A 55,296-nucleotide genomic window follows, 5' to 3' on the forward strand; every position below is an offset into this window, starting at 1 on the left:
CAAGGCAGAACTTCACGGCGAGACAAGCGAATAAATACAGTAGAGCCGAAGTTCGGCTCCGGGTCAAAAGGCGAAGTGCCGGTATCGGTCGGGTGTGCCTGCTTTACCCCAAGAAACGGACATCCCACATTTGTGAGCGCTCGCCCTACGCCCTTCGCATCAGCTTGAGCGAGGCCGCCAGCCGCAAACTGCGCTTACCGGCGAGCGCGATGCCTTCGAGCTCGCCGCTATCAGCCGTGCAGCTCCCGGAGAAGCCGATGCCGACCTCATAGCCGCCGAACACCGGGTTTTCGCCTTTCGCCGGCGTATGCTCCTGGTTGAGCATCTCGCCTTTCCAGCGGCCGTCCGCCGAGGAGTAGGAGCCGAGATAATAGAAGAACGCATCGCCGCCGAGGATGCGGCCGTCGATCAGCAGCATCACGCCGGAGAGGCCGGCATCGACGCCGTCGAGCGCGCGCAGGCTCATCCCATAGAGCCCGTTGGCGATGCCGCCGGGACCGACCGCCCCGCTCGGCGGCAACGCCTCGTCGTCGAGCCGCGTGAGATTGGCCCAGAATTGGCCGCCCGGCATGGTGTCCGCGCTTCCCTGGAGACGGATCTGGTTGCCGATCAGCCGGCCGCGCGCGCCAATCGAGGCGACGTCGGCGCCCATCAGCGGCTTGTAATGGGGATCGTCGTTATGCCGCTCGGTGATGACTTCGGCGACGATCTCGCCGTCGCGCTCAAAATAGGTGCCGAGATGCGCGAAGGCTGAATTGCCGCCGAGCATCTTGCCGTCATGCAGGCACATGATGCTGCGCCCGAAGGCATCGTGGATGCCGTATTCAACCTTGTAGAGTCCATCCAGCAATGCAATTGGCCCGCAAAATCAGAAGGTAATCACGGGCTACCTAGCATCACCGCCGCACCAAGGCCATCCGGCTTTTCCGCGCAGGGCCATTCGCGAAGCCACGCGCTGCCATGATGCCATCATGCCCCTGTTTTGCCCGACGGGTCAACGGGATTTCGTAAATTCCGCAGCGCTGTGTTTTCAATCACTTGGCTACTGTGCATGGGGTTGTTTTTCAGTTTTTTGTTTGGCAGGTCCCAGCCGGCCCTCCTCACGCGTCAGTGACGCTTGAAATACTGCACCTCGCGCTCGTGCTTCTCGGCCGCTGCACGGCTCCTGAACGTGCCGAGGTTGCGGCGCTTGCCGGTCTTGGGATTCACCTTGCGTGAATAGAGGCGGTATTCGCCGGACGCCAGTTTGCGGATCATGGTTGCCTCCTGCTTGTCGGGGATTCAACGGCCGGTGTCCGCGCCGGTTCCTGGCTCCCTCGAACCATCGGGCGCGGGCACGCGACAAAGCGGGCATGAAGCAGTCGCAACGATCACCGGAAGACGAGATCGCAGTCATCATCGCCGGCGCGGCGAGGCAGCCGTTGCTCGATGCGGCCTTCGAGCTCTGGTGCCGGCGCTACCGCCTCGACTCGATCGAGGGCCGTCCGACCGCCGAAGAAGTCCGCATCAACCGCACCCTCACGCCGGAGCAGATCAGCGCGAAATACCGCCGGGATCGCGACCATGCCCATGAAGGGCCGATGTTCAATTATGTGAAGCGCGCCCATCCGCGAGCCGACGATGGCGCGATCAGGCAAGCCATCATCACCGCCGTCAAGTTCGAGGACGCGACCTTTACGCATTTCAACTGGGACGGCGATTTCTGGGACTGCCTCGTGCATGCGGTGGCGAAAGCCTCCGCGCAATATCCGGATTTCCTGGAGACCACCTATCGCGACGCCCGCAACAACGTCGCCTATTACTACAAATAGCTAGAAGCACAGGGTGGTGACGAGCTTGCCCTGCTTGTCCTTGATCGCATAGGGACAGCGCAGCCGCTCCAGCGCGGCCTTGGCGTCTTCATCGCCGAGGGCTGCGGCGCGCTCGTAATAGGATTTCGCGGCGTCCTTGTCCTTTGGCCCGCCGCGGCCTTCCTGTGCGAAGGCGCCCATCCGCTCCAGCGCGCCGGGATGGTTTTGCGCCGCCGCCTTCTCGAACAGCGCGCGCGCCGCGACATCGTCCTTCGCACCGCCTGTGCCTTCGGAGAGCATCACGCCGAGCTGGTACTGCGCTTCCGCGTTGGTCTCCGCGGCCTTGCCGAGCAATGCGCGTGCCTGCGCGGGATCGGCCGGCGCACCACCGCCGGTGCCGCCGAGCGCGGCGAGATTGCTGATGCCGCGGGGATTGCCGGCCTGCGCCGCCTTCTCGAACAATTTGCGCGCCTGCGCCTCGTCCCTGGCGACGCCGGCGCCGGTGCCGTAGGCAACACCGAGTTCGACCATCGCGGCGCTCGATCCCTTGTCGGCGGCCTTGCGCCAGGTGGCCATCGCTTCTGCGGTCTGCCGGTTGGCCGCATAGGCGCGGCCGAGCGCGAACATCGCCCGCCGCGACGACGGCGCGGCCTGCTTGCAGAACCTGATCGCGGTCGCGACGTCGGAGGCTGCAATCTCGCTCACGCCCTTCACGTCCGCCGGCTTGTCGGGATCGCTGGGGTCGGCGGCGACCCGGTCGCACAGGACGAGGTCGGCCGATTGCGCATGCGCCGACAACGGCGCCGCGAGCGTGAAGAGGATGGCAAGGAGGTAGATCCGCATGGGCGTCACGATGGGTCTCTGCTCCGGCAAATTCAAGGCTCGAGTCCCGACTGGCGAAGCACGGGCACGACCTCGGGCGATGCCAGATAGCGCAGCAGCCGGTCCGCGGCGTCGGCATGCTTCGCGCCGGCGATGCGGCCGGCGGAGAACACGGCCGGCGTTTGCAGATCGTGCGGGATCGGGCCGACCACCTCGATGCCCCCGACCTGCTTCAACTCGCTGATCTGCTGCACGGCGAACTCGGCTTCGCCGCTCACGAGCCGCTCCGCGGTAAAGCCCTGCTCGACGATATCAGCCTTGGTGTTGATCTCCGCCGCGATCCCCATCCGCACGATCAGCTGCGCGAAATAGACCCCGCTCGCGCCCAGCCGCGAATAGGCGACGGACCGCGCCGCGAGCAGCGTCTTGCGCAGCGCGGCTTCGGTGGCGATGTCGGGGTGCGCCTGCCCTGCCCGCACCGCAATGCCAACGAAGGAGCGCGCCAGATCGGCCGTGGTCCCCGCGACCACGCGCCCCTCGCCGATCATTTCGTCGAGCCCCTCGCGGGTGAGGATCACGAGATCAGCGGCCTCGCCGTCGCGCAGGCGCTTCAGCAATGCCAGGGTCGGTGCGAAATCGGAATCGACATGGATATCGTGAGCCGCCTCGAAGGTCGAGGACAGGCTGCGCATCGCGCCCATCAGGCCGAGCGTCGAGAGCAGGCGAATTTTTTCCATGTGCAATTCCCAGGTAGCGATCAGGCGCGGTGCATCAACTTGAGCGCGGCGGTCAGGCGCAGGCTGCGCTTGCCGGCGAGTGCCGTTGCCTCCAGCACCGCCTGCTCGGCATCATAAGTGCCGGAAAAGCCGATGCCGACCTCGTGGCCGCCGAAGATCGGATCGTCCTTGGCCGGCGTATGCTCCTGGTTGAGAAGCTGTCCCTTCCAGCGTCCGTTCGCAGCCCTGTAGCTGCCGAGATAATAGAACGACGCATCGCCGCCGAGGATCTGGCCCTTGTTGAGCAGCATCACGCCGGTGAGGCCGCCGTCGAGACCGTCCAGCATGCGCAGGTGGATCGAATACAGGCCATCGGCGATGCCGGCCTCACCGACGCCGCCGGCGATCGGCACCTCGTCCTCCGTGATCGGCGTCATCAACGACTGGAAGGGGACACCGGGCAGCTCCTTGAGCTCGCCCTTGAAACGATAGAGATCGCCGTCGGCCCAGCCCTTGGCAAGCAGGGTCGCATCGTCGGTACCGGCCATGGCGCGGTAGTTCGGGTCAGGGTTGTGGCGGACGGTGTGGATCACGACGTCGATGCCGGCGTCGGTCTTCGCGTAGGTGCCGATATGGGCGAAGGCCGAATTGCCGCCGAGCATCTTGCCGTTGCCGGCATGCATCACGCTCCGGCCGACCCCGTCGCCGAGCTGAAATCTCACCTTGTAGAAGCCTTCAAACACCAGCCGTCCCCGGCCCTGCGCGCATCCAGACGCACTCTATCCCTCTTTCCGCGACGACAGACAAGTTTCGCGCGATCGAGGTTTGCCGAACCACAGGACGGCTGTCATCAGAATGCAAAAATCCGCCGGAGCCTTTCAGCTCCGGCGGATTGAAGTCCAACCCGGGCCAGCCCCCCAGCCCGGGCCGGGAGGATCTTAGGCCACGGCCTTCTGCTCGGTCGGCACGGACGCGATCGTCTTCAGGATCTGCGAAGCGATCTGGTATGGGTCGCCCTGCGAGTTCGGACGGCGGTCTTCCAGATAGCCCTTGTAGCCGTTGTTGACGAAGGAGTGCGGAACGCGGATCGAAGCACCGCGATCGGCAATGCCGTAGCTGAACTTGTTCCACGGCGCGGTCTCGTGCTTGCCGGTCAGACGCTTGTCGTTGTCCGGGCCGTAGACGGCGATGTGGTCCATGATGTTCTTGTCGAAGGCCGCCATCAGCGCCTCGAAGTACTCCTTGCCACCGACCGTGCGCATGTACTCGGTCGAGAAGTTGGCGTGCATGCCGGAGCCGTTCCAGTCGGTATCGCCGAGCGGCTTGCAGTGGAACTCGATGTCGATGCCGTAGCTCTCGGTGAGGCGCAGCATCAGATAGCGGGCCATCCACATTTCGTCAGCGGCCCTCTTGGAGCCCTTGCCGAAAATCTGGAATTCCCACTGGCCCTTCGCGACTTCCGCGTTGATGCCTTCGTGATTGATGCCGGCCGCGAGGCAGAGGTTGAGATGCTCTTCCACGATCTTGCGGGCGACGTCGCCGACGTTTGAATAGCCGACGCCGGTGTAGTACGGGCCCTGCGGCGCCGGATAGCCGGAGGCCGGGAAGCCGAGCGGACGGCCGTCCTTGTAGAAGAAGTATTCCTGCTCGAAGCCGAACCAGGCGCCGGAATCGTCGAGGATGGTCGCGCGCTTGTTGGTGGCGTGCGGGGTCTTGCCATCGGGCATCATGACTTCGCACATCACGAGCGCGCCGTTCTCACGCGCGGCGTCCGGATAGATGGCAACGGGCTTCAGCACGCAGTCGGAGCTGTGGCCTTCGGCCTGCTGGGTGGAGGAGCCATCGAAGCCCCAGAGCGGAAGCTGCTCAAGCGTCGGGAACGACGCGAATTCCTTGATCTGAGTTTTGCCGCGCAAGTTCGGAGTCGGCGTATATCCGTCGAGCCAAATGTACTCGAGCTTGTACTTGGTCATTGAGCCTCTCTGTAGATGATGCGAAAGGTGGGGGCCCCAAGGCCCCCGCACGATTGTTTACCCGGCCAACATCGGCCGACTTTTTACAAGCATTTAACGTGCCAAAAGGCCGCAGCGCGGGACGTTTTCAACCGCGGCCGGGGGGACCCTCCGCCAGCAAATCATCCCCAGCGACATGCGTCATAGCGGCGCACCTTTGCGTGAAGCTGCACCGCAAAAATCCCGCGGAAAACGCCTGATTCTGGAGCACGCCGGCCGTTGCCGGAGGTTGCCGATGAAACGCGCATCAACGCCCAGCAATTTTCGCAAAGTTGTCCGTCTGGCCCAGCAACCTTTGGGATGGCCCACACGTTAGTCACTGCCACGGTGCCTTGGGTAATGCAGAAGGCTTTCTGCCTAGAAAACGGGCTGCAACTGATTTCCTTTTCAGCACTTTGCATTTGGTGATGCGCGGCCGATATGGGGATTCCGGTAACCACAATCGAACGAGTCGGGCGCACCATGGAGGTAAGCGCCTGGGCCGGAGGAGAAATCAAAATGATGAACAATGGTCTGAGTCACGAATCTGCAACGATCTATCAATTCCCTGTCGGGGGCCGCGCGGCGCTCGCAGGGCGCCGCTACGGTCAAGCTGGCCTTCCCGCCGATCGCGTCTCCCCCCCCGTGAACGAGACAATCTGCAGCGGCAGCTGGTACCATCAGGACGCGGTCGACGAGGCCAAGCCGAAATGGGATCGCTGATGCCTGTGGCTGGTTTGATATCGCCGCGCTCTTTCGAGCGACCGGCGACAGTTTGAAAAAGGGTCGAAACAACGAGGTTTCGGCCCTTTTGATTCTTTGCGTGAACGAGGCCGTTCAGATCACGGCGCAGGCCGTCACCGGCCGCTTCAGATGCCTGACCGTGGTGCTCCCGGTCTTGCCGATCACAAGCGTGATCCCCGCCCCCGAATAGCGCGCGCCAGAAACCGTCAGCCGCTTAGCGAGGGTAACGGGCTCGCCGTCGATCTGCAGGAAGGCGCGCTTGTCGGCGTCATAAAATCCCACGATGAACCGCGTACCATCGGCGCAGTGATAGGACCGGAACGTCTGCGCATCGGCCTGCCGTGCACTGATCATTCCGCCCAGAACCGTGATCGCCAAAAGAATGGCCTTGTGCCGGCCCATGATCGCCCCCTGTATTAGATCTCGAGGACGCCCCTCGTGCGTCCCATGGAACATAACCCAAGCTGATCTCATGCAAGTCCCCCCTCTGCAAGATTCCCCTGCCCGCCATCTCGCCCTGCAAGGCGCCAGCAATTTTCGCGACCTCGGCGGCTATCCGGCCGCAGATGGCCGCACGACCCGCTGGCGGCAGATCTTCCGCTCCAACCATCTTGGCCAGCTCACCGCCGCCGACATCGAGATCGTCCGCGCGCTCGGCGTGCGAAGCGCGTTCGACTTTCGCGGCGTCGAGGAGCGCGCGGCGGGTGTCTGCGTGGTGAACGAGATCGCCGTGCATTCACTGCCGATCGAGCCGACGGTCGTGGCCGCGTTGCGCGCCGAACTCGCCCGGGGCACGCTGACCGCGCCGTTCGCGCTCGAACTCATGCGCGAATCCTATCGCAACTACGTGCGCCACAACACGGCGAGCTTCCGCAACCTGTTCGGTCATCTCCTGGAGGACCGTGCGCCTCTCGTCATTCACTGCACGGCCGGCAAGGACCGCACCGGCTTTGCCAGCGCCCTGATCCTGCATGCGCTCGGTGTCGCCGACGAGGTCATCGCCGAGGACTATTTGCTGACCAACCAGCACTACAAGCGCGATGCATCACATGCCTCCGATCTTCCCGCCGACGTCCTCGATGCGATCGGCAATGTCGAGACCTCGTATCTTGCCGCGGCTTTCGAAGCCGTCGGCAAGGAATACGGCGATCTCGAAACCTACTTGCGCGACGGCCTCAAGCTCGGCACAGCCGAACAGACCGCGCTGAAGGCGCGTTATCTGCAATCGTAACTGGTCCTTAAACCTCAAGCGGCCGTGCCGGGAGAACGACGATGCAAGGCAAGGTTCTGATCGTGACCGGCGCGCTCGGCGCACTTGGAAAAATCGTGGCCGAGGCAGCGCAGTCGCGCGGCGCACGCGTTGCCGGCATCGATCATGCGCCCTCGCAAATTTCCGCGCGCCCTGAAAGCATCGAGATCGGCGGCGTCGATCTGTCCGACGCAGCACAAGCGCAGACGGCGGTCGAGGCGGCAGCAAGACATTTCGGCAAGCTCGATGCGCTGATCAACATCGCCGGCGGCTTCGCTTTCGAGACCGTGGGCGATGGCGACATCAAGACGTGGCAGCGCATGCATGCGCTCAACGTGCTGACGGCGCTCAACGCCTCGCGCGCGGCGCTGCCGCATCTCGCGACATCCAGCACCGGCCGCATCGTCAATATCGGCGCCATGGGCGCGCTTCAGGCCGGCTCCGGCATGGGCCCCTATGCGGCATCGAAAGCCGGCGTGCATCGCCTGACCGAGGCGCTGGCGAGCGAGTGGAAAGGCAAGGTCACCGTGAACGCAGTGCTGCCATCGATCATCGACACCAGGGCCAACCGCGCCGACATGCCGACAGCCGACTTTTCCAAATGGGTGACGCCGCAGGAGCTCGCCGAGGTCATCCTGTTCCTCGCCAGCGACGCCGCGAGCGGTGTCACCGGCGCGCTGATCCCGGTGAGCGGGCGGGTTTAGTCCGGCACCAGCAGGCGCAGATTGCCTTTGAAACGGATGCTCTGCTTGCCGGCGAGCGCGATGCCCTCGCCGTACGCGGTCTCCTCATTGTAGGTGCCGCTGAAGCCGATGGTCACGACCTTGCGGCCCCACACCGGGCGCTCGTCGAACGAGGGTGAATGCTCCTCGTTGGTCAGCTCGCCCTTCCACTTGCCGTCGGCCGAGGTGTAGCTGCCGTAGGCGAAGAAGAATGAATCGCCACCCCGCATGGTGCCGTCACGCAGGACCATGACGCCCTGATTGCCGCCCTGGACGGCATCCAGCATCTCGATGCGGATGTGATAGAGCCCGTTCTTGATTGTCATCTTTGCCAGCGCCTGACTGTCCCGACCGCAGGATAGCCGCACCATCGGTTCCCGATCAAATGGCGCAGAGCCACAACTGCGTTCCGGGCTAAGCTGCCCGAAACTGATTCTCCGATCGGCCGCCAAAATCGGAAGCTTCCTTGGAAACCGCGCTCTATCTGCCAGTCAAACGCTTCCTCGAAGAGCTCGGCTTCACCGTCAAGGGCGAGATCGGTGGCTGCGATCTTGTCGGCCTCAGCGCCGGCGATCCACCCGTGGTGGTGATCGGCGAGCTCAAGGTTACCTTCAATCTGGAACTGATCCTCCAGGCGGTCGACCGTGCGCCCGCCGGCGATGAGGTCTGGATAGCCGCAAGAATGTCAGTGCGCGGCAAGGGACGCGAGAGCGATGCACGCTATCGCAATCTCTGCCGTCGCCTCGGCTTCGGTATGCTCGGAGTGACTGACCGCGGCCAGGTCGAGGTGCTCGTGAAGCCGCCAACGGCGGCCCCGCGCCGCGAGCCGAAGGTCCGTTCGCGCCTCGTCGCCGAGCATCAGCGCCGCCAGGGAGATCCTGTGCTCGGCGGCAGCACCCGCGCACCCATCATGACGGCCTATCGGCAGCAGGCGCTGGCCTGTGCCTCGGAACTCGCTTCGGGCCCGCGGCGCGTGAGCGAATTGCGCCAACGCTGCCCCGATGCCGGCAAGATCATGCTTAACAATGTGTATGGCTGGTTCGAACGCACCGAGCGGGGAATCTACGGGCTGACCGAGGCCGGACGCGCGGCGCTGAAACGCTGGCCGCAGGCACCGGTGAATGACAGCGCCCGCGAGGCATCCCCGCCCTAGCGCAACCGATTTCGGGAGACATCGTATGATCGTTGTGACCGGCAGCGTAACGGTCCGCTCCGAGACGTTCGACGAGGCCCGCCGCCTCAGCCTCGAACACGTTCATCGGTCGCGACAGGAGCCCGGCTGCATCTCACATGCAGTGCATATCGACTGCGAGAACCCGCTCAGGCTGGTGTTCTTCGAGCAATGGGCAGACCGCGCCGCGCTCGCCACCCACTTTGCGGTACCTGCGTCCGGCGAGTTCGTGCGCGTCCTGCGCTCACTCGTCACAGCGCCGGCCACGCTCGCGTTATATGACGCCAGTAGGCTCGAGAAGCTGTGAGTGCATAGCTGAGCTGCCACGCGAAATTCATATTGCAATGCAACATGGACAGCACTAGGTATCCCGGCATCGAAACGAGGCCGTTATGAACGCAGACTGGAATACCAAATATGGCACGCGGCGCGTGCGCCACGATCCGCCGACCCTGGACGAGGCGATCTTCGCCGCCGTGGGCATCACCGACGATCAGGAGCAGCAGGCCGAGATCGCGGCAGCCTTGATGGGCATGCCGCTGGATGTCGTCCAAGCCGAGGTCAAGAAACAGGTTCGCACCAACAGCCGCATCACCTCCACCCGCGTGATCGCCGGCGAACAGGGCGCACAGCGCTCGGTGGTGGTCGAACGCCGTGTCGTGCGCCGCTTCGGCAATGACAAGCGCACCGGCACCTGAGCGCGTAGTTCCCTATTTCCAATAAAAAGCGGACCGGTTTTGCCGGTCCGCTTTTTGATTCCAGTCGGCTTTTTCAGGCGGCGCGATAGCCATAGATGCTGGAGATGATCTTCCAGCAGGTCGAGTTGAAGCTGAGAAGAGCGCGCCCGGCCGTGAATGGCGAGGCCGCGAGATCAGCGAGCTCGTCCTCAGGCGCCTTGGCGAGATCGATCGTGCCGGTCGATTCGCCATGACGGAATTGCAGATGCGCCCCGAACTTCCTGGCGAGCGCCCGCATCGCATGATTTTCGGCGCCGGTGGTGATGCGCAGGCGCTTGAAACCCTTCCAGCGCGCTTCCGCGATCAGGCGGCTGAACAGCACGGTGCCGACGTTCTGGCGCCGCGCCGAGGCTTCCACGCTGAAGGCGACCTCGGGCAGCGAACCATCCTCCGGCGGATGCAACTCGGCCGCACCGCGGACCACGCCATCCACGATGTAGGCGACGATCACGGTGCCGTCCTCGGCGCAGCGGGCGGCGTAACGCTCGATGAAGCTGTCGTCGAGAAAGCCGTTGAAACGGTCGTGCCGGCTCCCGGCATCGAGCCTCAGCAGGTGATCGCGCAAAAGCGGCAATTCTTCCTGCTGGCTCAAGGTCCGCACATAGCCCTGAACGGACTTCGTGCGGCTGGTATCTTCAAGTGCCAAATCTGCTTCGAGTGACAAGTCAAAACTCCTCTTGGTATCCCTCGAGGAGGCGTTCGAATCCCTAGGCCTCCAATATTGTGCGTCGCAACAAATTTTTCAAGACGAGAACCTGCTCAAGTTTCGGGCACCGGCGCGACTAATTCGTTAACAAAATCAAGCCCCCGTATTCATACGAGGACCAGCTGGGTCTGGGTCACCACGGCGACCAGCTTGCCGTCCTCGGTCTCCAGCCGGGTGGTCCAGACCTGGGTCCGCCGCCCCCGGTGGACCGGCGTAGCCGTGGCGATCACCGTGGTTCCCTCCTTGGCCCCTCCGATGAAGTTGGTCTTGCTCTCAAGCGTGGTCGTGCCCTTGGCATCCTCCGGCAGATTGATCACGGTCGCCGCCGCCCCGACGGAATCGGCCAGTGCCATTACCGCCCCGCCGTGAATGGTGTGATGAAGCGTACAGAGATCGGGCCTGACCGTCATCCGCGCCACCACGCGGTCCTTCTCGGCCTCGACGAACTCGACGCCCTTGAGCTCGGCGAACGGCATCTTCATCGCTTTAAGTGTCTCGAGCGGCGTCATCGGATCTCCTCCCAAATCATTCTGGTCACAGCGTGAATTGCTCCGCGCGGCAAAGCAATGACGTCCGAGGTCATCATCGCCGTGACATTGGTCGTCGCGTTTGCGCACGGTGCGTGAGGCAGCGCCCGACGTCATCCTCGCCTCAGGCTGTGGCATGAAGGTCGTCCCGCAGCCGCGCGCGAAAGGGCTGGAGCAAAATCCGGGCCGTGCGCGATGCGAGCGGCCTTCCTCACGTCACCGCGTTCATCACCTGATATTCCGGCCGGCGCCACACCTCGTCTGCGATCACCTCCTCGATGATCTCGGCCGCCCTCATGACTTCACCTTCGCCGACATAAAGCGGCGTGATGCCGAACCGCATGATGTCAGGCGCGCGGAAATCACCGATGACGCCGCGCGCAATAAGCGCCTGCATGGCGGCGTAGCCGCCGTCGAAGGCGAAGGAGATCTGTGAGCCACGGCGCTCGTGCGCGCGCGGGGTGACCAGCTTCAGAGACGGGCAGCGGCGCTCGACTTCCTCGATCAGGAGATCGCCGAGCGCCAGCGAACGCACCCGCACCTCCGCGATATCGACGCGGTCCCATATGTCGAGCGAGGCCTCCAGCGCCGCCATTGCCAGCACCGGCGGGGTGCCGACGCGCATGCGCTCGACGCCGCCTGCGGCCGCGTAGCCAAGCTCGAACGCAAACGGCTTTGCGTGTCCCATCCACCCCGACAAAGCGGCGCGCACGCTGTCGGCGTGGCGGGGCGCGACGTAGAGGAAGGCGGGCGCGCCGGGACCGGCGTTGATGTATTTGTAGGTACAGCCGGCGGCGAAATCAGCGCCGGTGCCTGCAAGGTCAACCGGCAGCGCGCCGGCCGAATGCGCGAGATCCCAGACCGTGACGATGCCGAGCGCATGCGCTCTGGCAGTCAGCTTTGCCATGTCGTGGCGGCGTCCGGTGCGGTAATCGACCTCGGTGATGTAGAGGACAGCGACCTCCTCCGACAACGAAGCCTCGATCTCCTCCGGCGCCACCAGGCGCAATTGATGGCCGCGCCCGAGCGTCGCGATCAGGCCCTCGGCCATGTAGAGGTCGGTCGGGAAATTGCCGGTATCCGATAGGACGACCTTGCGCGAGGCGTTCATATCGAGCGCGGCGGCGAGCGCCTGGTAGACTTTCAGCGACAGCGTGTCGCCCACCATCACCGAGCCGGCCTCCGCGCCGATCAGCCGCGCGATGCGATCGCCGACATGACGCGGCTGCGCGTACCAGCCCGCGCTGTTCCAGGCGCGGATCAGCTCATTGCCCCACTCGGTGGTGATGACGCGGTTGACGCGCTCGGCAACCCCGAGCGGCAATGCGCCCAGCGAATTGCCATCGAGATAGATCAGGCCATCAGGCAGATGGAACAGTGCCCTGGTGTCGTCGTAGACGCGAAGCTTGGTCATGGACATCTCTACAGGATCGTGCGCACGCGCCAGAGTTCGGGAAACAGCTCGATCTCCAGCATGCGCTTGAGATAGCTGACGCCGCCGGTGCCGCCCGTGCCGCGCTTGAAGCCGATGACGCGCTCGACCGTCGTCACATGGTTGAAACGCCAGCGCCGGAAATAATCCTCGAAATCAACCAGCTTCTCGGCGACCTCGTAAAGCATCCAGTGCGTTTCCGGCGCCTCGTAGACGATACGCCAGGCCTGCAGCACGCCTTCGTTGAAGCTATGGGTCTCGCGGACGTCGCGTGCCAGCACAGCGGCCGGCATCTTGAGCCCGTTGCGGTCGGCGAGCCGCAGCACTTCGTCGTACAGGCTTGGAGTCGCAAGCTCGGCTTCGAGCAGCTTGGTGGTTTCCACATTGTGCGCGTGCGGCTTGAGCATGGCGTGGTTGCGGTTGCCGAGCAGAAACTCGATCAGCCTGTACTGACGCGACTGGAAGCCAGAGGACTGGCCCAGCTGCGAGCGGAAGCGCGTATACTCGCTGGGTGTCATGGTGCGCAGCACGTCCCAGGCACTGTTGAGCTGCTCGAAGATGCGCGACATCCGTGCCAGCATCTTCATCGCGGGAGCGACCTCGTCCTTTGCAATCGCGCGGCGGGCGGCGCTGAGCTCGTGGATGGCGAGCCGCATCCAGAGTTCGGTGGTCTGATGCTGGATGATGAAGAGCATCTCGTCATGCGCCTCCGAGAGCGGATGCTGCGCACCGAGGATGGCGTCCAGCGCCAGATAGTTGCCATAGGACATGCGCCGGGCGAAATCGGTCTCGGCGCCTTCACTTGCGGGATCGTAGTCGCTGGACGTCATGGCAGGCCCTTTCGATCGATCTTCCAGGCCTCGTCAGTCGAGGCCGATCAGGCGCGCGGTGATTGGCGATGACGGGTCCTTGAGCCCGTCGATCACGGTGAAATGGTTCAGCCCGGGGTCGACCACGAGGCGCGTCGGCACGTCGAATCCGGTCCAGACATTGGCCATCAGATCGGACTGGCGGATGAATTCGGGCCGCTCGTTGCCGCCGACCCAGGCGGTCAGGGGCGAATGCCCGCGCGGCAGATGCAGCGCCGCACTTTCCAGCGTCGCCTCCTCCATCGTCATCCGCAGCGTCTCGTTCATCCCGGTCTTGAGCAGCGGACGCAGATCATGCAGGCCGCTGATCGAGAGCGTGCCGGCGATGCGGTTGTAGACCGCGGGGTCGAGCCGGCTGTCGTCGCACAGCATGCGCATGACGAGATGGCCGCCCGCGGAGTGGCCGGCGAGCCGGATCGGGCCTGCGACGAGCGAAGCCGCCTTGGCGACCGCGGCGGTGATTTCGGCAGTGATGTCGGAAATGCGCGCGGCCGGCGTCAGCGTGTAGCTCGGCAGCGCAACCGTCCAGCCGTGACGGCGCGCACCTTCGGCAAGATCGGTCCATGTCGACTTGTCGAAGCGCATCCAGTAGCCGCCATGGACGAACACGACGAGGCCCTTGCTATCGCCGTCGGGCAGGATCAGGTCGAGGCGCTGGCGCTCGCCGGAGCCATAGGCGATGTCAGCGCGAAAGTCTTTCAGGCCGGCGCGATAAGCCGCCGCCCGCTCCGCCCACAGTGCCGGCAGCTGGCCGGAGCCCGGGATATGAGCCGAATTGGCGTACGCATCGTCCCAATCGCGCATCGTGATTTCCTCGACGGACTCAGGCCTTGTGGACCTGGCAATACTCTGCCACTGGCACGACCGGCATCCTAGTCTTTATTTTAAGCTTAAAGGAGTTGGCGGCGCCGGTGGATTGGGCAGCGAAGATTGTCTAGTGCGTTCCCCGGGCGCAGCGTAGCGTGCAACGGTGCGCTGCTGGACCGGGGTCCAGCGCGTGCGGCGATATGGGTCCGGCTCTGCGGCGCCACGCTCCGCGCTGCGCCGCGTCCGGGACACCAAAACTTATGCCTTCTCCACCCCGCACCAATCCGCGATGAACAGTGCCATCGCCTTGGTCGCTTTCTTCAGCGAGTCCAGATCGACGAATTCATTGAAGCCGTGCATCTCGCCGCCGCTGGCGCCGAAGCAGAGGCTCGGGATGCCGTGATTGAGGCCGTAGAAGCGGGTGTCGGTGAGCGCGGTGAAGACGAGGTCCTCGACTTCGCCGCCATAGACGGTGTTGAAGGCCTTGCCGAATGCCGCTTCGGGCGCGGCGGCGTTGGTCAGCTCATAGCCTTCCGACAAAAAGCCCGACCATTCGATCTCCGGCGGATTGTTGGCGAGGAAGCGGTGGTTGCGCGCGGCAGCCGCAACGCAGGCCGTGATTTCCTTCTGGTGATCGGCGATCGACCAGCCCGGCAACACGGCGATCCGGCAGTCGACGTCGCACCAGGCCGGCACGCTCGAGGCCCAGTCGCCGCCCTTGATGATGCCGGGGTTGAAGTTGATGGGATGGTTCAGCGTCTTGAAGTGACGGTCGGCCTTTGCGCGCTCGTTCCAGTCGATCTCGAGGTTTTGCAGCGCCTGGATCAGATGATAGGCCGCCATGATGGCGTTTGCGCCGGAGCCGGCGAAGGCAACGTGGGTCGGATGGCCCTTCACGCGCAGGCGGAACCAGATCACGCCGACTTGCGAACGCACCATCTTGCCGCCGGTGGGCTCAGGGATGAAGCAGGCGTCCGCGCGATAGCCCCGCTGAAGCGTCGAGAGCGCGCCGACGCCGGTGCTCTCCTCCTCGATCACCGACTGAAAGTGAATCCGCGCCGTCGGTGCGAAACCCGCAGCCTTGATCGCATCGAGCGCCGAGAGCGCGCCGATGGTGCCCGACTTCATGTCGCAGGCGCCGCGGCCGAACATCTTGCCGTCCTTGATGACGGGCGAAAACGGCGGCGTATCCCACAGTTCCAGCGGCCCGGCGGGTACGACGTCGCAGTGGCCCTGGAGGATCAGCGATTTACCGCCATTGCTCTGCGGACGATAGGTCCCGACCACCGAGCGCGCCTTCGAGAAATCGTGTTCGATCGGCCCGAAACCGCCGAGATCCTTGAGGTCGTCGACATTGATGTGCCAGTCGTCGACCTCATAGCCGCGCGCGCGCAGGAGGTCGCCGATCATGTCCTGGCACGGTCCCTCCGCCCCGCGGGTCGAGGGGATCGCGACGAAATCGCGCGTGGTCGCAAGCTGGGCTTCGAAGCCGGCGTCAACGGCGTCAAGAATCCTCTGCTGCGTTTCGGCATTCATCAGGCAACTCCAGGCATTCGAACGGTTCAAGGAGCGCGCAAGCTAGCCGATTTCAGCCGTTCGGGTACTCCACAAAATATGCATCCCGCAATGCATCTTCGAGCAGTCGGCCTTCCGAATAGCCAGCGAGCGTCGCAGGCCGGTTCACGCCGTCGAGCAGGCGCGGGCATGGCTCGGGCGCGCCCAGCACGGTGCGCACCGGAATGCGCTCGGCATAGATCGGCAATTCGTAGTCCTCGTCGTCGTCCGCGACACCCTTGGCGCGGACTTTGGCCGAGGCTTCCTCGATCTCCATCGCGATGAAGGACGTCGCCTTGATCTCCTGGGTGTTGCTCGCCCGCAGGCTCGCCGTGCGATCCGGGAAGAAGCGATCGACCATCGCGATCACCGCGCGCTTCTTCTCCTCGGGATCAGTGACGAGATAGGCGGTGCCGAACGCCATCACGGCGCGGTAGTCGGCCGAGTGATTGAACCCGCAGCGCGCCAACACAAGACTGTCGAGATGGGCGACCGTCAGGCAGACGCGCTCGCCCCTGGTCTGGTTGCGCAGCATGCGGCTGGCGCTCGAGCCGTGCCAGTAGAGCTTGGTCCCCTCGCGCCAGAAGAAGGTCGGCGTGCAATAGGGCTGGCCGTCGATCGCGTAGGAGACGTGGCAGAGCATCGAGGAATCAAGGATGCGATGAACGGTGTCGTGATCGTAGAAGCCGCGGTCGTGACGGCGCTTCACCTGGTTGCGCGCTGACGTCGGATAGGAATTTTGGGTCTCAACCTGGCTCACGGCCAACTCCTGTGAATTGATACACTTCCACAACAGTTGTAGCCGCGGATTTGGTCTGCGATAGTGCCAATTCCATGCAAAAAATTCCGACCAATTCCGTTGGCTCGCCGGCCAGGGCCGAGCTGCCGCTCGACCTGACCGGCCAGCACATCACGGCCGGCGCCTCGTCGGCGCACCGGCTTTACCAGGCGCTGTGCGAGATGATCGTGGCGGGCTTGGTGAAGCCCGGCGAACCGCTACCGCCGTCACGCACGCTGGCCAAGCAAACCGGCTTTCGGCGCAACGCAATCGTCACCGCCTATGAACGGCTGATCGCCGACGGTTTTGCCGACGCGACCGTCGGCTCCGGTACGTTCGTCGCCGCGCGCATTCCGGCGCGTGCGGTCGAGCCGCGAAAGCCAAAGGCCGTCGTCGAAACGCCCGGCCAAGGCGCGTTTTCGCTCGGCTGCACCCATATCGACGAGCGCGCCGTGCAGCGTTTTCGCGCGTTCGTCGGCCGCCGCATGCGCGCCTTCGGTGCAGAGCATCTGCATTATGGCGATCCCCGCGGCAGCCGCGAGCTGCGTGCGGCTATCGCCGATCATTTGCTGTCGGCGCGGGGCCTGCGCTGCGATCCCGATCAGATCATGCTGACGTCAGGCACGCTGCACGCACTGCGCATCGTGCTGAGCGCGATCCTCAAGCCCAACGACCAGGTCTGGTGCGAAGACCCCGGCTACCCCGCCGCGCGGAACACCATCGCGCATTGCGGCTACCGCGCAGTGTCCGTTCCCGTCGACGAGTATGGCATGCGTGTCGCCAGGGGCCGTGCTGCGGCGCCGTCCGCGCGCGCGGCCTACGTGACTCCGTCGCACCAGTTTCCGCTCGGCGTGCAGATGTCGATGCCGCGGCGGCTCGAGCTGCTGGACTGGGCGAGGCAGGCCGGCGCCTTCGTGCTGGAAGACGATTACGACAGTGAGTTCCGCTATGACGGCGCGCCGCTGATGTCGCTTGCCGGCATCGATCACCTCCAGCGCGTGATTTACCTCGGCACCTTTGCCAAGACGTTGTTTCCGGGCTTGCGCATCGGCTATTGCGCGCTGCCGGAGCGCCTGATCTCGGACGTCACGGCGGCGCGCGCCGCGCTCGACCGGTTTCCCGGCACGCTGATGGAGGGCGCTGTGGCAGACATGCTCAACTCGGGCGCGTTCGCCGCGAACCTGAAGCGGGTGCGCAAGCTTTATCGCGAGGCGCGCGACGCGCTGGCTGAGACTCTGGAAGCCGCATCCGACGGCGTACTGACGGTGCCGGTTCCATCCCAGGGTCTGCATCTTGTCGCCCGGTTCGCTCCCTCGGTCGATCCGTCGGTGGCGGCAGAGGCAAAGCGGACCGCCGGCGCCGAAGGCTGGCTCCTGGCCGACACCTATTCACGCGCGCGTCCCCTGCCCGGTTTCGTGCTGGGATTTTCCGGCCACGCGGTTCCGAAGCTCGTGGCATCGGCCGAGCGGCTGGCGCGGGAATCGCGCGCAGCCTTGCGTGTGAGGAACAAGTCGGCCCGGCGGGCCTGACCAACGTTTCCTATGAGAATCGGCTGCCGCTGCCTACATTGCGGCATCGATGCCGGGACCTCACACCATGCTGCTGCGCCGTGCGACTTGCCTCTCGCTGCTGATCTCCATTGCGCTCGCCACGGCGGCACGCGCAGGCGCGGTTGGACGCGAGCAGGACATCGTCGATCTCAAGCTCGGCCAGCGCGTGCAGGTGGATGACGGAACCTGTCCCGCCGGACAGGTCAAGGAAGTGCGCGGCGCCAGGATGACCGACAAGGGCGTGGCGCGGACCAGCGCCTGCGTGCCGCGCCTCGGCCCGAAAACGAAGTGACCGCTACGATTTGGCCGGATCAAACATGCATTGCAGGGTCGGCTTGGCGATCCTGGTGAAGGTGGGGCCGATCTCGCCTTGCTTGGACGTCGGCACCCAATCGGTCTCGATCGTCGGCACGCCGGTCTCGCTGATGCCGCGCAGCAGGGCCTCGCGCAGATCCCGATCCTCGACGACCGCGGCGGCATGGTCATGCAGGCAGCCGCAGACTTCCTCCGGATGCTCCCAGCGCCCGAGCATGCGCGGCGCACACTGACGCACGAATTCGCTGCGGGGATCCGGCAGTCGGGAGTGGCCGCGCACCTGAGCCTCAGCGGCACTCATTGTCAGAAGGGATATGAACGCCGCAGCGCAGAAACGGACAAGCATGATGGCCTTTATCGGCTGATTTTCTTGTTGGCGATCAGAAGCGCGCGGCGACCACGATCGGCTGCGGCGCCGTGGTCGTGATGGGCGAGCCGCTGTACTGGAAAGTGCCGACACCTGGAAGGGTGCCGTCCGGCGAGCCTGCGAGCGAGGAACCCGCGAGTACGAAACCGAAAGCAAGGACGAAGCTGAGCGCGCGCATGGACTTGTCTCCGAATTCGGTGGCCGGCGATGCGCCGTCGTCGTTGTGAGGTTGATAACCATGGGCAGTTTCGCGCGTGATGCGCCAAAGGAGGAAAATGGTTTCATCGCCGTGAGAATTGTGTCGTCCCGTTCCGGGCGACGACACATTCGACGGAAATCCCCAATCATTTCAGTCGGGTCGGCCTGTGGGTCAAAGCCGTCCGGCAAGCTTGGTTCGGAATCGGAAGCGGGCTGCGCACGGAGCGCGGTCACATTCGTGCCTTCCACGCTTCACATGCATTTTACGTTTTTCTGCTGAAGAGAAGCCCAAACGAGGCTGGTCTATCGAACCGGGGGCGCATCTGCTGTGACCCAAGCCATCGAAACCGAGAAGCCCGGATCACTACCGGGCGTTCATTGAGGGATGGCCATCATGATGGCGGGAGATCGCGCAACGGCGCGCGATGCGGACCAACGGATGGGCCGCGGAGATCAACGACCCATTCGCAGCCGCGCCAGCTCGCCTGGCGAAATGGCGCTGCAATCAAGCCGCGGTTACGAAGCCGTGCCGCAGGCATTCGTGCGGCTGACTGGTTCGCATCTTGCAAAACCGCGCGTCAGCCGCGCTGGCGTCACGGAGTGAAGAACTCGCCGCACTTCTGGACATTTGCGTCCGCCGGTCCCCACGGCATGACCGGCACGGTCGAGGTCGAGTTCTTCGGCGAGCCCTCGATCAGCCTGTCCGAATAGACCATGTAGACCAGCACGTTGCGCTTGGCGTCGCAGCCGCGCACGATCTGCATCTTCTTGAAGAACAGCGAACGGCGCTGGCGGAACATGTCGTCGCCCTGCTCCATCTTGTTCTTGAACTTGATCGGGCCGATCTGTCGGCATGCGAGCGAGATGTCCGAGACCTCCTCGGCAAGGCCCAGCCAGCCCTTGAAGCCGCCCTTCTCCGGCACCGTGAAATGACAGGCGACGCCCTCGACCTCGGGGTCGTCGAGGCCGTAGGTCGCGAGCTTGTCGTTCGGGCTCATCCATTTGAACACGGTCGAGCGGCGGAAGATCAGATCCGGCTCGTCAGCGGCGACAGCGGACGCCGCCGGCACGGTCAGCGCCAGGAGGAATAAAGCGAGGCCTTTCAAGCGGATGCCGGAAAGACCGGGGAAACGAGATGACATGAAGTTCTCCGGTAACAAGTCCCACCAATGTAGGCATCAGGCGACCGATCAGGAAGACGACCTGCAAGCCGACGCGGCCGCTGTTTACCGCTCCGTGAGGCTTTTTTGCTACGGTTTGGACAAAAGTAGCTGATGGCAGAACTGCCATGCTGGTGAACGCGTATCCCCTCTGAGAGACTAACGTCTGATTTGGATTATGGATTCGAGGATGAATAGCGTGAACGGGTCCAGGTTTTCCGCCAAGCCGGCGAGGCTTTGGCAGGTCGCCATTTTGACGGCGGCGGGTGCGATCGGTACGGCAAGCCAGGCAGACGCAGCGTTTTATTACTGGACGGATTATTCCGACGGGTCCTACGGACGGCAGGAGCGGCATCCGGAAATTCCACGCCAGAAGCCGCAGAAGCACGGTGCCGCCGGCAAGAAAGACATCGTTGCCGAAAAAGAAGTCGGCACGAAACCGCAAGGTCCTCTCGTCATCGTCGTCTCGATCGAGCGGCAGAAGGTGACAATCTACGACACCAACGGCGTGTTCGCGGAATCCCCTGTATCGACAGGCATGAAGGGCCATTCGACGCCGATGGGTGTGTTCAGCGTCATCCAGAAGCACAAATTCCACCACTCCAACATCTATAGCGGCGCGCCGATGCCGTACATGCAGCGGATCACGTGGTCCGGCATCGCCATGCATGCCGGCGTGCTGCCGGGCTATCCGGCCTCGCATGGCTGCATCCGCATGCCGATGGCGTTCGCCGTGAAGATGTGGAACTGGACCAAGATGGGCGCGCGCGTGATCGTTTCGCCCGGCCAGATGTCGCCGCAGAACTTCTCACATCCGCTGCTCGCCTCCGTGCGCGTGCCGCCGCAGCCCGCGGCCAGCCTGGAGCCGCAGACCAATGTCGGCGACAAGGCCGACAAGGGCGCGGCCAATACCAAAGCCGCCGAAGCAAAGCCGGTTGAAACGAAGACCGCCAGCGCCGAGAGCGTACTCGAGCTGCGCTCGTCGGTCGGCCACACCGTGATGTCGGACGTGACCACCGGCAATGCGCCGGCCCACGAGGAAGCCGCGGTAACCGCCGACCAGGCCGAGACAACGGCAAAGCCCGAGACCAAGACCGCTGAGGCATCTGACGCGGCCAAGCCACAGGCCGAAGAAGCCGCCGAGCCCGCAAACATTGCAGCGAAGCCAGTCGAGGCCGCGGAGCCGCCCAAAGAAACGCCCAAGGCTTCGACGGCTGCCGCCGACAAGTCCGCCGACAAGGTGGAGGCTGCCAAGACCGAAACGGCAGATGCGCCGAAGTCTGAAACTGCCAAGTCTGAAATTACCAAGCCTGAAACCGCCAAGTCTGAAACCACCAAGTCTGAAACCACCAAGTCTGAAACCACCAAGTCTGACGCCGCCAAATCTGAAACCACCAAGTCCGACGTGAAGAAGGACGAGACCCGCGTTGCCGATCCGGCGCCCGCGGCAAAGCCTGAAGCGCCCAAGCGCGCCGGCCAGATCGCGGTGTTCGTCAGCCGCAAGGATTCCAAGCTCTACGTACGGCAGAACTTTGCGCCGCTGTTCGAGGTGCCCATCACGATCGCCGCGAGCGATCGGCCGCTCGGCACGCATGTCTTCACCGCCGAAGTCGACAAGGCCGATTCCAATGCGCTGCATTGGTCGGTGGTGTCCTTGCCGGTTCCCGTCCGCTCTGCCGCGCGCGAAGATGACGACCGCATGACACGCCGGCAGCGGGGCGCGGCCGTGATCCCCGTTGCCGCCAAGCCTGTTACAGCCAAGCCGGTGCTCACACCGGACAGCCCGGCCGAGGCGCTCGACCGCATCACGATCCCCGCCGACACCTTGGTCAAGATCAACGAGATGCTGACCTCCGGCGGGTCGATCATCGTCTCCGACCAGGGCATCAACCAGGGCGAGACCGGCGAAGGTACCGATTTCATCGTCCGCCTGTACTGAGCTCGTCAAGTCCGATAACGCGGTGTTGAGCAGGCGGATCGCGGTCGCGGAGTAGAGTGCGTCCCGGGGGATTCCGTCATGATGAACCGCAGGACCATGCTCATCACCGGCTTTGCAGGCGCGCTTGCTCCGGCGACGCGCGCGCTGGCCGATGGCGGCCTGAGCCGGATCTCGGCCTACGCCTTTTCCTTCCCTGCATTGTCCGGCGACGACATCCGCCTTGCCGCTTTCACCGGAAGACCGCTGCTGGTGGTCAACACCGCCTCGCTCTGCGGTTACACGCCGCAATATGCCGGCCTGCAAGAGCTCTGGAGCGAGTTTCGCCAGCGCGGGCTGACCGTCATCGGCGTGCCCTCCAACGATTTCGGCGGACAGGAGCCGGGCGGCACGAGCGAGATCACGGAGACTGCGCACCACCAATACGGCGTTACCTTCCCGATTGCGGCCAAGGCCGTTGTGGTCGGCGCAAAGGCGCATCCGTTTTACAAATGGGCCGCAGAGGCGCGACCGAAGGAGGTCCCGAAATGGAACTTCCACAAATATCTGATCGGCCGGGACGGCTATATCGCCGACATCTTTGCGTCCACGGTCGAGCCGGCCGACACGCGGATCAAGACGGCGATCGCCAAGGCGCTGGCCGACAGCTGACAGGCCGCGCCCCAATCCGGCTGGGCACAATTGTGGCGGAGCGCCAAACAGCCGTTGCAATGGCGAGGGCCCACCATCTAGGCTAGGATCACAAGGGGCAGGATGGTTTTGCCGGAAGCGAAAAGCCACGGCAGAACAACGGGATCAATCTCGAGGACAACACGATGCGGGTGGCGGCAGGACTGACTTTGGCAAGCGCTCTGGTTTTGGCAAGCGCGATGTCGGTTGCGATGGCAGGCGCGGCATGGTCGCAGACCCCGGCCGCAAAGCCCGCTGCCGCAACGCAAGCCGCACCGGCGGCAACGCCGGCCGCGGCGGCGCCCGCTGCGGCTCCGGCACCCGCCCCTGCAGCAGCCGCCGCGCCGGCGGGCTTCGTCAACCCACCCCCGCCGCAACAGCCGCCGCAGCCCGCTCGTGCCGCCTGCAACACCCCGGGCGCACTCGGCGTCGCCCGCACGGTCGAGATCGACACCACGGGCGGTCCCGGCTTCGGCTTCGAGCACTTCAAGGAGCTCGACTTCCTGCGCGACAAGGAGGTGGTGCTGACCTTCGACGACGGTCCCTGGCCGAAGAACACACCCGCCGTGCTGAAGGCGCTCGCCGATGAATGCACCACCGGCATCTTCTTCTCCATCGGCAAGCACGCAACCTATGAGCCGGAGATCCTGAAGCAGGTCTACGCGGCCGGCCATACCGTGGGCACGCACACCTGGTCGCACGCCAATCTGAACAACAAGAAGCTGACCGAGCAGCAGCGCAAGGAAGAGATCGAGAAGGGACTTTCCGCGGTGAAATGGGCGCTCGGCGGCATCTCGCCCTCGCCGTTCTTCCGCTTCCCGGCGCTCCAGCACCCGCCGGAGATGGTCACCTATCTCGGCAACCGCAACACGGCGATCTTCTCCTGTGACATCGACTCCTTCGACTTCAAGGCCTCCAAGCCCGAGAAGGTGATCGAGACCGTGATGAAGAAGCTCGACAGCAAGGGCAAGGGCATCATCCTGATGCACGACTTCCAGAAACATACCGCGGAAGCCCTTCCCGAGCTGCTCAAGCGCCTGAAGGCCGGCGGTTACAAGGTGGTGGCGATGCGCGCCAAGTTCCCGGCCTCGTCGCTGCCGGAATACGACCAGGAGCTGCTCAAGGACGTCAAGCTGCCGACGGTGAGCACGCGGCCGGTCAATTCCGTGGTGACGACCGTTTCCGAATAGCCGGCAATTGTCTTTCCGTTTCGAAGGCTACGTCATCGTCTCTGCGGACGGCATGCTCGCTGATCCGTCGCACATCATGCCTGAGACGCTGAAATTCGAGGGCGACAAGCTGTTCTTCGAGCAGGCGCTCGATCGCGCCGCACTGATCGTGCACGGCCGGCATTCGCATGAGCAGCAGCCGAATTCGCCGAAGCGCAAGCGCCTGATTCTGACCCGCAAGATCAGGGCTCTGACCGTCGACCCTGAAATGCCGAACGCGACATTGTGGAATCCGGATCACGCGAGCTTCGAGGAGGCCTGCGCCTTTGCCGACGTCGCCTCCGGCACCGCCGCGATCATCGGCGGGCCCGTCGTGTTCGACATGTTCATGGACCGCTACGACACGTTCTGGCTGTCGGAAGCCCCGCATCTGCGGCTGCCCGGCGGCGAAGGCTGTTTTGGGGATGTACCGGAGCGGACGCCGCACGAGGTGCTGGCGTCCCACGGGATGAAGCCGGGCGCGCCGTATCTGCTCGATGCGGCGCATGAGGTGACGGTGACGCCGTGGCGTCGAGCGTAGCGGGTCAGACGTCGCCGTAGGCGGTCTCGGCGGAGCGCGTGGCGCGGCCGTAGCCCATGATCATGAACAGCGCGCCGATGATCGAGAGGTTCTTGAGCGCGTCGACCAGCATCTTGGCGTTGTCGGGCGCCGCCTGGTTCCAGAAATCGTCGAACAACAAGGTTGCGACCGCGACGTAGATGATCAGCAGCATCGCGAAGAAGCGCGCGCCGAAATTCAGCGCGATCATCAGCCCCGCGATGATCTCGAGCGCGCCTACCCCGATCGCCAGCAGCTGCGGCGTGGTCATCGCGGTCGCCGTCTCGACCTGCTTGGCGTAAGGCGCGATCAGGTCCGGCACCACGACCTTGGTGGCGATGAAATCCGCCGTCGCCTGGATGGCAAAGAGCTTGGTCGCGCCCGTGTAGATGAACAGCACGGCGAACAGGATTCGCCCGAAAGTCACGAACGCTGGCATGATCGGCCTCTTGGCTCAGGCTTTTTGAAATCGGAAATGGACGAAACTACCCGGTGAGTATGAAGAGTCGTGCGCCGGTTTACAAACGGGGAAATGAAGAACTGTTTTGAAAAGATTGAGACGCGGCGGCGCTGTTTGCGCTCCCTCTCCCCGTTCTTACGGGGAGAGGCGAAGGCAGCGTCGGCCCGCTCTACGTAAACAGCGTCGGCTGCTGCCGCGCCGCACGCTCCTGCGCCTCGACCACCGCCACAGCGGTCATGTTGAGGATGCCGCGTGCCGTCACCGACGGGGTGAGGATGTGGGCCGGGCGCGCCGGGCCGATCAGGATCGGGCCGACGGGGAGCGCATCCGCGAGCGACTTGATCATCTGATAGGCGACGTTGGCGGTGTCGAGGCTCGGCATGATCATGATGTTGGCCTCGCCCTCGAGCTTGGAGTGCGGCAGCACCATTTTCCGCGCAGCAGCCGAGAGCGCGGTGTCGCCCTGCATCTCGCCGTCGGCCTCGATCTCCGGGTGCTTCTCCTTCAGGAGCTGGGTTGCCCGGCGCATCTTGCGCGAGGATTCGGTGTCGTAGCTGCCGAAATCCGAATGAGAGACGAAGGCGATCTTCGGCTTGATGTTGAAACGCTGGACGTGGACCGCCGCCAGCGACGCGATCTCGGCAAGTTCTTCCGCGCTCGGATTGGGGCGAACTTGCGTGTCGGCGACGAAGAACGCGCCCTTGCTGGTGATCAGCAGCGCCAGCGCCGCATAGTCGCTGATTCCAGGGGAAAAGCCGACGATCTCGCGGACATGACGCAGATGGCTCATGTAGCGGCCCTCGACGCCGCAGAGCATGGCGTCCGCCTCCCCGCGCACCACCGCGAGCGCCGCGATGACCGTGTTGTTGGTGCGCACCACCGTGCGCGCTGCATCCGGCGTGACGCCGCAGCGGCCGGCGACCTCGACATAGGACTGCACGTAGGAGCGGTAGCGCGGATCGTCCTCGGGATTGATGAGGTCGAAATCCTTGCCTGCCTTGATCAGCAAACCGAAGCGCTGGATGCGGGCCTCCACCACCGAGGGACGGCCGACCAGGATCGGCCGCGCCAGCTTCTCCTCCAGCACCACTTGCGTGGCGCGCAGCACGCGCTCATCCTCGCCTTCGGCGTAGATCACGCGCAGCGGCTGGGTCTTGGCCTTCGCGAACATCGGCTTCATGACGATGCCTGAGCGGAAGGCGAAGCGCTCGAGCAGCGCGGTGTATTCGTCGAAATTGGTGATGGGCCGTGTCGCGACGCCGGATTCCATCGCGGCCTTGGCCACCGCAGGTGCGATGCGCAGGATCAGCCGCGGATCGAAGGGACTCGGGATCAGCGAGCCCGGCCCGAACCCTTGCGTCTCGCCGCTGTCAAAGCCCTGCGCGACCGCATCCGACGGCGCCTCGCGCGCGAGCTGCGCGATGGCCTCGACGGCGGCGAGCTTCATCTCCTCGTTGATCGCGCTGGCGCCGACGTCGAGCGCGCCGCGGAAGATGAAGGGGAAGCAGAGGACGTTGTTGACCTGGTTCGGAAAGTCGGAGCGACCGGTGCAGATCATGGCGTCGGGGCGCACCTTGCGCGCCTCCTCGGGCATGATCTCCGGCGTCGGATTCGCGAGCGCCATGATGAGCGGCTTGTCGCCCATCGCCTTGGCCATCTCGGGCTTGAGCACGCCCGGTGCGGAGAGGCCGATGAAGATGTCGGCGCCGCCGATCACGTCAGCCAGCGTGCGCTTGTCGGTCTTCTGCGCATAGACCGCCTTCCAACGGTCCATGGTGGTGTTGCGGCCTTCGTGCACGAGGCCGTCGATGTCGCAAACCCAGATGTTCTTGCGCTGCGCGCCCATCGACACCAGCAGGTTCAGAGTCGCGATCGCCGCGGCCCCTGCCCCCGATGCTACGATCTTCACGTCGGAGAGCTTCTTGCCGTTGAGTCGCAGGGCGTTGGTGACGGCGGCGGCAACGATGATCGCGGTGCCATGCTGGTCGTCATGGAAGACCGGGATCTTCATGCGCTCCTTGAGCTGCGCCTCGATCTCGAAGCATTCCGGTCCGCGGATGTCTTCCAGATTGATGCCACCGAAGGTCGGCTCGAGCGCGGCCACGGTCTCGACCACGCGTTCGATGGTGTCGGCCGCGATCTCGATGTCGAACACGTCGATGCCGGCGAATTTCTTGAACAGGACCGCCTTGCCCTCCATCACCGGCTTCGAGGCGAGCGGGCCGATATTGCCGAGGCCGAGCACGGCGGTGCCGTTCGAAACCACGGCGACCAGATTGGAGCGGATCGTCAGCGTGGCGGCTTCAGCAGGGTTCTTGGCGATCTCCAAGCAGGCGGCGGCGACGCCCGGCGAGTAGGCCAGCGCCAGATCGCGCTGGTTGGCAAGCGGCTTGCTTGCCTGGATCTCGAGCTTTCCGGGGCGTGGCAGCCGATGATAGGCCAGCGCCGCCTGGTGAAGATCATCAGAATAGGACGACATGCGGTGTCTCGCCTCGCGTTACCGGCCTCAAATTGCCTCATCCGGAGTGGCTGTCCAAGCGGACACTATTTCCGGGTCATGGAAACGGGATGAAGCACGGCGGGCGCCCCGGTGGCAATATCCGATTGCAACCCAATCAACAGCCGGCGCGGTCATATATTTGAAAACCATAGCTTTCTCTGGACCGCACGGCGTTTCGCGAATATGGCAGCTTGCGCGCTGCAAAACGAGCAACTGGAGCTGGGAATGAAGCGAATCCTGATCGGCCTGATTGCCGTGGCCGTGGTGGCCGTGGGCGGGTGGTTCGGCTTCAACCTCTACGCACAACATCGCGCCACCGCCGAGGTCGAGGCCGCATTCGAGCAGGTTCGCAAGCAAGGCGGCAAGGCGAGCCACGGCAAGGTCGAATTCGACGTCATGAGCCGGACGCTGACGGTCGAGGACATCGCGGTCACGCCCGGCAGCGAGCAGCAGGCGCAGATCAGGATCGCGGGTATCAAGGGCACGGGCGTCCGCCTGATCGACGCGACCCGATTTTCGGCCGACAGCATCGACATCACCGGCTTCGAACTCGCGCTGGGCGAAATCGGCCCGGCGAAGCTGAAAGGCTCCTACAAGGTTCAGCAACTGACCTTGCGTGACTATGCCGGCCCGCTTCAGTCCATGAACGCGCCGGCGGGCGGCTCCCTGATCGACATGTACCGCTACGCGCTCGAACAATATGCGAGCGTGACGGCATCTTCGGTCACCGCCCCGTCGCTCACCTTCACATTCGACGGAGGCAGCGGGACCGCCGGCAGCGGCGAGTTCTCCTACTCCGGGCTGATGATTCAGAATCTGAAGCAGGGCAGGATCGACGCCATGAAGGCGGATCGTGCCAACTTCAGCATCAACGTGCAGCAGGCGGGCAAGGCGGACAAGCTGACCGGCGAAATCTCCACCATCGCCGTCAACGGCATCGACGTGACGGCGATCGTCGCCGCGCTCGATCCGCAGAAGGCGGGCGACGACAGCTATCATCGGGTCTACGGACAAATCTCGACTGGCCCCTACGTGGCGACATCGACGCTGGGCATGCGGATGCAGGTCGACGGGATCGCCATCGATGACATTGCGATCCAACCGTCGAAATTCCGCCTGGCCGAGATCTTCGCCGCGCTGCCGGCCACGGGTCCCTCCTCGGTTCCCACACCGGCGCAGTCGCGCGAGATGATGGAGAAGCTCGCCGGGCTTTACGAGGGCATTCGCGTCGGCAGGATCGAGATCGGCAGTCTGTCGGTGACGACCCCGCAAGGAACGCCGAAGCTGAAGGCGATCAGATACCAGCAGGGCGAGTTCGCGCTCGAAGGCCTCGATGCGCCGACACCGCAAGGCCAGCTCAAGATGGAGCGGTTCGCGCTCAAATCATTCAGTGTGGCGAACCTGATGCGCTGGGCCGCGGGCCTCGCCAATCCCGGACAGGCGCCCTCACCGGACCAGATGCTGGGCCTGTTCCGGGTGCTCGACGGCGCCGAGATCAAGGGCGTGATCGCGCCCTTCAAGACCACGCGTCAGTTCGTCACCATCGACACGATCAGCCTGAATTGGGGGCAATTGATCGGATCGATCCCGAGCAAAGCCAATCTGGTCGTGAAGATGGTCACGCCCGTCGACCCCTCCAGTCCGGCGCAGCGGCCGCTGATCATGGCGGGCGTCGACAAGCTCGCGATCGATCTCGATCTCGGCGCGGCATGGACGGAGTCGTCAGGCGCCTTCGCGCTCACGCCGGCCACCATCGATCTCGGCAACCTCGCCAAGGCACAGGCCCGGTTCGCGCTCGCGAACGTGCCGCGCGGTATGTTCACGACCGATCCGGCGCAGGCGATGGGTCAGGCGGCGCAGATCGAGACCGGCGCGATCGAGCTCTCCTTGCGTGACAGCGGCGTCGTCGATCTCGTCGTGGCGCAATTCTCGCGCATCCAGAATGTCAGCCGCGACGCCGCGCGCAGCTCTATCGTCGAGATAATCCGGGCGCAGGGCGAGAAGATCGCGGCTTCCAATCTCGATGCCAGGATGGCCGTGGATGCGCTCGCCGGCTTCGTCGAAACGTCGGGGCAGACGCTCACCATCAAGTTGACTCCGCTCGGCAAGCTGCCGCTGCTTCAGCTCATGGATGTCCTGAGCAACGAACCGATCATCGCGCTGGCGCAGTTCCGGATCGAGGCGTCGACGGGGCTGTAGGGCGACAATGGCCTCTTGTCCCGGACGCGCTGCAACGCGCCAGCGTTGCTGCGCAGAGCCGGGACCCAGAATGCTTGCTGCTCGCTGAGGCATGGGCCCCGGCTCTGCAGCGCACCGCTGAAGAAGCGCTGCGCTGCGTCCGGGGCACGAGACCGAAAACCGCCTCAGCTCTTCTGCGGCAGGTTCACCCGCACATGCAGCTCGCGGAGCTGCTTCGGCGTCGCTTCCGACGGCGCGCCCATCAGCAGATCCATCGCCTGCTGGTTCATCGGGAACAGCGAGATCTCGCGCAGATTGTTGGTGCCGCACAAGAGCATCACGATGCGGTCCACGCCCGCCGCCATGCCGCCATGCGGCGGCGCGCCGTACTGGAACGCGCGGTACATGCCGCCGAAACGATCGACCACTTCCTGCTCGCCGTAGCCGGCGATCTCGAACGCCTTCACCATGGCTTCCGGCACGTGGTTGCGGATGCCGCCGGAGGCGATCTCGTAGCCGTTGCAGGTGATGTCGTACTGGAACGCAAAAATTCCCAGCGGGTCTAGATTTCGCAACGCCCCTAAGCCACCCTGTGGCATCGAGAACGGGTTGTGCGAGAAGTCGATCTTTTTGTTCTCTTCGTCATATTCATACATCGGAAAATCGGTAATCCAGCCAAGTTCGAACCGCTCCTTGTCGATGAGGTTCATCTCCTCACCGACCTTTGTGCGTGCAAGACCTGCAAACTTGTACATCTCGCCAGGCACGCCCATCACGAAGAACACCGCATCGCCATCGATGAGACCATCGGGCTTGAGGTTCCGATAGCGGTTGGCCACCTCGATCGGAAAATTCTCGCGGAAGAGCGAGTCCATGGCGTTCTGTTCTTCGACGGGCACCGGCACTTGAACGAACTTACCAAGACGCCCGTTCAACTCCCGCATCAGAATTGCTGTCCTCTCTGGGCCAAGGTTCTTTGCAATTGGCCCAGCACCCGCAACGTCGCCATCACGCCAGAAGATGTAGCCGAGGCCCGGTTGTCCCTCGCTCTTAGCCCAACTGTCCATTCGATCACAAAACGCCCGGCTGCCTCCCTTCGGAGCTGGGATAGCCCATATCCTAACCTTTTCATTGCTCGAGATTCCCCGAGCGAACAGGCCAAACCCGGCGCCACGGAATATGTCCGTGACATCGTGAATCAAAAGCGGATTACGCAAATCAGGCTTGTCGGTCCCAAAAGCGCGGTGAGAAGCAGTGTAGGAAATCCGCGGCCAGCCTTTTGTCACCGGCTTGCCCTTGGCGAACTCCTCGAACACGCCGGTGATGACGGGCTCCATCGCCGCGAAGACGTCTTCCTGCGTGACAAAGCTCATCTCGACGTCGAGCTGGTAGAACTCGCCCGGCAGACGGTCGGCGCGCGGGTCCTCGTCGCGGAAGCAGGGCGCGATCTGGAAGTAGCGGTCGAAGCCCGACATCATCAGGAGCTGCTTGTACTGCTGCGGCGCCTGCGGCAGTGCATAGAATTTTCCCGGATGGATGCGCGATGGCACTAGGAAGTCGCGCGCGCCTTCCGGCGAGGACGCCGTCAGGATCGGCGTGTTGAACTCGAAGAAGCCCTGCCCCTCCATCCGCCTGCGCATCGACTTGATGATGTCGACGCGCGTCATGATGTTCTGGTGCAGCTTCTCGCGCCGAAGGTCGAGGAAGCGGTACTTCAAGCGGATGTCTTCAGGGTATTCCTGGTCACCGAACACCGGCAGCGGCAGGTCGCCCGCGGGTCCCAGCACCTCGATCTCGCTGACGTAAACTTCGACCTTGCCGGTCGGCAGATCATCATTGTCGGTGCCTTCGGGGCGGCGGCGGGCCTTGCCGTCCATCCGCACCACGAATTCCGAGCGCAGCTTCTCGGCCTGCGCGAACGCCGGCGAGTCCGGATCGACCACGCACTGGGTCAGGCCGTAATGGTCGCGCAGGTCGATGAACAGCACGCCGCCATGGTCGCGAACGCGATGGACCCAGCCCGAGAGGCGAACCGTCTCGCCGATGTTGCTCTCGCGGAGATCGCCGCATTTATGTGACCGGTAGCGATGCATGGTCGTCCCAAATTCAATGTCGGAGGAAGCGAATCGGACGGCCTGTCACGGCCGGTCCGAAGTTGCGGCAGGGTTTACCCGACGAGGAACGGTGCGGCAACCAAGGGAAAGGCCTGTTTTGGGCCCGCTGCGCCCATTTTTGGTTATCTGAGGCCGGGGCCTTTGCCATCAGGCGTTCCCCGCCTATCTCTAGGGGCATGACGGTTCATTTCCCCTTCCAGAACTCCTATTCGGCGCTGCCGGACAGCTTCTTCGCCCGCGTCGCGCCGACCCCTGTTGCGGCCCCCCGGCTGATCAAGCTGAACCGGCCGTTGGCGGTCCAGCTCGGGCTCGATCCGGACCTCCTGGAGACCCCTGAGGGGGCTGAGATCCTGGCGGGCAAGACGGTTCCCGCAGGCGCCGACCCCATCGCCATGGCCTATGCCGGCCACCAGTTCGGGCAGTTCGTACCCCAGCTCGGCGACGGCCGCGCCATCCTGCTCGGCGAGGTCATCGATAGCGACGGCGTCCGCCGCGACATCCAGCTCAAGGGCTCGGGTCCTACCCCGTTCTCCCGCCGCGGCGATGGCCGCGCCGCGCTCGGCCCCGTGCTGCGCGAATACATCGTCAGCGAGGCGATGTTTGCGCTCGGCATTCCGACCACGCGCTCGCTCGCCGCCGTCGTCACCGGCGAGCACGTGATGCGCGAGACCGCGCTGCCCGGCGCCGTGCTGACGCGCGTGGCGTCGAGCCATATCCGCGTCGGCACCTTCCAGTTCTTTGCCGTCCGCCGCGACACCGACGCCATCCGCCGGCTCGCCGATCACGTCATCGCCAGGCACTATCCGCAGCTATCAGGCACCGAGCGGCCCTATCACGCCCTGCTCGCCGGCGTCGTCACGCGCCAGGCCAACCTCGTCGCGCGCTGGCTCTTGGTCGGCTTCATCCACGGCGTGATGAACACCGACAACAGCTCGATCTCGGGCGAGACCATCGACTACGGCCCCTGCGCCTTCATGGATGCCTACAACCCCGCGCAGGTGTTTTCCTCGATCGACGAGATGGGGCGCTACGCCTATGCCAACCAGCCGCGCATCGCGTTGTGGAATCTGACAAGGCTCGCCGAATGCCTGTTGCCGCTGTTCTCCGACGAGCAGGAAAAGGCGGTCGCGGAAGCGCAGGATATCCTCGGTGCCTTCTCAGAAACGTTCAGCAACGCCTATCAGGCGGGCCTGCGCAAGAAGGTCGGCCTGTTCACGGAGCGCGAGGGCGACGAGGCGCTGATCCAGGATTTGCTGGACGCCATGGCGAAGAACCAGGCCGACTTTACCCTCACCTTCCGCAAGCTGGCCGACGCCGCGGGCGATGAGGCCGGCATCACCGACGCCCGCGCCCAGTTCATGGACCCCGCTGCGTTCGACGATTGGGCCAAGAGCTGGCGCGAGCGCACAGCCCTGGAGCCGCAGTCCGCAACCGAGCGGCAAGCCGCCATGCGCGCCGTCAACCCGATGCTCATCCCCCGCAATCACCGCGTCGAGGCCGTGATCCAGGCCGCGGTGAACAACGACGACTACGCGCCGTTCGAGGAATTGGTGAAGGTGCTGGCGAGACCGTTTGAGAACCAGCCGGACTACGCAGCCTACGCCGATCCGCCACTGCCGGACCAACGGGTGTTGCAGACGTTCTGCGGGACGTGAGGCAAGCTCGGTGCGTAGGGTGGATTAGCCGAAGGCGTAATCCACCACCTCTCTTTCCGATGGCCGCAGCGGTGGTGGGTTACGCCCAGCTAACCGCGCTTCGCACAGTCGCGTAGCTAACCCACCCTACAACTAGCGCTGCCGTCACGGCCGTTCTCCGAACTCGCCGATGAACTCGGCGTCACCGCCCCAATCCTCCGGAAACAGTCCGGCCCGCACATCACGATGAAACGACGAGTAGGGCCAATCGCACACTTTCGAGACGTGCCCGTGCTTGACGGGATTGTAATAGCAATATTCGACGTGGCGCGCGTAGTCGGCCTCGTTGCGGATGAGATGCTCCCAGAACCGACGCTGCCAAATGCCACGTTCGTTTAGTGCCGCGCGGACGGTACTCAGCCGCTCGGTTGATGGGAGCGATTTGGCAAAGCGGGCTTTGATCAGTCGCCAGCGCGCACCGAAAAATTGGCATCCCCCGGCGGCAGCTTCCAGATTGCGTGCAGATGATCCGGCAGAATCACAAAGGCCTCGATCTCGAAGGGATGGCTCTGGCGCGTTGCGGCGACCGCGCCTCGCAAGATGTCAATCTGGTCAGTCAAAACAGCTTTCCGCCGATCAAGCAGGTTCACGGTGAAGAACCAGCATCCTCCGGGAACGAATGCGCGGCGGTAGTCGGACATAGGCCATCAATAGCACAACCTGGAAGCTGGCTCACAGTGGTGGGTTACGCCTTCGGCTAATCCACCCTACCCGCCCCTACTTCGTCGCCTTCCTCACCCCGCCGAACGATGCCGCGTCGAATTTCTGCGGATCGACGGGATTGTAGCGTGACCACTCCATGTCGGGCGCGTTGCCGTAGCGCTCGGCCCACGCCTTGTTGTTGGTCGTCGTGCCGGGCGCAACGGGCCGGAGCTCGAAATGCAGGACCTTGTTGGGACCAATCTCGCCGATCGTGTCCCTTGCCTTGACGCTGGCGCCAACAGCGAGCGGCTCGCCCTGCGGCCCGACGATGCGGCCGAGCTGGACGTAGCGTGTGTAGATGATGCCGCCGTTGGGATAGGTGTGCTTGAGCACCACATAGCGGCCGCAGCCCCCGACGACGGGAAGGTCGGCCGGCGCCTGCTCGCTGGTCTCGATCTTGACGACGACGCTGTCCGCCATGGCCGCCACCGGGCCGCCCGCCTTGTCGAAGACAAAGTCGACGCCGGGATGCTCGTCATGAGTCCAGCACCCACAGGAGGTCATCCTCTTGTCCGCCGGCTTGTCGGCGCGCGGAGAACTCTTCGGAGTCAGGAATTCATTGACCAACAATCCGGGTCCTTCGGGAGACGTGAAGACATGGATCGCATAGAGCGACAGCTTGTCCCCGACCGGCACCTCGTTCGGGAGAAAGCCGTAAACCACATCCTGGATGAAGACCTTGAGCTCGCTTCCCTTGGCGGAGCGGACCGTGATGCAGTTGGTCACCTGCAAAGCGTCGGCGTCCGGCTTGGGCATGCCGCTCATGACGAGCGATCGGTTGAGCGCTCCGCTAGCGCATGGGCCACCGTGAGACGCCAGCGTGACGTCTAGCTTCAACGGCGACCTCGGATAAACGTCGAAGCCGGTGGCAGGCCGTGGTCGCGCCAGGAACTCGTCGAGATCGGTCTCCTGGTAGCGGGCGAAGTTGAATTCGGCAGATCCAGCCGGGGGAACGGCGCTCAAGACGACAAGCAGAACGGAGGCGGCAAGCAATCCCAGCTTGCGAAGGACACGCGGCGTCAACATTCGGTCATCTCGTAAAGCATGCAATTTCGATAAGTGGCCCAAGCAAATCATGAGCGCATCCTCGCGGCAAGGTAGATCGAACATCGCCCCTCAATCACGAGACGTTCGTTCGGCCGCAGAGCGCTCTCGTCCCGTGGTCCAAGGCATGTTCATACCATTGGTACGCCGCGGGAACCGCTGTCATCAAACTGAAACACTCGCGCTCTAACGGCCTGTCAGGGACGTCTTGCCGGAGGCGCCCATCCTCCAAGAATTTTGACCAAGAATTCTGACCAAGAGTCCTGACAAGCGCCATGCCGTTCAAATTCATCCACATCACCGACACGCATCTGGCGAACCCGGGGTTGAAGCTCTATGGCCTCGACCCGCGCGCCCGGCTGGACGCTGCGATTGCCGACATCAACAAGCATCAGTCCGATGCTGCCTTCACGGTCGTGACCGGCGATCTCACCCATTGGGGCGAGCCTGAATCCTACGCCAATTTCGCAGACGCGATGTCCGCGCTGAAAATGCCGTACATCGCCATGGTCGGCAATCACGACCGCCGTGTCGCCTGCCTCGACGGCCTGAAAGCCGCGCCGCGCGATCCCAATGGCTTCGTGCAGGGCACGCGCACCACCGAGCACGGCCTGTTCGTCTTCCTGGACACGCTGGACGAAACCAGCCATGCCGGTGAGATGTGCCGCAAGCGCCTCGGCTGGCTTGCGAGCACGCTCGCCGCCGCGCCGGCGGACATGCCGTTCGTCGTCTTCATGCATCACCCGCCGTTCCCGGTCGGCGTCCACGCGATGGACGAGATCGCGCTGGCGCAGAGCGCCGAATTCGCCGAGGTGATCGCGCCTTATCGCGCACGCATCCGCCACCTCTTCTTCGGCCATGTGCACCGGCCGATCTTCGGCAGCTACGGCAAGATCCCCTTCTCCACCCTGCGTGGCACCAACCATCAGGTCTGGTTCGAGCTCGACCCCGCCGTCACCGACCATCTGGCGAGCCACGAGCCGCCGGCCTATGGCGTGGTGCTGATCGAGCAGGAAAACCTGGTCGTTCACAGCCACGACTTCCTCGACACCAGCCTGCGCTTCCCCTTCGTCCCTCCAGCGGGAATGGACGATCGCGATTATGCGCTCAACTTCCCGGCGCGGTGAGATGAGCCTCGCTGAACCCGCGGCTCTCCCGGTCGCGGCGTCGGCGCCAGCGCGCCTGCATATCGTGACGCGGTTCTCTCACCGCTTCAAAACCTCGCTGCCGGCCTATCTGCTGTTGCTGCCCTCGCTCGTCTTCCTCGCGCTGTTCACCTATGGCGCGATGGGCCGCGTGCTCGTCGACGCGCTCTACCAGCGCGCCACGCCCAAGGCGCCGGTCCGCTTCGTCGGTCTCGACAACATCGCAGCCGTGCTTGCCGACTCCGCCTTCACCGGTGCCGTTGTCAACAATCTCGTCTATGCCGTCGGCACCGCGATCCCGAGCATCGGACTTGCACTGCTGTTCGCGCTGGCGCTGTCGCGCACCAACGCCGTCAACAGCGCGCTGCGTGCCGCGCTGTTCCTGCCGGTGCTGATCCCGATGGTCGCGGCCTCCGCGCTGTTCCTGTTCATCTTCCTGCCCAATGTCGGCCTGCTCGACTATTACATCGGCAGCCTGCTTCCGGTACTGCCGAACTGGCTCGGCGATTCCGACATCGCGCTTTACGCGATCATGGTCATCACCATCTGGAAGAACGCCGGCTACTACATGCTGTTCTTCCTGGCCGGCCTCCAGGCGGTGCCGGAAGATGTCATGGAAGCGGCCCATCTCGACGGCGCCGGGCCGTACCAGCGTCTGCGCCACATCATCATGCCCGAGCTCAAGCCCACCTTCCTGTTCGTCACGGTCATCGCCATTCTTAACGCGGTCACGCAGGTCGACCACGTCTTCGTCATGACCAAGGGCGGGCCGTCCAACGCGACCAACCTCGTGCTGTTCTACATCTACCAGCAGGCGGTGGAGCATTACGACATCGGCAAGGCCTCGGCCGCGACGCTGCTGACGCTCGCCGCCCTGATGGGCCTGACCGCGCTTTCGTTCCGGACGATGGCCAACCGCGAGGACGGGCCATGAAGCTGCTCGACCGCCTGTTCAGGGATACCCCGCTCGCGACCCGCAACGAGATCACGCCAAAGCTCGGCTTCTTGCTCACCGTGCTGCTCGCGATCGTCTGGCTGATCCCGTTCCTGTGGATGGGCGTGGCGACGCTGCGTCCCGCGTCCGACGGCATCAACCTCATGGCCGAGCTGATGCCGAGCCTGAAACCCACGCTCGACAATATCAGGGACGCCTGGGAGATTGGCGATTTCCCGCGCTACACCCTCAACACCGTGCTCATCTGCACCGGCATCCTGCTGGTGCAGTTCGTCACGATCACGCTGGCGGGCTTTGCTTTTGCGCGGCTCGAATTCGCCGGCAAGACACCGATCTTCTATCTGTTCCTGATGCAGCTGATGCTGGTGCCGGTGTTGCTGATCGTGCCGAATTTGAGCCTGGTGGCGCAGCTCGGCCTCTACGACACGCTGACCGGCGTGATGATGCCTTTCTTCGCCTCCGCCTTCGGCACCTTCCTGATGCGCCAGGCCTTCGAGGCGATACCGACCGAGCTGGAAGACGCAGCCCTGATCGACGGCGCCAGCCTTCTCCAGCGCATCCGCCACATCTACGTGCCGCTGTCGATGCCGAGCTTCTCGGCCTTCGCGATCATCTCCGTCACCAGCCACTGGAACGACTTCCTGTGGCCGCTGATGGTGATCAATTCGCCGGATAAGCGGCCGCTCACGGTCGGGCTCTCGGTGTTCACCGCGACTGCGGAAGGCACGCAGGCCTGGGGCACCATCGCCGCCGGCACGTTGATGGTGATCGCACCGCTGCTCATCACCTTCCTGATCTTCCAGAAGCGCTTCATCAGTTCTTTCGTCACCTCAGGCATCAAATAGGAGATTTCTCGATGCTGTTTTCCCGCAGGCTCATGCTCGGCCTCGCCATGGCAGGTAGTTTGGCAAGCGCCCTCGCCGTCCCGGCGCTGGCCGAAGGTCCAACCGAGATCGACCTGTTCTTCCCCGTTCCCGTCGACGGCAAGCTCGCCCGCGACATGGGCACCCTGATCAAGGAGTTCAACGAAGGACATCCAAACATCAAGGCGACCGCCGTCTACACCGGCTCCTACGACGACACGCTGATCAAGACGCGCGCCGCCATCAAGGCCGGCAAGCCGCCGGCTGCCGTGATCATGTCGGCGAACTTCCTGCTCGACATGCAGATCGAGAACGAGCTGACTAACCTCGACAGCCTGATCGCCGCCGACGGCACCACCAAAGAGAAGTTTTTGGGCCAGTTCTTCCCGGCGCTGCAGGGCAACGCGGTGATCGACCGCTCGGTCTACGGGGTGCCGTTCCACAATTCAACGCCGCTGCTCTACATCAACGCCGACAAGGCCAAGGAAGCGGGCCTTGATCCGAGCAAGCCGCCACAGACCTGGGCGGAGCTCACCGACTGGGCCAAGAAGCTCACCAAGCGCGAGGGCGACAAGGTGACCCAATGGGGCATCGCAATCCCCTGCGCCTATGATTATTGCGGCTGGATGATGGAAACGCTCACCATGTCCAATGGCGGGCGCTACTACAACGAGGAGTTCGGCGGCGAGGTCTATTACGACACGCCCTCGATGCTGGGTGCGCTGACCTGGTGGAACGACCTCGTCGCCAAGCACAAGGTGCATCCGCCCGGCGCCACGCCTGGCCCGGCCGTCAGCACCTCCTTCATCTCCGGCAACGCCGCGATGATGATGCTCTCCACGGGCTCGCTGACCTATGTGCGTGACAACGCCAAGTTCGCCTACAAGGTCGCCTTCATCCCGCGCAACGTCCGCAACGCCGTGCCGATCGGCGGCGCCTCGCTGATCGTTCCGGCGGGCCAGCAAGCCGACAAGCAGAACGCCGCCTGGACGCTGATCAAGTGGATGACCTCGCCCGAGAAGAGCGGCTGGTGGAGCCGCGCCACCGGCTATTTCGCGCCCAACATGGCGGCGTACAAGACGTCCGACATGGTCGAATTCCTGAACAAGAACCCCGACGCCAAGACCGCCGTCGAGCAGCTCGACGTCGCAAAGCCGTGGTTCGCGACCTACAAGACCGTGCCGGTGCGCAAGACGCTGGAGGACGAGGTGATGCTGGTCCTCAACGGCAAGAAGCAGCCGAAGGAAGCCCTCGCCGCCGCCCAGAAGGCCGCCGACGAGACGCTCAAGCCGTACAATGCGGAGACGTCGCTGAAGCTGCCGTAAGCCTTGGTGAATCAGGCAAAAGACCTCGGCGCGCCACAACGTGGGGCGCCGAAATTGCTTGGCTCTATCGCTGCGGTGACGAGGTCCCCCGCACGATCTCATCGCCCGTCTCTTGGGATCAAACGGCCCCGCCGGGCCAGTCAGTCGGATCTCCGCGTTCCAAGACGAGCCGCGATCGGTCAGGCCAGCGAGCAGCCAAAATCTCGCCGGCGCTCTGCATCGACAGCTTCAAAGGCTCTGGAACGGCTGAAGTTGCTCGTATAGATTGCATTCGGGCACTAAACTAGGGAAGGAAATGAGCCAACCAAAAAAGAGAGAGCGGCGCTGGCGAGTTTGGTCTACGGCCGAAAGTATCGAGCAGGAAGAAATTTCGATTGCAGCGATCATCGAAACGTTCCTCGCAACTGCCGTCTATCTCTGGATCGCTGCCTATGTGGGGTTCTTCCTTCCACTCATCGTGGGCCTCTTAACCGCGCCTTTCGTTTTGCTGCGCACGCCCTACTCGCTTCATGCCGGTATTCTATTGGCTCGCCGCTATGTTCGCCACTTCGCGGAGGTGGATCTCTGGATGTTGCTGTTCATCGGAGGCCCGACGGCTGCGGTGTTGGGGCTGTACGTCCTCTTGAAGCAAAGTGGCGTAATGAGCGATCTCTCGACAAGTGCCTTATTACCGCCCCTGATAGGTACTTGTGCGGCATACGTAACCGCATCAGTCGTAATTAGGATCTGGGCTACCGTAAAATTCATTCGGATCGGCGTTCAAGCAATGCCAGGTAATTTTCGGAAATTGTGGATGTGCACTTCCCCATCTCAGCTTCCAGAGTTGGTGCCGGGCTTTAATCAAACAAACTACTTTTTCTCTATGGGGAACGTCGCAGCGAGACTAAAGAACGGACCAGATCGAAGTGCCGCTTTAGGAGGGCTAATCTATCTTTGCCTGTTGTTCTGGCCCACTTGGCTTCTGCGCTTCTCTGTAAAATCGGCTTTCTGGTTCTGGTGGCCTGTGTCGTACATCGGAAGCGATCTGCGCGAGAAGCCAGATATTTTGGGTTGGAACTCGGTCGGAAGCCTAAAAGCAAAGGCAAGTATAATCTCCGCAATTGCGGTCCTATCTTCATTTTTCTTCTTCAACTTTCTCGTGACAGGCGCTTGGCTGCGCGAGCATCACTTTATATCCCCGATTGGACTGCTATTTAATGTGGAGGCCCCCAATCCTTGGCAGATCCCGGCGCTCGCCGCGGCTATGATCAGTATCGTCATCGTTTTTCTTGCCAACGATGCTGCCGGACGAAAAGCGATCTCCACTCGATTGAATGATGAAGAGATCGCGGAGAAAGCTTCGAAGACATATGGCTGGATTGAACGATTGAGCCGACTGCGATTGCTCGCAGCATGTACATTCTGGTTATTGGCAGCAATACAGTCTGTGGACTACGCCAACAACGAACGTTGCGTGGTCCGTCCACCGGATTGGGTCCACGTGCTGCTGAAAGCAGTTTACACGCCCCGTTTCCACAAGATGACGTGTGAGCAATACTCCGTCTGGAATCTATTTACGAACAGGGATGTTGCGCGGTTGTGACCGAGGGCTCGCCTTCGCTGTCGCCCCGTTTGTCCTAGCTGCCGCAAAAGGTCCACGCCGCGATGGACGAGCCTATCGCAGCCTTGCTGAAGCTGATGACTTCCGCCCGGCGCCCGTTAACCCCCCGTCCACCATCCGGCCCGGCCCGCCGCCGGTAACCACGAGCATTAACAGACCCTCAATTCACGCCAGACAAGTCTAGCAATGTTTCTGAGGGGATTTTGCCGTGGATTTGCTGGTTATCGAGTTCCTGGGACTGGCGCTGGTCGCCATGTGCGTTGTGGTGGTGGCGCTGCCTTGCGCGCGCAAACCCTCCCGGCGGATCCGCTACGAATAGGATTTTCGTCGGTAAATGCGATTCCGGCCCAAATGCAAGGCTCGAATTCGCATCGAGCCCCTTGACATCACAGCGCTTTCGGCAGAACGGCTGATAGACTTGTCATGGGCCGTTCATGGATTTGATTACCACCACCGCTGACCTCGCGGCTGCCTGCAGCCGGCTGGCCAAGCACCCCGTCATTACCGTCGATACCGAGTTCCTGCGCGAGACCACCTACTACCCGCTGCTGTGCGTGGTGCAGATGGCCAGCGCCGAGGAAGCGATCGTCATCGACACCCTCGCGGAGGGCATCGACCTCAAGCCGTTCTTCGAGCTGATGGCCAATGAGGCCGTGCTGAAGGTGTTCCACGCCGCCCGCCAGGACATCGAGATCATCTGGCACCAGGCCAACATCATTCCGCACCCGGTGTTCGACACCCAGGTCGCGGCCATGGTTCTCGGCTATGGAGACAGCATCGCCTATGACGCGCTGGTCGAGAAGGTCGCCGGCCACCGCCCGGACAAGACCCACCGCTTCACCGACTGGTCGCGCCGGCCGCTGACCAAGGAGCAGATGCACTACGCGGTGTCCGACGTCACGCATCTGCGCGACGTGTTCGCGGCGCTCGATGCCGACCTCAAGAAGCGCCGCCGCAGCGAGTGGGTCTCGATCGAGATGGAGGTCCTGACCTCCCCCAAGACCTACGACTTCCACCCCGAGCGCGCCTGGGAACGGCTGAAGACGCGGGTGCGCAAGCCCAAGGACCTCGCGGTCCTGATGGAGGTCGCCGCCTGGCGCGAGCAGGAGGCGCAGAGCCGCGACGTGCCGCGCGGTCGCGTGCTGCGCGACGAGGCGGTCAGCGACATCGCGACCCACGCGCCGAACACCATCGAGAAGCTCGCCAACCTGCGCTCCGTGCCGAAGGGTTTTGAGAAGTCCAAATGGGGCGCGGACATCGTCGCCGCGGTCCAGCGCGGGCTGGCGCGGGATTTGTCGACGCTGCCGAAGCTGGAGAAGCCGCGCAACAACAACAATGGCGCCGCGATCGTGGAGCTGTTGAAGGTGCTGTTGCGCATGACCGCGGAGCGCCATGCGGTTGCCAGCAAGGTGATCGCCACTGTCGACGATCTCGAGGAGATCGCAGCCGACGACGAGGCCGACGTGCCGGCGCTACGCGGCTGGCGCCGCGAGCTGTTCGGCGACGCCGCACTGAAGCTCAAGCGCGGCGAGCTGGCGCTTGCGGTCGAGAAAGGCCGCGTGATCGGGGTTCAGCGGGCGGAATAGCCGGGACTGCCTCCTCAATGTCGTCCTGGCGAAAGCCAGGACCCACTACCCAGGGGCGAGTTTGGCGAAGACCCGTCGTTCGGTACGCCGACCATCGTAAATCGATAGATCACACGGTATGGGTCCTGGCTTTCGCCAGGACGACACCGCAGGTGTGACCAGCTGCTCCGGTCACACTGACACGCGCTCCCCTTACGCCGGCGTCAGCTTCGCCACGTCCGCCTTCATGTCATCCAGCACGCCCGATATTGCCGCGACCAGCTCGTCGATCTGGGCTTTGGTGACGATCAGCGGCGGGCAGATGGCGATGGCGTCGAGCATGTTGCGCGAGATCACGCCGCGCTCCTGCAGCATGCGACTGGCCATGCCGCCGACGGCGCCCGGCGTTGCCGCCGCGGTCTTGCGCGCCTTGTCCAGCACCAGTTCGATCGCTGCAATCATGCCGACACCGCGGACCTCGCCGACCAGCGGATGGCTGGTGAGCTCACGCAGCTTGCCTTGCATGTAGCCACCGAGCTCGGCGGCGTGCGCAACCAGGCCGCGCTCCTCGATGATTTTCAAGTTCTCCAGCGCAATCGCCGAGCCGACCGGATGGCCGCCCGCGGTGAAGCCATGGCCGAGCACGCCGATCTTGTTGCTCTCATCGGCGATCGGCTCGAACATGCGATCGTTCATCATGATGGCCGACAGCGGGAAATAGCTCGAGGTGATCTGCTTGGAGACCACGATCGCGTCGGGCTTGATGCCGTAGGTTTCGCAGCCGAACATCTTGCCGGTGCGGCCGAAGCCGCAGATGACCTCGTCGGCGACCAACAGGATGTCGTATTTGTTCAAAACCTTCTGGATCTTGTCCCAATAGGTCGCCGGCGGCACGATGACGCCGCCCGCGCCCATCACCGGCTCGCCGAAGAACGCCGCGATCGTGTCCGGGCCTTCCTTCTGGATCAGCGCATCGAGCTCCTCGGCTCGCCGCGTCGCGAAGGCTTCCTCGCTCTCGCCGGGCGCGCCGTCCTTGTAGAAATGCGGCGAGCCCGTGTGCAGGATGTTCGGAAGCGGCAAGTCGAAAGAGCGGTGGTTGTTCGGCAGGCCGGTGAGGCTGGCGGACGCAATGGTGACGCCGTGATAGGCGCGCATCCGGCTGATCACCTTCTTGCGCTGCGGCTGGCCGAGCGCGTTGGAGCGATAGGCGATCAACTTCAGAACGGTGTCGTTGGCCTCCGAGCCCGAGTTGGTGAAGAACACCTTGCTCATCGGCACTGGCGCAAGCGCGACCAGCTTCTCGGCGAGATCGATCGAGGGCCCGTGCGATTTCGCGGAGAACGTGTGATAAAATGGCAGCGCCAGCATCTGCTTGTGCGCGGCGTCGACCAGCCGCTTCTCGTTGAAGCCGAGCCCGACGCTCCAGAGGCCTGCCATCGCCTCGAAATAGCGCTTGCCCGACGCGTCGAACACGTAGGGGCCCTCGCCGCGCTCGATCACCAGGGGACCGGCCTGCTGATGGGCACGCGCGTTGGTGTAGGGATGGAGCTGATAGGCCACATCCCGGGCCTCTTGCGAATTGGGCAGCATGGACATTTGCAGGCATCCTTGAAAGCGTCACGTCGCCGGCGCGGCCAGCGTCATCACTTGATGATCCAGCTCCTTGGCTATTGCCACCGCGCAAAACTTGCAACGTCAATTCGTCGGCAGCAAGCGCTCAGCAGCGTTGCACAAAGCCGCACATCGGGCAGCTGTCACGCCGCGCCGTCGTCATTCCCATCATGATCGGCGGCGGCGGCTTCCCGCACCTCCACCAGCGCCATCGAGAGCAGATACACCGTCGTGGGCAGACCAAGACGGCGCGCCGCCTCGGCGGCACGCGACAGGTCGCTTGCCAGCTCCTCGAGCTGATCTCCCCGTGACAATGTCCCACTCCATCCGTCGATCGCGGCCGCCTACACCGCAACGGCGCCGCTGGTTCTGATCAGTTCGGCGCTGGACTGGATTGTAGCAAAATTCCCGATCACATTCACTACCGCATGCTTGTAGGCGGCAGCATCGTCTGTCCCCGGCTGCCGGCAGGCTACCGCGTCGGCCACCACCTGGTAGCGATGACTGCGGTGAAACCCGTCGATAGCGGTTGCCAGGATGGTTTCGTCGAAGGAAAAGCCCGCGAGCACGCAACGGACATTGCGGATATTGGACATGTAGTCCACAAACCGCGACGAACTGTAGGCCGACGGTAGCGGGTGCTCGAACGTCATTTCTCCCGGCCGGGGCTTCGCCTCCGCGATCCAATCGGTCAGCCTGGATGCCGGATTGAACCAGGCCGCTTGCGCGATGCGCTTCAGATGCATCACCGGCCAGAGATTGTCGCGCCACAGCGTCAGCAGTTCCACGCAGCGCGCCGTGGCTGCATCGCCGTCGAGGATGACGTGGCGGCGTCCTGGGGTCAGATATTCGGCCTGGAGATCCGCGCAGACCAGGATCGGCGGATCGTCGGTGATGGAAACCAGCATGGTTTTGCGCGCAGCTGCACCAGTTTCAACGGCCAGCGAGCGCGACGTCCCGCAGCGGCGACGTCACGGCCCGTCCTGCCGAGGCGTCGAGCACGCCCGGCCGGTCCCAATCCCCTTCGGGGCGGATGATCACGTACGGATCGCTGTCCAGCGTAATGGCATCCGGGCCCGGTTCGATCTCCAGCAGCATTTCCGTGTAGGAGAAGTCGGAGAAGGTGATCTTGCGATTGTGGCCAAGCGGCTTGGCGCCGAAATGGGCCCAGAAATCGACCAGCCGGTCCTGCGCCTGGCCGTAGATCTTACGAAAGCCCTTGCGCTTCACGTAGTCGACGCTCGCCTGTACCAGCTTGAACGAGACGCGCGAGCGCCGATATTGGTGCCGCACCGCAAGCCGTTCCACCTTGGCGAAATCACCGAAGAACCGCACCCGCAGACAGCCCGCAGGCTCGTTGCCGACATAGCCGATGAAATGCGCGGCAACCATGTCGTTGCCGTCGAACTCCTCATCGAACGGGCAATCCTGCTCGGCGAGATAGACGGCCGAGCGGATCGAGGTGACCAGCATGAGGTCGCTGAGATCGCGTGCGAGGCGAATGCTGATAGCGCGGGAATCCGGCTTCGCGAGAGGAATCCTAGTACCGTGCATCTGCAAAACTCCTTGCTTGGATGATCGCGCCCGGCATGCGCATCGGCTGCCGATGCCAGGGCCGCTCGTAGCACCAGAGATCGGGTTGGAAGCTTGGAATGGGCTCGAAGCCTGTCGCCTTCATGATATCGCGTCCGGCCACGGTTGACGGCTGCGCATAGCAATCCGCGTTGCGAAACCTTACCTGTCTGAGATGAGCCGCGGCCTTGCCGAGACCGGCGACGCCGCGCCCCGTCGCCGCGATCGCCCAGATGTAGATGGCGGAAACGTCTTCCTTCGCGGAGGCGAGATGGCGCGTCTCCGGCGCGGTGAGGCAGATCTCGTCGAGCAGCAGCGCATCATGCCCGCGATCGTTGAGAAACAGGAAGGCCATGCCGCCGACGAGGTTGCCCTTCCGGCTGAAAGTCAGGATGCTCTCGGGATCGAAGGCGAAGTATTTTGCAAGCTCAGCCGCCCCGATCCGGACACCCGGCACCAGCCGGTGCGCCAACTGCGACAGCGCGGCTATTTCGGAAAATTGGGCGCGACGGACGTCGACATCCGGATTGAGCGGCAGCGCGTCGAAATCATGCCTTGCGGCAAACGAGCCCCTTTCCATACCCATGTCACCCCTCTATCGTTCGCGGCTTTCGTGCCCCGCTATGACCAAGAGCTTAGCGGCTGGGGATCAGGAGTATGCAGCAGTTATTGCACCGGGGTGCTGCGATGATGCAGCACCGTGAAGAAGCCCTGGATGCGTCCTGGGACGATTTGAAACTGTTTTTAGCTTGCGCAAAATATAAAAGTTTCCGTAACGCCGCCGAGGAGCTCGGGCTCACCTCCACCACCCTGATGCGCAGGATCGACCGGCTCGAGGAGAGCATCGACTGCAAGCTGTTCCTGCGCGACCAGAGCGGGCTCACGCTCAGCGACGAAGGCAGCGCGATGATCGCCGACGTCGCGCTTATGGAGCGTCATGCCTTCAACGTGTTCCGGCGTGCCTCGCGATCGTCGAACGACATGTCAGGCACCGTGCGCGTCGCGGTGACGGAAGGCCCCGGCAATTTCTGGATCCTGCCGCGATTGATCGACTTCCAGAAGACCTATCGCAAGATCACCGTCGACTTGCGCTGCGCGATGGAACAGGCCGACGTCGCGCGGCTCGAATCCGATATCGCGATCCAGCTCGAGCCGCCGACCAATCCCGATCTGATCGTCGCCAAGCTCGGCCGGCTGCACATCTATCCCTTCGTCTCCAAGGAGTACGAAAACCTCTACGGCGTGCCGGCGAGCCTGGCCGAGCTGAAGAACCACCGCATCATCAAGCAGAGCGCCCCGCAGGTCGACGATGGCGCCTATGCCCGCGTGCTCGGACTGAAGTCGCTCGAGGGCATTGTCGGAATCAAGACCAATTCCTCGGTCGGCGTGCTCTATGCAGTGGAGCGCGGCGCCGGCATCGGGTTCCTGCCGACGGTCTCGATCGCGCTCGGCGCCCCGCTCGTTGCCGTCGATCTCGGCGTCAGCCACCACGCCGATCTCTGGCTCACCTATCACAAGGAGTTCCGCGCCTCCGAGCGTCACAAGATCGTGGTCGATTGGCTGAAGAAAATCTTCGATCCCAAGATCCATCCCTGTTTCCGCGACGAGTTCATTCACCCCAACGCGCTGGCGCCGATGATGACCGCCGCGCGCGAGGGCTTTGGATTGACCGGCTATGTCGCGGCAATGCCGACTTAAAGCTTCAACATGATCCTTTCGGAAAACCGCTTCGCAGTTTTCCGGACCCTGCTCTGGGCGGACGTGGGCAGGCTTCGCCTCACCACCGATATTCGAAGCCGACCGTGCCCTGGTGCGACGTCAGCTCGTTGCGGAACTTGCCGTCGTAGTTGACGTAGAGCCGCGCCGTGTTGGTCAGGCTGAGCGAGGCCGAGGCGCCTGCATCCGTGCCATAGCGGCTCTCGCCGATGCCGGGCACGACGATGCTCTGGGTCCCGAGGCTGACCTGCACCGATCCCAGGTTCTGATGGAAATTGTCGACGAACTTGCCGTAGGCGGACACGTCCAGGATCTTCTGGTCGAAGATGAAGTCGCGCCCGATCTCGGCCCCGATCATGACGCGCGCGCGAGACAGCGCCGTCGAGCCGACATTGAGTGGATCGAGGCCGCCAACCTCCTGGAACGCGACGCTGGTGGCGCGGACATATTCCAGTGCGCCCTTGGGCACGATGCGCATCTGGTCCTTGGTCCAGTAGTAGCTGATCTCGGTCAGCGCGCCGTCGACTGCGGCGCGATACCCCGCTGTCGCAAGTCCCAGGCCGGTATCCCGGCTGGAGCGGACCTTGCCGAAGCCGTGCACCACCGCGAAGCCCCAGGTCCAGGGGCCCTTGTCGACGGAGCCGCTGAAGCCGAGTTGCGTCAGGTCCAGCGTCGCGGATTGAAGTGCGAGCGGTACATCGATGTCGGTGTGGCTCTGGTCGACCGAGAAGCCGAGATTGACACCCGGTGCGAGCCGCGCGCCAAAGCCCGCGACACCGCCAACCGTCTTCCGCTTGTCGCCGACGAAGTCGCCCTGCGCATCGGTCCGGACCGAGATACCGTAGCCTTCAAACCAGGTGCGGTAGCGCGGATCTTCCGCGGCCGCCGATGCGCCGCCGCCGCCGGGATTGGTCCGGAACGCCCGGTTGACGCCGCCCGATGCCTGGTTGCCGAGCCGCTCCAGGAAATTCGATCCGAGATTGAGCGCGCCGTTGCCGGCCGACTGGTCGTAATTGGTGGAGGTGGCCGACGGCGTGGGAGGCGGTGGCGGTGGCAGCGGCGGGGCGACCTGAGCGAGAACGGGAGCTGCCGTCGTCGCCAAGCCAAACACGATTGCACTTGCGATCTTGGCCGTCGTCCGACGAACCCGGTCTCCGCCAATCACCAGCCGTGTCCCGGAAAGCTGCAATCTGCAGCGCATGACGATGAATCCCAAAGCAAAATGGCGGCGCGCAAAAATGCAACACGGGCCACTATGCATGCGACGATTTGTGCTGAAGTGCCCCCGAGGGTCAACCGGTCCACACCTCGCCGCCAAGGCGATTGGCGTCGATTGTGGTTCCCTGGCCACAGGTCGCAAATTGCAGATGACGGCACCCGGCCCAGACTTGAAATTCGCGCGCGGCTTGCTAACCGGCGATTTTCATGTTGCAATATCGGACACAATCGGAATTGGCCGCTCGACTGTGCGTTTCGCGACATTGAGACTCAAGACTCGAACAGACTACCGGAAGCCCGTTTGTGGCGTGGCACGCGAAAAGCGGCCGCGTCGTTTTTGTATCTAGCGGAGGAGACTGAGGATGCCGCAAAAGGGCACCGTCAAATGGTTCAACCCGACCAAGGGCTATGGGTTCATCAAGCCGAACGGCAGCGACAAGGACGTGTTTGTCCACATCTCCGCCGTCGAGCGTGCCGGACTCTCCACCCTCAATGAAAACCAGGTGGTTGAATACGACCTCGTGGAGAACCGCGGCAAAGCATCCGCGGAAAACCTCAAGGTTTCCTGATTTCTCTCAAGCCTTGGTGCGAGAGATCATGACGTTGCCCCCGGCTCTGCCGGGGGTTTTTGTGTGTGTGACCACAATGAACGCGTGCGCTTCGCCGCCTCAGCTCACAACCGGCGCAATCAGAAAATTCTCCGACGCCCCACCGCCCGCCGTCCTGCACACATCGCCCTCGATCCGGACTTTGCCGGTCGCAAGCAAGCTCAGTGCCGCAGGATAGATGCGGTGCTCGACTTCGAGGATGCGTTCCGACAACGTGTCCCCGGTATCGTGGTCGCTGACGGGCACCGCGCCCTGCATCACGATCGGACCGGCGTCGGTCTCGGGGATGACGAAGTGCACTGTCGCACCAGATAGTTTGACCCCGGCGCGCAAAGCCTGCCCATGCGGGTCAAGTCCCGGGAAGGACGGCAGCAGCGAGGGATGGACGTTGAGCATCCGCCCATACCAGGCCTTGGTGAATTCGGCTGTGAACAGCCGCATGAAGCCGCCGAGACAGATCAACTCGATGCCGTGCTGATCGAGCGCTGCCTGCAGCACCTTCTCGAAGCCGGCGCGGTCCTTGCCGAACGGCTTGCTCTCGATCACCAGCGTCGTCACGCCGCTCGCTTTGGCCCTTTCGAGCCCTAGCGCATCGGCCTTGTTCGAGATGACGAGCGAAATCTCCGCCGGAAAATCCGGTGCGGCGGCCGCCCTGATCAGCGCGGACATGTTGGAGCCGCGGCCGGAAATCAGGATGGCGACGCGGCGCTTCATCACAGGGCCAGATCGAGGTGGCCGTTATAGACGACGCGGTGCTCGCCCTCGGCCGGGATCACAATGCCGAGCTGCGCCACGCTCTCGCCGGCGTCGGTGAAGACCCGCACGACCTCGTCGACCTTGTCCGGCTCGACGATCGCGATCATGCCGATGCCGCAGTTGAATGTGCGCAGCAATTCGAGCTCGGCGATGCCACCCTGGGCGGCCAGCCATTTGAACACCGGCAGCACCGGCAGGCGCGCCAGATCGATGCCGACGCCGAGATCTTTCGGCAGCACGCGCGGGATGTTGTCGGTGAAACCGCCGCCGGTGATGTGGGCAAGGCCCTTCACCGCGCCGGTCTCGCGGATCGCGCGCAGGCAGGATTTGACATAGAGCCGCGTCGGCGCGAGCAACGCGCCGCCGAGCGTCATCACCGGCGAGAACGGCGCCTGCGCCTCGAAGCCGAGGCCGGATTGTTCCACGATCTTGCGCACCAGCGAGAAGCCGTTGGAGTGGACGCCCGACGAGGCGAGCCCGATCACGGCATCGCCGGCGGCGATGTCCTTGCGCGGCAGCAGCGTACCGCGCTCCGCGGCGCCGACGGCAAAGCCGCCGAGGTCATAGTCGCCGTCCTTGTAGAGGCCGGGCATCTCGGCCGTCTCGCCGCCGATCAGGGCGCAGCCGGATTCGCGGCAGCCTTCGGCGACCCCGGCGACGATCGACGCGGTCGCCTCCGGATCGAGCTTGCCGCAAGCGAAATAGTCGAGGAAGAACAGCGGCTCGGCGCCCTGCACCACGAGATCGTTGACGCTCATGGCGACGAGGTCGATGCCGATCCCGCCATGCAGGCCGGTCTCGATCGCGATCTTGACCTTGGTGCCGACGCCGTCGGTGGCGGCGACCAGGATGGGATCCTTGAAGCCGGCCGCCTTGAGGTCGAACAGGCCGCCGAACCCGCCGATCTCGGCGTCGGCGCCCGGCCGTGCGGTGGCGCGCACCATCGGCTTGATCAGGTCGACCAGGCGGTTGCCCGCATCGATATCGACGCCTGAATCGGCGTAAGTGAGGCCGTTTTTGCGGTCGGTCATGCCCGATTTCCAGTGGGTTTGCGGCTGGTTACGTCGAATTCCGGGGACGCGCAATGGCTCGCATGACGCCCCGCCCTATACTATGTAGATATCAACCGGTTCAGCCCCCAATGGGCCGGATTCGAGGTCAGGCCGGGTGCCGGGAAGCGCCGCGTGAGTATTCCAAATATCATTACCTTGGGCCGCATCATGCTGGTCCCGATCATCGTCTGGGCCATCGTGTCGAGCCAAATGGAGGTGGCGTTCGCCGTCTTCCTGATTGCTGGCATCAGCGACGCCGTCGACGGCTTCCTGGCCAAGCGCTTCAACATGACGAGCGAGCTCGGCGCCCTGCTCGACCCGCTAGCCGACAAGGCGCTGCTGGTCTCGATTTACCTGTCGCTCGGCATCTGGGGCGACATTCCGCGCTGGATCGTGATCCTGGTGGTCTCGCGCGACATCATGATCGTCACAGCCGTGATCGTATCCTGGCTGTTCGACAAGCCGGTCGAGATGAGGCCATCGAAAGTGTCGAAGCTCAACACGGTGGCGCAGGTTGGCTACGCCGCGCTGGTGCTGGCCGCCCTCGCCTTCGGCTTCAAGCCGGCGCCCTATGATATAATCCTGATGGTTCTCGTCACGGTCTTCACGCTTTCTTCCGTGTCGCTCTATCTCGTCGAGTGGCTGCGGCACATGAGCACGATCGAGGCCAAGTAGGAGGCCAAGTAGGAGGCCAAGCACCCCTATCGAGGCGAAATGAGTTGGGATGCGGCCCCGCAAAAGGCCAACTCCCGCTCGATGAAGTCGAATCTCATCCAACGAAGCCGGCACGCCGGCATGGAGCAAAGCAAGCGTGCCAGGCCGCGTTCACCCCCGACAATTGGCGTTTTCGCTTCCGCATGCGGAAAGCCTGAGCCGGGACAATTTCCTCGAAGGCCCCGCCAACGCCGCCGGTCTTGCCCTCATTGACGCCTGGCCGGAATGGCCGAACCCGATCATGTGGCTGGCCGGCCCTGAAGGCAGCGGCAAGAGCCACCTCGCCGCGATCTGGGCCGAGGCTTCAGGCGCCCGCTCGACCACGGCAAATGGGCTGACCGCCGAAGCCGTCCCGGGCGCGCTCGCCACCGGTGCGCTGGTGGTCGAGGATCTCAAGGCGAAGGAATTCGACGAGCGCGCCCTGTTCCATCTGATGAACCTCGCCCGCGAGGACGGCGCCTACGTCCTCTTCACCGGCCGCGAGATGCCGGTATCGCTCGATATCGAGCTTCGCGACCTGCGCTCGCGGCTGCGCGCCGTGCCTGTTATCTCGCTGTTGCCCCCTGACGACCAGCTGTTCCGCGGCCTGATCGTCAAATTCTGCGCCGACCGCCAGCTCGCCGTGGACGAGAGCGTGGTCAGCTACCTCGCCACTCGCCTGGAGCGGTCCTCGGCCGCCGCCCGGGCGGCCGTGGAACTGCTGGATAGCGAGGCCCTGCGGCTCGGCCGCCCCGTCACCCGGGCGCTGGCCGCCGAGCTGCTGCGGGATGTCTGAGCAAGACCGCTTGACGCGGCGCCGCGGCGGAACGTCAATGTCATCGAAACGTCATCGCTCTAACACATGCTCCCGCCGGTTTTGCGCATACGCCGCAAATTGGGGCGAACTGGATGGACCGACTTCTGATGGACTCTGCGCAAGCTGTTGAAGTTAAAGAAAAAGCCTCCGAAGCCGAAGGCCTGCCGGCGATCGCATCGAGCCCCGAGCGGTTCATCAATCGCGAGCTCTCCTGGCTGCATTTCAACCGCCGCGTCCTGGAGGAAGCGGTCAACGCCAGTCACCCCATGCTGGAGCGGGTGCGATTCCTGTCGATTTCAGCGAATAACCTCGACGAGTTCTTCATGGTCCGCGTCGCCGGCATCAAGGCCCAGGTGCGCGAGGGCATTGCCGAGCGCAGCCCCGACGGCCTGACGCCGTCCGAGCAGCTCGCGCTCATCAACCGGACCGTCTCGCAGCTTGCCTCCGACCAGCAGGCGATCTGGCGCGACCTTCGCAGCACGCTGGCCGACGAGGGCATCGTGCTCGTTGAGGGCAAGGACGTCACCAAGACGGAACGAGCCTGGATCGAGGACTACTTCCTCAACAACGTGTTCCCGCTGCTGACGCCGCTCGCGATCGACCCGGCGCACCCGTTCCCGTTCATCCCGAGCCTCGGCTTCACTATGGCGCTCCAGCTGACGCGCGCCGCCGACGGCAAGCAGATGAACGCGCTGATCCGCATGCCCGGCAAGATCGACCGCTTCATCCGTCTGCCGGCCGACGGCAAGGTCGTCCGGCTGATCACGCTGGAACAGGCGACCGCCCTGTTCATCAACCGCCTGTTCCCCGGCTACAATCTCCACGGCCAGGGCGCCTTCCGCATCCTCCGGGATTCCGAGCTCGAAATCGAGGAAGAGGCCGAAGACCTCGTCCGCCTGTTCGAGACTGCGCTGAAGCGCCGCCGCCGCGGCTCGGTGATCCGACTTGAGATCGACGCCAAGATGCCGGAGCAGCTGCGCAGCTTCGTGCAGCATGCGCTGTCGGCCGCCGACGACGAGGTGTTCCTGGTCGACGGCGTACTGGCCATGAACGAGCTCTCGCAGCTCACCCGTCTCGACCGGCCCGATCTCGAATTCACCCCTTACGTGCCGCGCCATCCCGAGCGCGTGCGCGAGCACGGTGGCGACATCTTCGCCGCGATCCGGCAGAAGGACCTCGTCGTCCATCACCCCTACGAATCCTTCGACGTGGTGGTGCAGTTTCTCCAGCAGGCGACGCGCGACCCGGATGTCGTCGCCATCAAGCAGACGCTCTACCGCACCTCCAGCAACTCGCCGATCGTGCGCGCGCTGGTGGAAGCCGCCGAGGCCGGCAAATCCGTCACCGCGCTGATCGAGCTGAAGGCGCGCTTCGACGAGGAGGCCAATATCCGCTGGGCGCGCGACCTCGAACGCGCCGGCGTCCAGGTCGTCTACGGCTTCCTCGAACTCAAGACGCACGCAAAACTCTCGATGGTGGTGCGCCGCGAGGGCGGCGGCCTCACCACCTATGTCCACACCGGCACCGGCAACTACCACCCGGTGACGGCGCGTATCTACACCGACCTCTCCTACTTCACCTCGGAGCCGACCATCGGCCGCGACGCTGCGCGCGTGTTCAACTTCATCACCGGCTATGCAGCGCCGAGCGATCTGGAAAAGATGGCGGTGTCGCCGCTGACCCTGCGCAAGCGCATTATCGAGCACATCCAGGGCGAGACCGCGCATGCGCGGCACGGCCGACCCGGTGCGGTCTGGATGAAGATGAATGCACTGGTCGATCCCGACATCATCGACGCGCTCTACGAGGCCTCACAGGCCGGCGTGCAGGTCGAACTCGTGGTGCGCGGCATCTGCTGCCTGCGGCCCGGCATTCCCGGCCTGTCGGAGAACATCCGCGTCAAGTCGATCATCGGACGCTTCCTGGAACACGGCCGAATCTACTGCTTCGGCATGGGCCAGGGCCTGCCGAGCGCCAAAGCGGCTGTGTATATCTCCTCGGCCGACATGATGCCGCGCAACCTCGACCGCCGCGTCGAGGTGCTCTGTCCGCTGCAAAATCCCACGGTGCATCAGCAGGTTCTCGAACAGATCATGGTCGCGAATCTCAAGGACAATGAACAGAGCTGGCAATTGTTGCCGGACGGGTCCTCAACGCGTATGAAGACCGCGAAGGGCGAGGAGCCTTTCAACGTCCACAACTACTTCATGACAAATCCGAGTCTGTCTGGCCGTGGTAAGTCGCTCAAGGAATCCTCGCCGCGCCGCCTCACGCGCCGTAATGAACGTCATCAATCCTGATCCAGGATCTTCGACGTGAAGCGGCCGCGCAAGCGCGGCTCGAGCGTCGCGGTCATCGATATCGGCTCCAATTCGGTCCGTCTCGTCGTCTACGAGGGACTGACGCGGAGCCTCATTCCGATCTTCAACGAGAAGACGCTGTGCGGCCTCGGGCGCGAGGTGCAGAGCACGGGCCTGCTCGCGCCCGACGCAGTCGACAAGGCGCTGACCTCGCTGCAGCGGTTTCGCGCG

General features: G+C 63.8%; 58 protein-coding genes and 1 pseudogene (1 of these 59 only partly in view). 27 read left to right on the plus strand and 32 right to left on the minus strand.

Annotation, left to right across the window (positions count from 1 at the left end; genetic code table 11):
• Window positions 1-145 precede the first annotated feature (145 nt).
• A complete protein-coding gene (locus IVB31_RS13095; RefSeq protein ID WP_247322688.1) occupies window positions 146-850 on the minus strand; it encodes a hypothetical protein in 705 nt (234 codons plus the stop codon).
• Between the two features lie 257 nt (window positions 851-1,107).
• The gene (locus tag IVB31_RS13100; protein ID WP_007591825.1) at window positions 1,108-1,257 is read right to left on the minus strand and encodes a hypothetical protein; all 150 of its coding nucleotides are present in this window, start codon (window positions 1,255-1,257) and stop codon (window positions 1,108-1,110) included.
• Between the two features lie 95 nt (window positions 1,258-1,352).
• Between IVB31_RS13100 and IVB31_RS13105 the strand changes: the two genes are divergently transcribed.
• Complete coding sequence (locus IVB31_RS13105; protein WP_247322690.1) at window positions 1,353-1,811, plus strand: hypothetical protein; 459 nt, start codon at window positions 1,353-1,355, stop codon at window positions 1,809-1,811.
• Here the strand turns inward: IVB31_RS13105 and IVB31_RS13110 are convergent, their stop codons facing one another.
• From IVB31_RS13110 to IVB31_RS13130, 5 genes are all read right to left on the minus strand, one after another.
• Entirely contained in the window at window positions 1,812-2,633 is an 822-nt protein-coding gene (locus tag IVB31_RS13110) for a tetratricopeptide repeat protein (protein ID WP_247322692.1), read from the minus strand.
• 32 nt (window positions 2,634-2,665) lie between these two features.
• Window positions 2,666-3,349, minus strand: a complete 684-nt coding sequence (locus IVB31_RS13115; RefSeq protein ID WP_247322694.1) for a substrate-binding domain-containing protein — start codon at window positions 3,347-3,349, stop codon at window positions 2,666-2,668.
• Between the two features lie 20 nt (window positions 3,350-3,369).
• Complete coding sequence (locus IVB31_RS13120; RefSeq protein ID WP_247322696.1) at window positions 3,370-4,071, minus strand: GrlR family regulatory protein; 702 nt, start codon at window positions 4,069-4,071, stop codon at window positions 3,370-3,372.
• A 195-nt stretch (window positions 4,072-4,266) separates the two neighbouring features.
• Entirely contained in the window at window positions 4,267-5,301 is a 1,035-nt protein-coding gene (locus IVB31_RS13125) for a glutamine synthetase beta-grasp domain-containing protein (RefSeq protein ID WP_247322698.1), read from the minus strand.
• Between the two features lie 161 nt (window positions 5,302-5,462).
• Window positions 5,463-5,849 (minus strand): hypothetical protein, encoded by a 387-nt coding sequence (locus tag IVB31_RS13130; RefSeq protein ID WP_247322700.1) that lies wholly within the window; start codon window positions 5,847-5,849, stop codon window positions 5,463-5,465.
• On the opposite strand from IVB31_RS13130, the gene IVB31_RS13135 reads away from it, so the two are divergent.
• Entirely contained in the window at window positions 5,839-6,042 is a 204-nt protein-coding gene (locus IVB31_RS13135) for a DUF2735 domain-containing protein (protein ID WP_247322702.1), read from the plus strand. The two genes, IVB31_RS13130 and IVB31_RS13135, sit on opposite strands and share 11 nt — an antisense overlap.
• Window positions 6,043-6,156: 114 nt before the next feature.
• Here the strand turns inward: IVB31_RS13135 and IVB31_RS13140 are convergent, their stop codons facing one another.
• The gene (locus IVB31_RS13140) at window positions 6,157-6,465 is read right to left on the minus strand and encodes an MliC family protein (RefSeq protein ID WP_247322704.1); all 309 of its coding nucleotides are present in this window, start codon (window positions 6,463-6,465) and stop codon (window positions 6,157-6,159) included.
• Window positions 6,466-6,550: 85 nt separating this feature from the next.
• Here IVB31_RS13140 and IVB31_RS13145 point away from each other — a divergent pair, with 85 nt between their 5' ends.
• Window positions 6,551-7,294 (plus strand): tyrosine-protein phosphatase, encoded by a 744-nt coding sequence (locus IVB31_RS13145; RefSeq protein WP_247322961.1) that lies wholly within the window; start codon window positions 6,551-6,553, stop codon window positions 7,292-7,294.
• A gap of 41 nt (window positions 7,295-7,335) precedes the next feature.
• Window positions 7,336-8,016: an SDR family oxidoreductase gene (locus IVB31_RS13150; protein ID WP_247322706.1), complete on the plus strand. Its 681-nt coding sequence runs from the start codon at window positions 7,336-7,338 to the stop codon at window positions 8,014-8,016.
• On the opposite strand, the gene IVB31_RS13155 is transcribed toward IVB31_RS13150, so the two are convergent.
• Window positions 8,013-8,360 carry a GrlR family regulatory protein gene (locus IVB31_RS13155; RefSeq protein ID WP_247322707.1) on the minus strand — a complete coding sequence of 116 codons (348 nt, stop codon included), beginning with the start codon at window positions 8,358-8,360 and terminating at the stop codon, window positions 8,013-8,015. The two genes, IVB31_RS13150 and IVB31_RS13155, sit on opposite strands and share 4 nt — an antisense overlap.
• Window positions 8,361-8,500: 140 nt before the next feature.
• Between IVB31_RS13155 and IVB31_RS13160 the strand changes: the two genes are divergently transcribed.
• The 3 genes from IVB31_RS13160 to IVB31_RS13170 all read left to right on the plus strand — a co-directional run bounded on the left by IVB31_RS13160 (window position 8,501) and on the right by IVB31_RS13170 (window position 9,903).
• Entirely contained in the window at window positions 8,501-9,187 is a 687-nt protein-coding gene (locus tag IVB31_RS13160; RefSeq protein WP_247322709.1) for a DUF2161 family putative PD-(D/E)XK-type phosphodiesterase, read from the plus strand.
• Between the two features lie 25 nt (window positions 9,188-9,212).
• Complete coding sequence (locus IVB31_RS13165) at window positions 9,213-9,512, plus strand: putative quinol monooxygenase (RefSeq protein WP_247322711.1); 300 nt, start codon at window positions 9,213-9,215, stop codon at window positions 9,510-9,512.
• An 85-nt stretch (window positions 9,513-9,597) separates the two neighbouring features.
• Complete coding sequence (locus IVB31_RS13170) at window positions 9,598-9,903, plus strand: hypothetical protein (protein ID WP_007591844.1); 306 nt, start codon at window positions 9,598-9,600, stop codon at window positions 9,901-9,903.
• A 73-nt stretch (window positions 9,904-9,976) separates the two neighbouring features.
• On the opposite strand, the gene IVB31_RS13175 is transcribed toward IVB31_RS13170, so the two are convergent.
• The 7 genes from IVB31_RS13175 to IVB31_RS13205 all read right to left on the minus strand — a co-directional run bounded on the left by IVB31_RS13175 (window position 9,977) and on the right by IVB31_RS13205 (window position 16,597).
• Window positions 9,977-10,588 (minus strand): GNAT family N-acetyltransferase, encoded by a 612-nt coding sequence (locus IVB31_RS13175; RefSeq protein WP_247322962.1) that lies wholly within the window; start codon window positions 10,586-10,588, stop codon window positions 9,977-9,979.
• A gap of 167 nt (window positions 10,589-10,755) precedes the next feature.
• A complete protein-coding gene (locus IVB31_RS13180; protein ID WP_247322713.1) occupies window positions 10,756-11,157 on the minus strand; it encodes a PaaI family thioesterase in 402 nt (133 codons plus the stop codon).
• A 229-nt stretch (window positions 11,158-11,386) separates the two neighbouring features.
• A complete protein-coding gene (gene kynU / locus IVB31_RS13185; protein ID WP_247322714.1) occupies window positions 11,387-12,589 on the minus strand; it encodes a kynureninase in 1,203 nt (400 codons plus the stop codon).
• Window positions 12,590-12,597: 8 nt separating this feature from the next.
• Window positions 12,598-13,437: a tryptophan 2,3-dioxygenase gene (gene kynA, locus IVB31_RS13190; protein ID WP_247322717.1), complete on the minus strand. Its 840-nt coding sequence runs from the start codon at window positions 13,435-13,437 to the stop codon at window positions 12,598-12,600.
• 33 nt (window positions 13,438-13,470) lie between these two features.
• Window positions 13,471-14,280, minus strand: coding sequence for an alpha/beta hydrolase (locus IVB31_RS13195; protein ID WP_247322719.1), 810 nt, complete (start codon window positions 14,278-14,280; stop codon window positions 13,471-13,473).
• Between the two features lie 261 nt (window positions 14,281-14,541).
• On the minus strand, window positions 14,542-15,819 hold the full coding sequence (locus IVB31_RS13200; protein WP_247322721.1) for an ArgE/DapE family deacylase: 1,278 nt from the start codon (window positions 15,817-15,819) through the stop codon (window positions 14,542-14,544).
• Window positions 15,820-15,871: 52 nt separating this feature from the next.
• Window positions 15,872-16,597, minus strand: coding sequence for a pyridoxamine 5'-phosphate oxidase family protein (locus tag IVB31_RS13205; protein ID WP_247322723.1), 726 nt, complete (start codon window positions 16,595-16,597; stop codon window positions 15,872-15,874).
• 74 nt (window positions 16,598-16,671) lie between these two features.
• Here IVB31_RS13205 and IVB31_RS13210 point away from each other — a divergent pair, with 74 nt between their 5' ends.
• Both IVB31_RS13210 and IVB31_RS13215 read left to right on the plus strand, forming a co-directional pair.
• A complete protein-coding gene (locus IVB31_RS13210; protein WP_247322725.1) occupies window positions 16,672-18,144 on the plus strand; it encodes a PLP-dependent aminotransferase family protein in 1,473 nt (490 codons plus the stop codon).
• 67 nt (window positions 18,145-18,211) lie between these two features.
• On the plus strand, window positions 18,212-18,457 hold the full coding sequence (locus IVB31_RS13215) for a DUF6719 family protein (RefSeq protein WP_247322728.1): 246 nt from the start codon (window positions 18,212-18,214) through the stop codon (window positions 18,455-18,457).
• A 3-nt stretch (window positions 18,458-18,460) separates the two neighbouring features.
• Here the strand turns inward: IVB31_RS13215 and IVB31_RS13220 are convergent, their stop codons facing one another.
• From IVB31_RS13220 to IVB31_RS13230, 3 genes are all read right to left on the minus strand, one after another.
• Window positions 18,461-18,826 carry a hypothetical protein gene (locus tag IVB31_RS13220; RefSeq protein ID WP_247322730.1) on the minus strand — a complete coding sequence of 122 codons (366 nt, stop codon included), beginning with the start codon at window positions 18,824-18,826 and terminating at the stop codon, window positions 18,461-18,463.
• 34 nt (window positions 18,827-18,860) lie between these two features.
• Window positions 18,861-19,025, minus strand: a complete 165-nt coding sequence (locus tag IVB31_RS13225) for a hypothetical protein (RefSeq protein ID WP_247322731.1) — start codon at window positions 19,023-19,025, stop codon at window positions 18,861-18,863.
• A 613-nt stretch (window positions 19,026-19,638) separates the two neighbouring features.
• Window positions 19,639-20,187, minus strand: coding sequence for a CreA family protein (locus tag IVB31_RS13230; protein ID WP_247322732.1), 549 nt, complete (start codon window positions 20,185-20,187; stop codon window positions 19,639-19,641).
• A 208-nt stretch (window positions 20,188-20,395) separates the two neighbouring features.
• On the opposite strand from IVB31_RS13230, the gene IVB31_RS13235 reads away from it, so the two are divergent.
• The 4 genes from IVB31_RS13235 (at window position 20,396) to IVB31_RS13250 (ending at window position 24,559) form a co-directional block, all read left to right on the plus strand.
• Entirely contained in the window at window positions 20,396-22,144 is a 1,749-nt protein-coding gene (locus IVB31_RS13235; RefSeq protein WP_247322733.1) for a L,D-transpeptidase, read from the plus strand.
• A 78-nt stretch (window positions 22,145-22,222) separates the two neighbouring features.
• Complete coding sequence (locus IVB31_RS13240) at window positions 22,223-22,792, plus strand: glutathione peroxidase (protein ID WP_247322734.1); 570 nt, start codon at window positions 22,223-22,225, stop codon at window positions 22,790-22,792.
• 164 nt (window positions 22,793-22,956) lie between these two features.
• Window positions 22,957-24,000, plus strand: a complete 1,044-nt coding sequence (locus IVB31_RS13245) for a polysaccharide deacetylase family protein (protein WP_247322735.1) — start codon at window positions 22,957-22,959, stop codon at window positions 23,998-24,000.
• A gap of 7 nt (window positions 24,001-24,007) precedes the next feature.
• Complete coding sequence (locus IVB31_RS13250) at window positions 24,008-24,559, plus strand: dihydrofolate reductase (protein ID WP_247322736.1); 552 nt, start codon at window positions 24,008-24,010, stop codon at window positions 24,557-24,559.
• Between the two features lie 4 nt (window positions 24,560-24,563).
• Here IVB31_RS13250 and IVB31_RS13255 read toward each other — a convergent pair whose 3' ends face one another.
• Window positions 24,564-25,016: a DoxX family protein gene (locus IVB31_RS13255; protein ID WP_247322737.1), complete on the minus strand. Its 453-nt coding sequence runs from the start codon at window positions 25,014-25,016 to the stop codon at window positions 24,564-24,566.
• Between the two features lie 190 nt (window positions 25,017-25,206).
• A complete protein-coding gene (locus IVB31_RS13260) occupies window positions 25,207-27,516 on the minus strand; it encodes an NADP-dependent malic enzyme (protein ID WP_247322738.1) in 2,310 nt (769 codons plus the stop codon).
• A gap of 246 nt (window positions 27,517-27,762) precedes the next feature.
• Between IVB31_RS13260 and IVB31_RS13265 the strand changes: the two genes are divergently transcribed.
• Complete coding sequence (locus tag IVB31_RS13265; RefSeq protein ID WP_247322739.1) at window positions 27,763-29,736, plus strand: hypothetical protein; 1,974 nt, start codon at window positions 27,763-27,765, stop codon at window positions 29,734-29,736.
• A 164-nt stretch (window positions 29,737-29,900) separates the two neighbouring features.
• On the opposite strand, the gene aspS is transcribed toward IVB31_RS13265, so the two are convergent.
• Window positions 29,901-31,808, minus strand: a complete 1,908-nt coding sequence (gene aspS / locus IVB31_RS13270; protein WP_247322741.1) for an aspartate--tRNA ligase — start codon at window positions 31,806-31,808, stop codon at window positions 29,901-29,903.
• A 197-nt stretch (window positions 31,809-32,005) separates the two neighbouring features.
• Here aspS and IVB31_RS13275 point away from each other — a divergent pair, with 197 nt between their 5' ends.
• Entirely contained in the window at window positions 32,006-33,484 is a 1,479-nt protein-coding gene (locus tag IVB31_RS13275; protein ID WP_247322743.1) for a protein adenylyltransferase SelO, read from the plus strand.
• 144 nt (window positions 33,485-33,628) lie between these two features.
• On the opposite strand, the pseudogene IVB31_RS13280 reads toward IVB31_RS13275, so the two are convergent.
• Both IVB31_RS13280 and IVB31_RS13285 read right to left on the minus strand, forming a co-directional pair.
• Window positions 33,629-34,164, minus strand: a pseudogene (locus tag IVB31_RS13280) (transposase).
• 76 nt (window positions 34,165-34,240) lie between these two features.
• Window positions 34,241-35,251 (minus strand): M23 family metallopeptidase, encoded by a 1,011-nt coding sequence (locus tag IVB31_RS13285; protein ID WP_247322745.1) that lies wholly within the window; start codon window positions 35,249-35,251, stop codon window positions 34,241-34,243.
• Window positions 35,252-35,544: 293 nt separating this feature from the next.
• Here IVB31_RS13285 and IVB31_RS13290 point away from each other — a divergent pair, with 293 nt between their 5' ends.
• The 6 genes from IVB31_RS13290 to rnd all read left to right on the plus strand — a co-directional run bounded on the left by IVB31_RS13290 (window position 35,545) and on the right by rnd (window position 42,743).
• Complete coding sequence (locus IVB31_RS13290; RefSeq protein WP_247322747.1) at window positions 35,545-36,396, plus strand: phosphodiesterase; 852 nt, start codon at window positions 35,545-35,547, stop codon at window positions 36,394-36,396.
• 1 nt (window position 36,397) lies between these two features.
• A complete protein-coding gene (locus IVB31_RS13295) occupies window positions 36,398-37,348 on the plus strand; it encodes a sugar ABC transporter permease (protein ID WP_247322749.1) in 951 nt (316 codons plus the stop codon).
• Window positions 37,345-38,214: a carbohydrate ABC transporter permease gene (locus tag IVB31_RS13300; RefSeq protein WP_247322750.1), complete on the plus strand. Its 870-nt coding sequence runs from the start codon at window positions 37,345-37,347 to the stop codon at window positions 38,212-38,214. Before IVB31_RS13295 ends, IVB31_RS13300 begins: the two co-directional genes overlap by 4 nt.
• 11 nt (window positions 38,215-38,225) lie before the next feature.
• The gene (locus IVB31_RS13305; protein ID WP_247322753.1) at window positions 38,226-39,557 is read left to right on the plus strand and encodes an ABC transporter substrate-binding protein; all 1,332 of its coding nucleotides are present in this window, start codon (window positions 38,226-38,228) and stop codon (window positions 39,555-39,557) included.
• A gap of 295 nt (window positions 39,558-39,852) precedes the next feature.
• Entirely contained in the window at window positions 39,853-41,139 is a 1,287-nt protein-coding gene (locus IVB31_RS13310) for a hypothetical protein (RefSeq protein ID WP_247322755.1), read from the plus strand.
• Between the two features lie 452 nt (window positions 41,140-41,591).
• Entirely contained in the window at window positions 41,592-42,743 is a 1,152-nt protein-coding gene (gene rnd, locus IVB31_RS13315) for a ribonuclease D (RefSeq protein ID WP_247322757.1), read from the plus strand.
• A gap of 192 nt (window positions 42,744-42,935) precedes the next feature.
• Here the strand turns inward: rnd and IVB31_RS13320 are convergent, their stop codons facing one another.
• The 5 genes from IVB31_RS13320 to IVB31_RS13340 all read right to left on the minus strand — a co-directional run bounded on the left by IVB31_RS13320 (window position 42,936) and on the right by IVB31_RS13340 (window position 46,491).
• Complete coding sequence (locus tag IVB31_RS13320; protein ID WP_247322760.1) at window positions 42,936-44,318, minus strand: aspartate aminotransferase family protein; 1,383 nt, start codon at window positions 44,316-44,318, stop codon at window positions 42,936-42,938.
• A 158-nt stretch (window positions 44,319-44,476) separates the two neighbouring features.
• Entirely contained in the window at window positions 44,477-44,647 is a 171-nt protein-coding gene (locus IVB31_RS13325) for a hypothetical protein (protein ID WP_247322762.1), read from the minus strand.
• A 30-nt stretch (window positions 44,648-44,677) separates the two neighbouring features.
• Complete coding sequence (locus IVB31_RS13330; protein ID WP_247322764.1) at window positions 44,678-45,241, minus strand: isochorismatase family protein; 564 nt, start codon at window positions 45,239-45,241, stop codon at window positions 44,678-44,680.
• 25 nt (window positions 45,242-45,266) lie between these two features.
• Window positions 45,267-45,887 carry a GNAT family N-acetyltransferase gene (locus IVB31_RS13335; RefSeq protein ID WP_106943308.1) on the minus strand — a complete coding sequence of 207 codons (621 nt, stop codon included), beginning with the start codon at window positions 45,885-45,887 and terminating at the stop codon, window positions 45,267-45,269.
• A complete protein-coding gene (locus tag IVB31_RS13340; protein ID WP_247322766.1) occupies window positions 45,874-46,491 on the minus strand; it encodes a hypothetical protein in 618 nt (205 codons plus the stop codon). The genes IVB31_RS13335 and IVB31_RS13340 overlap by 14 nt, the downstream gene beginning before the upstream one ends.
• A gap of 71 nt (window positions 46,492-46,562) precedes the next feature.
• Between IVB31_RS13340 and IVB31_RS13345 the strand changes: the two genes are divergently transcribed.
• On the plus strand, window positions 46,563-47,603 hold the full coding sequence (locus IVB31_RS13345; RefSeq protein ID WP_247322769.1) for a LysR family transcriptional regulator: 1,041 nt from the start codon (window positions 46,563-46,565) through the stop codon (window positions 47,601-47,603).
• Window positions 47,604-47,682: 79 nt separating this feature from the next.
• Here IVB31_RS13345 and IVB31_RS13350 read toward each other — a convergent pair whose 3' ends face one another.
• The gene (locus IVB31_RS13350) at window positions 47,683-48,822 is read right to left on the minus strand and encodes an autotransporter outer membrane beta-barrel domain-containing protein (RefSeq protein ID WP_247322771.1); all 1,140 of its coding nucleotides are present in this window, start codon (window positions 48,820-48,822) and stop codon (window positions 47,683-47,685) included.
• A 379-nt stretch (window positions 48,823-49,201) separates the two neighbouring features.
• On the opposite strand from IVB31_RS13350, the gene IVB31_RS13355 reads away from it, so the two are divergent.
• On the plus strand, window positions 49,202-49,408 hold the full coding sequence (locus tag IVB31_RS13355) for a cold-shock protein (RefSeq protein WP_007591938.1): 207 nt from the start codon (window positions 49,202-49,204) through the stop codon (window positions 49,406-49,408).
• Window positions 49,409-49,507: 99 nt separating this feature from the next.
• Here the strand turns inward: IVB31_RS13355 and purN are convergent, their stop codons facing one another.
• Together purN and purM are read right to left on the minus strand one after the other, a co-directional pair.
• Window positions 49,508-50,161: a phosphoribosylglycinamide formyltransferase gene (purN, locus tag IVB31_RS13360; RefSeq protein WP_247322773.1), complete on the minus strand. Its 654-nt coding sequence runs from the start codon at window positions 50,159-50,161 to the stop codon at window positions 49,508-49,510.
• Window positions 50,161-51,234, minus strand: coding sequence for a phosphoribosylformylglycinamidine cyclo-ligase (gene purM / locus IVB31_RS13365; RefSeq protein ID WP_247322776.1), 1,074 nt, complete (start codon window positions 51,232-51,234; stop codon window positions 50,161-50,163). Before purM ends, purN begins: the two co-directional genes overlap by 1 nt.
• Before the next feature lie 153 nt (window positions 51,235-51,387).
• Here purM and IVB31_RS13370 point away from each other — a divergent pair, with 153 nt between their 5' ends.
• The 4 genes from IVB31_RS13370 to ppx form a co-directional block, all read left to right on the plus strand.
• On the plus strand, window positions 51,388-51,930 hold the full coding sequence (locus tag IVB31_RS13370) for a CDP-alcohol phosphatidyltransferase family protein (RefSeq protein WP_247322782.1): 543 nt from the start codon (window positions 51,388-51,390) through the stop codon (window positions 51,928-51,930).
• Window positions 51,931-52,066: 136 nt separating this feature from the next.
• Entirely contained in the window at window positions 52,067-52,744 is a 678-nt protein-coding gene (locus IVB31_RS13375; RefSeq protein WP_247322783.1) for a DnaA/Hda family protein, read from the plus strand.
• 128 nt (window positions 52,745-52,872) lie between these two features.
• A complete protein-coding gene (locus IVB31_RS13380; protein ID WP_247322963.1) occupies window positions 52,873-55,065 on the plus strand; it encodes an RNA degradosome polyphosphate kinase in 2,193 nt (730 codons plus the stop codon).
• A 15-nt stretch (window positions 55,066-55,080) separates the two neighbouring features.
• On the plus strand, window positions 55,081-55,296 hold the start of the coding sequence (gene ppx / locus IVB31_RS13385) for an exopolyphosphatase (RefSeq protein WP_247322784.1). Its footprint extends 1,287 nt past the window's final position; 216 of the gene's 1,503 nt are visible here — the first part of the coding sequence; it begins with the start codon at window positions 55,081-55,083; the stop codon falls past the right edge of the window.

The sequence above is a fragment of the Bradyrhizobium sp. 21 genome, from assembly GCF_023073335.1.
In the GTDB taxonomy this organism is placed as follows: Bacteria; Pseudomonadota; Alphaproteobacteria; order Rhizobiales; family Xanthobacteraceae; genus Bradyrhizobium.

Bases quoted from the DNA above. Each gene is read 5' to 3' on its own strand.
- IVB31_RS13230 (WP_247322732.1), bottom strand. From the start codon at position 20,187: ATGTCATCTCGTTTCCCCGGTCTTTCCGGCATCCGCTTGAAAGGCCTC.
- IVB31_RS13255 (WP_247322737.1), bottom strand. From the start codon at position 25,016: ATGCCAGCGTTCGTGACTTTCGGGCGAATCCTGTTCGCCGTGCTGTTC.
- IVB31_RS13300 (WP_247322750.1), top strand. From the start codon at position 37,345: ATGAAGCTGCTCGACCGCCTGTTCAGGGATACCCCGCTCGCGACCCGC.
- IVB31_RS13140 (WP_247322704.1), bottom strand. From the start codon at position 6,465: ATGGGCCGGCACAAGGCCATTCTTTTGGCGATCACGGTTCTGGGCGGA.
- IVB31_RS13380 (WP_247322963.1), top strand. From the start codon at position 52,873: ATGGACTCTGCGCAAGCTGTTGAAGTTAAAGAAAAAGCCTCCGAAGCC.
- IVB31_RS13320 (WP_247322760.1), bottom strand. From the start codon at position 44,318: ATGTCCATGCTGCCCAATTCGCAAGAGGCCCGGGATGTGGCCTATCAG.
- IVB31_RS13330 (WP_247322764.1), bottom strand. From the start codon at position 45,241: ATGCTGGTTTCCATCACCGACGATCCGCCGATCCTGGTCTGCGCGGAT.
- IVB31_RS13220 (WP_247322730.1), bottom strand. From the start codon at position 18,826: ATGCTTGTCCGTTTCTGCGCTGCGGCGTTCATATCCCTTCTGACAATG.
- IVB31_RS13135 (WP_247322702.1), top strand. From the start codon at position 5,839: ATGATGAACAATGGTCTGAGTCACGAATCTGCAACGATCTATCAATTC.
- IVB31_RS13350 (WP_247322771.1), bottom strand. From the start codon at position 48,822: ATGCGCTGCAGATTGCAGCTTTCCGGGACACGGCTGGTGATTGGCGGA.
- IVB31_RS13310 (WP_247322755.1), top strand. From the start codon at position 39,853: ATGAGCCAACCAAAAAAGAGAGAGCGGCGCTGGCGAGTTTGGTCTACG.
- IVB31_RS13265 (WP_247322739.1), top strand. From the start codon at position 27,763: ATGAAGCGAATCCTGATCGGCCTGATTGCCGTGGCCGTGGTGGCCGTG.
- IVB31_RS13115 (WP_247322694.1), bottom strand. From the start codon at position 3,349: ATGGAAAAAATTCGCCTGCTCTCGACGCTCGGCCTGATGGGCGCGATG.
- IVB31_RS13210 (WP_247322725.1), top strand. From the start codon at position 16,672: ATGCAAAAAATTCCGACCAATTCCGTTGGCTCGCCGGCCAGGGCCGAG.
- IVB31_RS13150 (WP_247322706.1), top strand. From the start codon at position 7,336: ATGCAAGGCAAGGTTCTGATCGTGACCGGCGCGCTCGGCGCACTTGGA.
- IVB31_RS13245 (WP_247322735.1), top strand. From the start codon at position 22,957: ATGCGGGTGGCGGCAGGACTGACTTTGGCAAGCGCTCTGGTTTTGGCA.
- IVB31_RS13345 (WP_247322769.1), top strand. From the start codon at position 46,563: ATGCAGCAGTTATTGCACCGGGGTGCTGCGATGATGCAGCACCGTGAA.
- IVB31_RS13340 (WP_247322766.1), bottom strand. From the start codon at position 46,491: ATGGGTATGGAAAGGGGCTCGTTTGCCGCAAGGCATGATTTCGACGCG.
- IVB31_RS13105 (WP_247322690.1), top strand. From the start codon at position 1,353: ATGAAGCAGTCGCAACGATCACCGGAAGACGAGATCGCAGTCATCATC.
- IVB31_RS13155 (WP_247322707.1), bottom strand. From the start codon at position 8,360: ATGACAATCAAGAACGGGCTCTATCACATCCGCATCGAGATGCTGGAT.
- aspS (WP_247322741.1), bottom strand. From the start codon at position 31,808: ATGCATCGCTACCGGTCACATAAATGCGGCGATCTCCGCGAGAGCAAC.
- IVB31_RS13170 (WP_007591844.1), top strand. From the start codon at position 9,598: ATGAACGCAGACTGGAATACCAAATATGGCACGCGGCGCGTGCGCCAC.
- IVB31_RS13125 (WP_247322698.1), bottom strand. From the start codon at position 5,301: ATGACCAAGTACAAGCTCGAGTACATTTGGCTCGACGGATATACGCCG.
- IVB31_RS13110 (WP_247322692.1), bottom strand. From the start codon at position 2,633: ATGCGGATCTACCTCCTTGCCATCCTCTTCACGCTCGCGGCGCCGTTG.
- kynU (WP_247322714.1), bottom strand. From the start codon at position 12,589: ATGACCAAGCTTCGCGTCTACGACGACACCAGGGCACTGTTCCATCTG.
- kynA (WP_247322717.1), bottom strand. From the start codon at position 13,437: ATGACGTCCAGCGACTACGATCCCGCAAGTGAAGGCGCCGAGACCGAT.
- IVB31_RS13285 (WP_247322745.1), bottom strand. From the start codon at position 35,251: ATGTTGACGCCGCGTGTCCTTCGCAAGCTGGGATTGCTTGCCGCCTCC.
- IVB31_RS13260 (WP_247322738.1), bottom strand. From the start codon at position 27,516: ATGTCGTCCTATTCTGATGATCTTCACCAGGCGGCGCTGGCCTATCAT.
- IVB31_RS13100 (WP_007591825.1), bottom strand. From the start codon at position 1,257: ATGATCCGCAAACTGGCGTCCGGCGAATACCGCCTCTATTCACGCAAG.
- IVB31_RS13240 (WP_247322734.1), top strand. From the start codon at position 22,223: ATGATGAACCGCAGGACCATGCTCATCACCGGCTTTGCAGGCGCGCTT.
- IVB31_RS13295 (WP_247322749.1), top strand. From the start codon at position 36,398: ATGAGCCTCGCTGAACCCGCGGCTCTCCCGGTCGCGGCGTCGGCGCCA.
- IVB31_RS13165 (WP_247322711.1), top strand. From the start codon at position 9,213: ATGATCGTTGTGACCGGCAGCGTAACGGTCCGCTCCGAGACGTTCGAC.
- IVB31_RS13290 (WP_247322747.1), top strand. From the start codon at position 35,545: ATGCCGTTCAAATTCATCCACATCACCGACACGCATCTGGCGAACCCG.
- IVB31_RS13225 (WP_247322731.1), bottom strand. From the start codon at position 19,025: ATGCGCGCGCTCAGCTTCGTCCTTGCTTTCGGTTTCGTACTCGCGGGT.
- IVB31_RS13200 (WP_247322721.1), bottom strand. From the start codon at position 15,819: ATGAATGCCGAAACGCAGCAGAGGATTCTTGACGCCGTTGACGCCGGC.
- IVB31_RS13195 (WP_247322719.1), bottom strand. From the start codon at position 14,280: ATGCGCGATTGGGACGATGCGTACGCCAATTCGGCTCATATCCCGGGC.
- IVB31_RS13335 (WP_106943308.1), bottom strand. From the start codon at position 45,887: ATGCACGGTACTAGGATTCCTCTCGCGAAGCCGGATTCCCGCGCTATC.
- purM (WP_247322776.1), bottom strand. From the start codon at position 51,234: ATGACCGACCGCAAAAACGGCCTCACTTACGCCGATTCAGGCGTCGAT.
- IVB31_RS13235 (WP_247322733.1), top strand. From the start codon at position 20,396: ATGAATAGCGTGAACGGGTCCAGGTTTTCCGCCAAGCCGGCGAGGCTT.
- rnd (WP_247322757.1), top strand. From the start codon at position 41,592: ATGGATTTGATTACCACCACCGCTGACCTCGCGGCTGCCTGCAGCCGG.
- IVB31_RS13275 (WP_247322743.1), top strand. From the start codon at position 32,006: ATGACGGTTCATTTCCCCTTCCAGAACTCCTATTCGGCGCTGCCGGAC.
- IVB31_RS13305 (WP_247322753.1), top strand. From the start codon at position 38,226: ATGCTGTTTTCCCGCAGGCTCATGCTCGGCCTCGCCATGGCAGGTAGT.
- purN (WP_247322773.1), bottom strand. From the start codon at position 50,161: ATGAAGCGCCGCGTCGCCATCCTGATTTCCGGCCGCGGCTCCAACATG.
- IVB31_RS13215 (WP_247322728.1), top strand. From the start codon at position 18,212: ATGCTGCTGCGCCGTGCGACTTGCCTCTCGCTGCTGATCTCCATTGCG.
- IVB31_RS13180 (WP_247322713.1), bottom strand. From the start codon at position 11,157: ATGACGCCGCTCGAGACACTTAAAGCGATGAAGATGCCGTTCGCCGAG.
- IVB31_RS13355 (WP_007591938.1), top strand. From the start codon at position 49,202: ATGCCGCAAAAGGGCACCGTCAAATGGTTCAACCCGACCAAGGGCTAT.